We start from the raw sequence: 57,522 nt of genomic DNA, 5'->3' as shown, positions 1-57,522 counted from the left end.
TGGAGATTCCAAACGATATTCTCCCCAGATTTTGTGACCGGGAAGGCTTCAGCGAGCCTGGTGGCATAGTCAAACATCGGGTGGAACTGCAGGAAAGTAGCTACGATGTGATGAGTCTTCGCCCACCGGTCGTAGTATTTGCGGAAACCGTGCAGATCGGGCTGGCCTTCAATCCAGGGGCCACCATGGCCGTAGGCATTTGTTGCGTCAAAGTAACCCGTATTGCGAATTTCTCGGATGATCAGTGGCAGCCTGACGACGCCGGCCGCGTCGTGCCATTCCAGTAACGTGAGGTCGGCAAAGTCCGGTTCTATGAGCGCTGCGACCTCGTAATAAATATTTGAAAAAAAGATGTCTGGGGTGTCTATTTGGGCCCACGCTTTTCGGGGCACAGTTGTTCCATGAACCATCATGTCCACCTCATAAGAAAGATGAAAGCCGTATGTATGATGTACGCACCGGCACAGTGAATGCTAAAAGGACGATCCTTAGGAAGAGGGCCTCAAGAACCGGCCTGTACTCGTGACACCTCGCCGTAGTGGCCAAAGCTCTCGCAGTGCGACTGCAACACACCTATGGTGCATGACATAGATTCATAATTCCTTATCCTGCCAAACAGCCCATGTGATAGCAATCAGTTTTGCCAAGATTATTGACTTATGCTTCGACCTAGAGCCTCACCTGGGAGAGGATCACCAGGAGATTTTTCCATTTTGCTGACAACCCGTAGCAACGACGTCGGGCGGAGTCAGCAAAACGGCCAAGCCAGCCGGTGGCTAGCATCCCAGGGTTGTTTCATACACGGCTTTGAAGAACGCGAGGTTTTCGTACAGCAGGTACGTGCCCCAGCTTTCTTGAGTCTTTTCGATGAACAGGTCCGGCTCCGGGAAGACCACGTTGACATCAACAGCATCCCCAATGCACTGTTGGAGGATGAAGCGCGTACGAAAGATGTGATGACGGCTGGTGACCACGGTGATCGAATCCCAAGATTCACGCTCGGCGACTTCTCGGATCGCGTGTGCTTCCCCGCGGGTTGAAATCTCTTCCGGGGTAAAACATGAAATATTCTCGTCCACCCCGGGGGTTTGATCTTCACAATATCGTGTCGCGGGTTCCCAGGCTCCTATCCATTCCGGGGTGGCGTCGCGGGGATTTATCGGCACATAAGAAATTACGAGATGAGCTGCATGATCACTGGCATAGAGTTCTTCGGCTAAGGGCAAGCGGTACGGGGGCGGGGATAAACTCACCACGGCATCGGCACGAGCTTCGAGGTCGCCTTGGTGCGGGTTATAAATGTTCACGCTAGCGAAAACAAACCATCCTATGACAAGTGCGATTATGATCCCGCAGATGGTTTTGAGCTTCCGCAGCAGCCGTTGTTTTCCTAATGATCTCGCCTGAACTCTCCGCCTGATCCCGTCGTCTGGCTCTGGCAATATACTTGCCCTCATCGTGTGCTGATTGCCTTATCCCCCGTGGTTTTTTCGACAGACGCTGCTGGAGTACCAAGCACTACCCGTATAGTTTCTCCATAACCTGCGGGGTTTTGTGATTGCCAGTTCCATGCGTCACGGCAGGCATCAATGAAGGTTCGGGTGGTTTGCCAGTTCAACTTTTCTTGCGCTAGTCGCGGGTCGGCCACCACAGTTGCTAGGTCTCCGCTGCGACGAGGACTGATCTGATACGGGACGGGGCGGCTGGACACTGCTTCGAATGCTCGCACCGCTTCCAAAACGCTGGTGCCCACACCTGAGCCAAGGTTATAGGTTTGCACACCGCAGGACGCATAATTTAGTGCAGCTACATGGCCCTCGGCAAGATCCATGACGTGAATGTAATCGCGCACCCCGGTACCATCTGGGGTGTCATAATCATCGCCAAAAACTGACAGTTTGTCGCGTCGTCCGACGGCAACTTGGGCGATGAACGGTAAGAGGTTATTAGGAATACCTGCAGGATCTTCGCCAATCCGGCCCGATGGGTGGGCTCCGACCGGGTTGAAGTATCGCAACAGCACCACCGACATCTCGGGACGTGCAACCGCGGCGTCTGTGATGATCTGTTCATTCATATATTTTGACCATCCATAGGGATTGGTCAGGCCCACTCCCGTGTGATGCGTTTCGGCAACCAATGGGGTCTGGGGTTCACCGTAGACGGTAGCAGATGAGCTGAAGACGAGCGTATTGATCTGGCGTTCTGCCAAGATGTCTAGCAGCGTCAGCGTCGACGCCAGGTTCGTCCGGTAGTAGCGGACCGGTTGCTCAACTGATTCCCCGACGGCCTTGAGTCCTGCAAAATGTACCACGGCATCAAAATGGGTGTTTGCCAGTGTTACTCGTGTGGCAGTGGTGTTGGTCAGGTCTGCCTGCACGAAAGTGATCGATCTGCCCGTGAGCTCTTCTACTCGATCAAGCGCAATACGATTGCCATTCGATAGATCGTCGACCACCACTACGTCGTGGCCCTGTTCAAGCAACACTAATGCGGTGTGACTACCGATGTAGCCGGCTCCGCCGGTAAGAAGTACGCGCATGATAGACCTCCTATGAACTGTTCATGATGTAAGCGCCTTGGCCTTGGAAGGCCAGATCACATGCGCCGATGAACGATGGGATATCCTCAAAATGAATAGCCAGGTCAGACCCCACTGGGCGGTGACCGGTCTGCAATCAACATCGACGGTGTCTGACATCGGCTGGCCAGTTAGCGGTTCGAGGGTTGGCGGGTCAGGTGCGGCTCGAGTTGTTGGGCGATGTTGTCTTCTTGTAAACCAAACATGTAGACCTGTTCGAAGTGTTCTTCGACCCGACGACGGGCGTTGGCTCCGCGCTGTTGGAGCTGTTCTGGGTGGGCCACAATTTCGGTTATGACCTCGGCCAATGCCTGGGCGTCTTGGACAGGGAAGATCCACCCGGTTTCGCCGTCAACCACCGAATCAATCGCCCCGGTGGCATCGGTGACGACGGCGGGGACTTCCAACGCTGCGGCTTCTAGGACCACATTGGGAAATCCCTCGCGCAGGGTGGGTAAACACAACACATCGGCTGCGGTGATATATGGTCGAACATCCTCCACATTGTCTAAGCGGTGGATGTGCTCAACGTTGCAGACCTCTTCGGCCAGCTGCCGGTTTTCTACGGGACCAACTAGCACCAGTCGAATATTCAGCCCGCCCGCGCGCGCTATATCGACCGCCTGCAGCAGTGTGGCGATGCCTTTATCCGGGGTGAGCCTTCCGATGAATACGATGGTCAGATCACTGTCGGCGGCTAGAAATGCAGCCGTGTCCGCATCGACCTGCCCGGTGGCCTCACGGTCGAACCAGTCAAGATTTACCCCGTGGGAGCTGCCCGCCCCCAGGACATCAATGTGGCCTTGTGGAGCCAGTCCTAGCGACTCTGCGGTACGAGCTAGGCTAAAACTATTGGCCACCGTTTGTGTAGCGGACCGGATGGATGTGCGTTCGGCGACATCAAGAATCTTGCGCTTGAATCCCGTGACGGTTTCCAACGGCATGCCCCACAATTGATAGATACGCACCGGAACCCCGACCAGTCGGGCGGCCAGGGTGCCCAACAGTCCGGCCTTCGGGGTCGCTGACACCACGACATCTGGACGGATCCGCCGCAACAACCGCACAGTGGCCCATAGCGTCCGCAGATCCTTAACCACCGATGGGTCCCGCTCATACGGGATGTGATAGCCAGTAGCGCCTTCACGAGCTGCCCAGGCTTCTAGTGCACCACTGGAATGCCCTACTACACTCACCTCCCAGCCACGGCCGACCAGGAAACGCACATAATTTCGATAAAAGGTCAATGCAGAATCTTCAACGGTTACGATGAGAACGACTTTTTTCATTGTTTTACCTTCTGGGTGAGTGGGTGCTGCTGGAGGGGTTGTCGGGCTCGAGAGAATAGGTGTACTGCCAGCAGCATGCCAACGATGAGCCACAGCACACGCGAGTTTTGCAAGGAAATTCCGGCTGAGCCGATGAGCATGACCAACAGTGCGTCGCGGGTCGAGTGCCACATCGACATATTGGTGCCTGGTGCGGGGCGCCTGAGCAGTAAGATGCCTACCCAGACCAGGAAAATCGCCGTCATGACGAGTCCCCATTCGGCGGCTATCTGTAAGTACGTGTTATGCGCAAGTATTGGTTCGTCGCTGAATTCAGCTGCTATCCCCAGGTAGGTGCCAACGCCAACACCGGCAAGGGGGAATAGTCCAATAATTGGCAACGCATCCGACCATGCAGAGTCGCGTCCGGAACCGTCGGCTTCAATTCCGGTTTCGAAATCAAGTAGCAACGGCGTCAGCCGGCTCAGCGCAGGCACCTGGTCAAGGCTGGCTGCCACACTCATGCGCATGGAATAATCCAGCATCACAATAAGCACCAGCACGGGCAGGCAGATCGCCACCCCGATCAACAATGCCCGATAGGGCGATACGTAGCGGCCCTGATGTGGCGAGGAGAAAACCGTGTGAAACCCGCGCCACATCAACAAGATCAGCAATGTGAGCAAACCAGTTTTGGAGCCTGATGCCAAAACTGAAGCTGCCAAGATCATCAGCGCCGGGTAGCGGAAACGGCGCGCAATATCCGGGTCATGCCACAGGAAGGCCATGGCGATCAACTGGATGAGCGCGAAATAGTTGGGGTCGTTCATTAAGCCGCTGAACCGTATTTCCCAGTGGAACATGAATTCCAGTCTCGGAAGCGAGGGCAACGTGGTTCCAACTACGCCGATGATGCCGATGAGTACGGCCATAAAGATATAAGAGCGCATGACGATGCGGGCTTGGCCCGCACGGACAATATTGACACCGAGCAAGAAATAGCCAAACGACGTCACCAGTTTGGTGTAATCCGTTAGTACACCAAGCAAACTGTGTTCAATCGGCAACAGATGTGGGACAACAAAACCGCCCATGGTGATAACCAAGATGGATAACACCAAAAAGTAGACTATTGGGCCAAGCGGAATAGCCATCCGTGCGGTGAGGATCATCATCATCAAGATGAGGAACGCAAATACATCCGCGATCGACAGGTTGATATCGAAAATAACGCTCGTCTGATTGAGCGTGATACCCAATAAAAAGAGCAATAAGGGTGCACGCTTGAAGGCTGCTGGGTGGCGATGCTCTACCCCGAGGGTGCTAGCCATGGGCCCATTCCATTCGGTGCGTCGTCCAGAGTGTCCTTGACTGGCATCCATCGTTGGCCTTGCACATAATCCTGCACCGTTGACTTGGGTCGAACCTGGATCAACTCTGCGTGTGTGCGTACATAGACGGCAGGTGGAGGTTCAATAAAGAACTGGGGCTGAAAGGACATGGTGTAGGCCCCGACCTGATAAAAAATGATTCGGTCCCCCATCGCTAAGGCCCGCTCGTTGAGCAGTTCCATGAGGCGGTCGTCCTCCATACAGGTGAAGCCACCGATGGTTTGACTGGGGCGAGTCTCGGTGGCTTCGGTTTGAAGCTCATAGTGGAATGGTCGTTTGCGACGAAACAGTGGATCGATATTCGTACGGCTGGCATCCGTCACCACAAATGTCTGGTCGTTGACCTGTTTGATATCAATGACAGAAGCGTGGAATTCCACCGGCACTGCGATGAGTGCGCCGCCGGGTTCTACAATCAGTTGTGTTTCTGCTGGATCTACGACGTCGTCTAGCACCTCACGGATTGCGGTCACGTACTCGGTAAAGGTCGGCTGGTTGTCTTCGGCGCCAAAGAATCCTCCACCAATGTCGACCCAGTCCAGGTGGAGATTTCGGGAAGTGATGAGTTCTTTGGCCACGGTTGCAGCAGCCCGGAAGACGGCTATGCTTTGGGTCTGCGAGTTGCGGTGCATATGCAATCCAGCAATGTTTACGCCCGCGTCAGTCAGGGTGGTGATGGCTGCATCGAGTTCCCCGCTTTCAGGGTTGAATCCGAAACGGCTGTGGGCGCTGGTGCTGGTGCTTTCGCCGGGGCAATACGAATTGACGTCCCAATTGACCCGTAACCCAACGGCTAGCGTGGTTTCGGGCAGCCGTCCTGCCAGTTCTGCGGTCCATATGACTTCGCGTTTCGAATCAAGGTTGACCACGGACCCTTGGACCAGTGCGGCCCAGAGTCGGTCACGGCTTTTGATCGGACCGTTGTATACGATTCGATCCGGCTCATAACCCATCGCTAAGGCCAGTTCGTACTCGGTGTCTGAGACGACTTCGGCCCACACCCCACGTTCTCGCATATACGACAGCAGCCAGGGCAGTGCGTTGGTTTTGAAGGAGTACGACAGAATGGAATTGGGCCAGCCATGAGCCAGAGCGTCTTGGAATCGGGTGACGAAGGAGTCGAGTTTCGGAACGTCCAAAACCAATGCGGGGGTCGGTGGCTGCTGGGGTGTCAGATGACTGCGTTGCATGAGGCTTACTTTCTGTCCTGCATTCCAACGATTGCTGACGGGCCATCCTGTGACGCCGCAGTGAGCTTTGCAGTACGTTGGAAAAAGCTGACAATCTGGTCAACTGCCTGGCTGATATGCGCTGCTGATCGTGCATAGGTTTGGCGAGATTTACCAAATGGGTCTTGAAGATCATAAAGATGTTCTGGGCTCAGTCTTGGTACGACGCCGCGCATTCGCATGACCGCGTCAATTGCTGCGGTAGGGCTCCTTTTGTGCTGAAACAGCAGCTGTTGAAGGCGATCATCATTGATGGACGACACAATATGGGCAAATTCGAGCAACGTGAACGCACGCCGAACTGCACTGGGCTGCAGCTTTGCTGCTTGGCTGCGGTGTTCACGTTCCATACCCAAAATCAGGTCAGCCTGCCCCACCAAACCGTGTGTGAGGACACGAGCACTGTGCTCATCTCTCCACCAGACACCCATGTCAGCAGCGATACGCTGCATCGTTTCTTGCATCGGATCACCCAGCATGGCTGAAGTCCCTGCGCTGGTGACCTTGAATTGTGTCCGATCAAGTTTGGAGGCAAGCAGTTTCGCGGCGAATGGGGAACGGCAGATATTGCCGGTACAGATGGTCAGGATGCGAAGTGTCGTCATGCCGCCCTCGATACTCGGGAGGTGCGGGTTTCAACGTTGTCAGCCTCGTACCGATATGCGGCATACCCGGCATTGCCGGAGCCTCGCGTTGGAACCTTATTGACGATCAACCCCAGAACTTTTCCTCCAACATTTTCCAGGGAGCTAATGGCTTGGTCGAGGTCTTGACCTCTGGTTTGCCCAATGGAACTGACCAGCAGGCTGCCCGATGCATAATTCGTCAAGATGGCAGCGTCTGTGACTGGCAAGACCGGCGGGGCATCGATCAGGACGTAATCTGCGGTTTCGCGCAGCATGTCAAGCAGTTCGCGCATCTTCTTGGAACCAAGCAGCTCAGCAGGGTTCGGCGGAATTTGTCCGGCAGGTAGGACCACCAGATTGCCAGGCCCCCATGGTTGTAAGACATCTTCCAGTGGAGCCCTGTCGATAAGCACATCGCTGAGTCCGGCCGCACCTTCAATGCCCATCACTTGTGCTAACCGTGGTCTGCGCAAGTCTGCTTCAACCAGGGCCACACGTGCACCCGTTTCGGCGAGCGCCACCGCGAGGTTTGCGACCACATGGCTTTTCCCTTCGCCAGGGGCTGCGCTGGAAACTACAAAGACGCGTGCGTGGTCATTTGAGGCAAAGAATTGCAGGTTGGTTCTCGTGGTGCGGAAGGCCTCTGTGCGTGGACTACGCGGATCGTCATGAACGATCAGCGGCCGCCGTGTGATCTGGTCGTCGTATGCGATGCGACCAACCACCGGTACGTTGGTGATCTCTTCAACGTCTGCCACCGAATGGATGCGGGTATCCAACGAACCTCTTAGGATCGCCAGCGCAATGCCTAATGCCAGGCCAGCCAAGAGTCCCAGTGCGCTATTGAGCGCTACATTGGGGCTGGTAGGTTCAGCAGGGACCACACCGGGATCGATAAGGCGGACCTGCACGGGACTATTACCACCGGCAGCTGCCACTTCAATGTCGTTTTCTACCACCTCAACGATGACCTCGCCGGCAGTGTTGACGAGTTCGGCTGCGGTAGCAGGGTCAGAGTGTTCAGCTGAGATTTTCAACAGTGATGACTCTGCTGGAGACTCCACAGTAAACAGTTCGTTCATGTTCTCACGAGGAACCGCCCCATCGAGTTCTTCTGCGACTTGATCTAACACAATGGCCGTCGTCGCAATGTCGACGTAGCTGGTCACCACAGTTTGAGCGTAACTTGTACCTTCGAAGAGCCCTCCAGAAGCATCTAGACCGGCACCTCGAACTGAGACGTAGAGGATTGCTGTTGATTGATATCTTGGCGTGATTAGAGCTGATGCGCCAAGGGCCAGCAGCAGACCCACCAGGGCGCCGGCTACAACAATCCACCAGTTCTTCGACAGCATACGCCAGTAGGTGCGCAGCTCCATGGGGTAACCGTTGTTGGTGTCTCGGCTGGTGAAGCCTTGGCGAGACTGGCCTTCATGAGGAAATTGAAACATTAGATTCCTACCCGTTTCTGGATTAGGCTCGTCAGCGGCTGGCGCCGATTCGCGGGTTGTGCGGCCGGGTTGTCTGCAGTGTCAAAGCCGATGATGCCTTCGTGTTTGGAACCGATGTAGCCGATTCGGTACTGGTCCCAGTCCGGTCGTGGCGCAAACCCGAGGGTTGAGGCCAAGTAGAAGTGTGGCACATCAGCTCCTGCCACGTGCATGAACGGATATCCGCCACCAAAACGTGGATTGACATCAATGACGTATGGCACATCGTCGTCGCCCACCAGTACGTCGACGTCAACGCTGCCTCGGATGCCTAGGGCAGCATTGAGCGCGGCGGCCAGCCCGATGAACGGGGTGTTCTTGACGGTCTTGGCGCTGGAGGTTTCGCCGTGACGCATAGCAAGTTTCCGGCGGGCTAGTACGCCGGCAACCGGTCCCCCACGCACTGCGGTAATGACATCCAGACCGTATTCAATCCCACCGACATCCGGTTGGACGATGATGTCATCGAGACGATGCGCTTCGGTGCCAGTGGCATGGTGGTAACGCTGCTCAACCCAGCGGCAGGCTTGCGCGGATGTGAAGCGCCGCAGCCCTGACGAGCCGCTACCCCACCGGTCTTTGACGACGATGTTGTTGGTGTTGTACAGCAGATCTTGCACGGCCGCGACGTCGGATAGTAAGACGGTGCGTGGGGTGCATATACCGGCCTGTTGTAAAACCTGGCTCATCGCCAGCTTGTCAGCCACGGCCCGGTGTGATTGTTCATCGAGTACGGGTGTCACGACTCCGCGTGCCCGCAGTTCATCTGCCAGGCCCTCGGACAATGCGGTGAGTTCGTGGTCGTTGAGCGAGAGGAACAATTCGGGTTGCAGCTCATCGATGATGTCGAGCATTGCGGGGGCATACTCCGGGCTCGTGAACGCCGGAATCGCACGATAGCTGTCTGCTGCAGCGGCTGTGGCAGCGTTCGGATCGTGCTCAATGACGATTACCTCTCCTACCAGGCCCGCTTCGTAAAGCGCTTCTTGGAACCACTGGACGAGGTAGACCCGGCGTCCGGCTGAACTGATAACAATGCGCATATCATGTTCCTGTCTGTGCTGCGAAGGCCACAAGCACTTCGCCTTCATCGATATGAGGCCTGTGGGAGGGTAGATCTATGGGGACGAAACCCAGCTGCTGAGCTCTATCCAAAAGTTCTCGGCTGGTTTCGGAGAGCCGCAAGAAAATACGGTGGGCATCGTAGACTTTGCCGTTATGTAGCAACCGGTGCAGCAGAGTCTCGACCGTCATCGGTGTGTTGTGGTTCGGGCCCAACACGAGGCTGGCATAGAGTTCCGGACCGCCTAAACCAGATAGTCCGGCAATCCCGATGGGTATCTCGTGGTCGTCGAGGTAGACCCAGTGGCGGGTCGTGTTGGGGTCGGCGCCCTCGTGGTTACCAATCTTCCTGGCGGCTGTGCTGCGTTGCCACGAATCCCACAGATCGTCCCAGCGGTCGTTGACGGGTCCTTCGGTCAGTCCATCGTGAGGTGGGGCACCGACGAACCGCATCATGGTTGAAAGGCGTTGGTCATCACGAGCCGTTGTGAAGATCGTGCGGGTGAGACTCAAGATGATGACTTTCAGGTCCATCCACAGCGTGTGATGGTCAACGTAGTGGACGTCGAAGTCAAAGTGTGTTTCCCAGGTCAGCGCTTGGTCGTCGTTGACCTGGGCGAGCCCGGTGAGGCCGGGACGGACTTCGTGGCGACGAGCCTGGTGTGGCGAGTACAGGGCGAGGTATTCCACGTTGAGTGGTCGGGGTCCCACCAAGCTCATCTCACCGTTGAGTACATTGACCAAGGCGGGAAGTTGCGCCAAGTTGCTGGCTTGCAGCCCGCGACCAAAACTGGTCGCAGCCTGGTCGTCGGTCAACACACCACTGGCTGGGTCGTCTTCGCGCACGGTGCGAAACTTCCGGACAGTAATCAACTCGCCGTCTCTGCCGGGGCGTCGTTGCATGACGATCACTGGTGTTCCAAGTTTGATGCGGATCAAAATCCACAGCAAACCAAAAACGGGCGCCAGCATGATCAACCCGAGGCTCGCTGCGAGAATATCGACGGTTCGTTTGGTCATGACAAACGCCCTCCGGTGTAATCATCCAGCACGCTCAACACGCGCTCGAGTTGCGGGGTCGTCATATTTGAACCGCTGGGCAGCATAACCCCGTTGGCAAAGAGTTCTTCTGCTGAGCCGGTTAACAGGTTGCGGGCATCGGAGAAGACCGGTTGTAAGTGCATGGGTTTCCAGACCCGGCGGGCCTCGATCTGATACTGTGCCATAATCTCAATGAGCACCTCGACTGCAACCGGGGTTTTCGACTGGTCGAAGACCAAAGGGGTCAACCAACAGTTGTCTTCGGCATCGTTGGCACCGCCAAGGATCTCAATTCCTTGTTTCGTAGCAGCCCACTGCCGGTAGACGTCTCGGATCTCACGACGACGGGCAATCATTGCATCGAGACGTTCCAATTGGGCTCGTCCCAGGGCTGCCAGCAGGTTACTGAGACGGTAGTTGTAGCCGATATCGGTGTGTTCATAGTGTGCAACCGGCTGGCGAGCTTGCGTCGATAGATACCGTACGTGCTCGGCGATCTCGGCTCGGTTGGTTAGCAACATGCCACCACCAGAGGTGGTCATGATTTTGTTGCCATTGAAAGAGAACACCGCGGCATCAGCCCACCAGCCGACTGGGCGACCCGCATGGGAGGCACCTGCTGCTTCGGCTGCATCTGCTAGGACTGGTACACCATAGCCTGCCGCAATTTCTTCAATCGCGGTGTAATCGGCGGCCTTACCAAACAGATCCACCGGAAGTACCGCCGAAACCCGCTTATTGCCGCGCTCTAACATGTGCAGCGCGATGTCGAGCAATTCAGGATCCATGTTGCCCGTAGTTGGGTCAACATCAATGAAGAACGGTTCGGCGCCCGTGTAGGCAATAGCGTTGGCGGTAGCTGCAAACGTCAGCGTTGAAGTGATCACCACATCGCCCGGTCCAACGCCCACAGCCAGCAATCCCAGATGAAGTGCTGCGGTGCCGGATGCGAGACCCACGGCATGATCCACGCCGACTCGCTGTGCGACTTCTGTTTCGAAAGCATCCAGATCCGGTCCGGCTGGTGCGACCCACCCTGACCGCAATGCTGCCATGACAGCTGCTTCTTCCGCTGGTCCAACATCAGGACTTGAGAGATGAATTTTTTCGGTGATGATGGGATCGGATGTGGTCAAAGGGATCTTAGTTTCAGTCATTTCTAGTTCTGAACTCTCATAGAAGTGGGTCTGTAGGTCAGCTCTGAGATCGATAGCGGTTCCACAACCGTGCGATTAATCAACGGATGTGCCGAAGGGCGCGCATCTTCATGTTCGGCGGTGAGCTCTTCGTGGAGCTTCTCTCCTTCGCGCAGCCCGGTGAAGACGATTTCAACGTCTTTACCCGACATGGCGATCATCCGTTTGGCGATGTTTAGGATCTTGACTGGTTCCCCCATGTTCAAGATCATCACTTCACCGGTGCTTCCGATGCCGCCGGCTTGTAGCACCAGTTGACATGCCTCGGGGATCGTCATGAAGTATCGAGTGACATCCGGATGGGTCACCGTCAACGGACCGCCTTGTTCGATCAGTCGAGTGAAAGTCGGCAGCATCGATCCTCGGCTGCCGATCACATTGCCGAACCGAACCGACAAATAGCGTTGTTGGGTTTGTTGGCCCATCCAGGAAGTGAGCTGTTCTGCCGCACGTTTGGTGTGGCCCAATACGCTGGTTGGATTTGCCGCTTTGTCCGTGGAGATGTTAACGAAGCGTTCAACGCCCACAGCCGCAGCTGCTTCTAGGACGTTCTGTGTGCCGACGACGTTGGTTTTCCAGCCTTCATCTGGGTGGCGTTCCAGCATGGGTAGGTGTTTCAGTGCCGCAGCATGAAAGACGACTTGTGGTCGATGTTCTTCGAAGATCCTGCGCAGCGCGTCCGCATCGCGGATGTCGGCTAATACGGTCTCTTTGGTGTTAAGTAGCCCGTTACCGTTGACTATAAGCTGTGCTGTTTGCAGTCCAGTCTCGCAACGATCCAACATAATGAGTTCGGCTGGGTTGAAGCGGCTGATTTGCTCACATAGCACGGAACCAATGGATCCGCCGGCGCCGGTGACCAGTACTCGGGCACCGGTTAGGTAAACGGCGATGTCTTCGACATTCGTATCGACGGGTTCCCGGCCGAGCAGATCATCTATCGAAATATCACGCAGATCAGTTGGGCGAACACCGCGTTCAAGCAGGTCATGCAATGGTGGGATGACTTTGACCTGAACGTCGTGTTCAGCTGCGATCTCTTGGACCTGGCGTAGCATCCGTGGGGCCGGTTCGGCGACTGCGACAACGACCACTCTGGATCCAGTTTGCAAGATGAGCTCGGATAGTTGCTCGACTTGGCCAAGCACTCGAACGTGATAGAGCTGTACATGAGCTTTCTCTGGCGCATCATCAATCAATCCCACCGGCCAGTATTTTGCACCGGGGGTGGTGACCATCTGGCGGATCAGATTGGTGCCGACCTCACCGGCGCCAATAACCAAGGTGCGAGCTGCTCTGCGGTCTGGCACGGCGCGTGCCAGACGACGCAGACGCTGCACGAACCGTGCTCCGAACATCATCAGGACTGCAGTCGGGATAATCAACACGCTCATCATCACCGGATGGTTAATGGTGTATCCGGCAATCAAGTTGGCAATTACCATGGTCAGTCCGGTGGCGAATCCGGTCTTCAACAAGGCGCGTATCTCGTCAAAGCTGCCAGTACTATACCGGAAGCGATAAAGAAAGGCAGCCCAACCAAATGTGAATTGTGCAAACGCTGCCACCAACACGAGCACTATGACCAGTACCGCGGTCGAAGGTGTGAGTGAGAAATCATAGTAGACCAGGTAGGCTGCGACGATGGCCACCGCCCAGCAGGCTATGTCGAAGTAGTATTGTGCGGTCCGAAACCGGGGTTTGCCATGGTGTCCGTATCTTGCAGGTTGTTCTGCTGCGTGTAAAGCGGTCATCGGAAGTCACCGCGATACACTGCTCGGCTCTGCGCGTTAATATGCGTTATAGACGTCGCCATGGCGGACCGACCTCTCCTTATGATGTGTGAGCATCCTGTAGTGTGTGAGCGCTGAGATGTGGTTGCGTGACATTTCCATTGAGCAAACGGTGACCAAGATCTCAGCTAATTCACAGGCTAGGGAGGCAGCGCGAGGCAATCACTAGCCATTTGACTAGTTTGAAGCTTGGGGTTCGCACCCCAACGGCTAGCTAGCGCTTGTGGGAAAGCGCTTGATGGGGCGCAGGTTGTCGCTAGGTTTGCGTTGGGTTTAATGTTCAAGGAGTGTTATCAGTCCAGGTGGCTGGCGGAATATTCAGCTAGGTTTGACTGATAGTGACCCGCGCTCAAAGGATTACGGCAATTTTCAACTAGTATTCGCACGCCTTTCACAAAATATGCGTGTTTGGTGAGAATAGTGTGGCTCTTCTATGGACCTAGTTGCGATTTGGTTATCGCTAAGTTCGCCCCCTAGCTTTGCTGCAGCATAAGGCTAAGCGGGTATTCGTGGCGATATTCAAACCTGCGCGTACCTTATGAAATGGACTGCCAACGACAAGAGCCTGTGTGGTCGCTGCGGGAGGGCGCATTTCGGGTTGTTGCGACCCTACAGCGCAGCCGATGCCGAAATGACACCAGCACCTGCCGTACTGCTTCATCAACTCACCAGGGTTGACTCGGATTCCTGCAGGCACCTGGATGGCGATAATTTGTTGAATTCATGGCGTGAATTAATTGCCCGCATTTGAGTTCCGATGGCCTGCACATACTGTCGGTCGGCTAGGCTAGGAGGCTAGGTTTTGGTTTGGCATCACGAATGCCCGAGATCATGATGACCCCGTTATCAGCGCCCTTATCGCTAGCAACATTGGGGAATTTGCGGCGAAAAAATCTTCACGAATTGGATGAAAAGACAGCCAGAAATTGTCTCGTTCAACAGCGTCTTGAGGGCTGGCTTGGCGATGTTCTGGACGCTCTAAATATGAGCATCCTAACGAAGATCATCACGCACGCCTTGAGCCCAGAGGATTATGCACCTCGGGTTGGTCTTGGTCAACATACGATGTGCACAGCGGTGAGCAGCGCACTATTGCCGTTCACGCAGCTCGTTATCAGCTGCCGTCAGATTCGAAACTATGGCTTCGAGTTCCTGTATTTTTTTCTTCAGTGCATGGAGTTCATCTTCGACCCGTGTCCCCAACAGTGTTCCGTCTCGAAGGTGAACAGGCTCACCATGATCATTGCAAATCTCGCCGATACGAATAACCCCATCGCCGCATTGAACTTCGTAGTGCTCGCCTATTTTCCGGAGGACTTTTCCAATGACACCGGCAGCTTTCGGTTTTTTAACCACACCGCCAGAACGTAGAATTCTGAGGCGCTGGCCCTTACTGTAAACGTATGCACCGGGATGGGGCGGAGCTGCCGCGCGAATGAGCGCATCCACTTCTCGTGCCGACTCATGCCAGTTAATCAAGCCGTCCCCTGGGTCACGTTTACCCAGGAATGTAGCTAAGCTATCGTCCTGAGGCACTGGGGACCAGTCTAGTTTTTCTAATTTGGGTAGGAGTTGGTCCATCGCTTGTGCGAGGGTTCGTAAGCATTCTGCTGTAACATCCGCCGCGTCCATGTCTTCGGTAACTTGAAACGGCACTTGCTCGAGAATCCCGCCGCTATCAGCATGTTCTGCAATTTCAAATAATGTCGAAGCTGCTGGAACTTGGCCAAGAGCAATCCAAGCAACGGGTGCTCTGCCCCGACCTTTGGGGAGCGCGGTAGGGTGATAGCCTACGCACCCCCTATGAGCTGTGGAGAGGATCTCGGATGAGACTAGTTGGGAGAGTCCTACAACGAACAGGAAGTCGACGTCCCATGCCTGAAGTTGATTAACGACAGATTTGTCGTTCACCCGTTCAAATCCGAAATAATCAACCGCCAGTTCTTTCGCGAGACTACGGAGATGCGACTCTTCCTGACGAGGTTCGTGCCCGGCTATGCCAACAAGTTGTATGCCACTTTTCGCGATATGACGTGCTGCGACAGCGCTACTGCCCACGGCTCCCACCACCGCAGCCCGGATAGTCTGTGTGCCCATTATTCCTGCCCCGTGGGTTTTTCACCAAAAAGTATGACTGACAAGGTTTTCAGCAGAATTCTTATATCAAATGAAAACGACAGGTTGTCGACATAGATCCTGTCATAGCGCCATCTGACAGGCCAGCTCAACGTGATGTTGCCGTTGGTCTGAGCATGACCGGTAAGTCCCGGTTTCACTAAGAATCTATGCCTGCCATCTTCGGTCACTTCCTCAAGGGTGTCTGCAAGAAGTGGGCGCGGCCCGACGATGCTCATTTCTCCGCGGAGCACATTGAAAATTTGGGGCAGCTCATCGATCTTCAACCTGCGCAAAACCCGTCCGACGCGTGTTGTATCCGGATTTCCGGGAAGGACTTCTCCAGTAGAACGGTTGCCGTGCCGCATAGTTCTCAACTTATAGATATTGAAGGTCGTCAGACCTTTACCGACTCGTTGTTGGCGAAACAACACCGGCCCTGGAGTTTCGATCTTCACAGCCAATGCAGCAGTAGCTACAACTGGGGCAACAGCTATCCCGGCGGTTACGGCCACACAGACATCGAATATCCGTTTGCCGTATTTCTCGTAGAAGGAGCTATTTCGGTTGAGGATCTCTTGCTGAACCCAAAGTTCTGTTGAACGCAGTTGATCCGACTGAACGGTACTGTGATCGCTTTGCCAAGTAGCTGTTTGAGAACTGTTCATGATGATCTTTTCTGGTGGGATTTACCAGGTTTCCTTAATGAGAACGAATCCCTCGGCTGCTTCGAGGCCTTGCTGACTCCCCCGCCACCGGGCAAGATGTTCTACAGCCTTGACTGACCTGGCATGGGGGAAAGGATACATTTGCGAAGCGTAACACCCAAGCGCTTCAAGTTTCCTCTCAAGCTGGCTTTCATTCAAACTTACCCATATGTTCGGGGTAAACCCCGGTTCAAGGTATGGCACATTCCAGTGGGTCTCGGACTGCACTTCGTACGCTAATACGCGTTTTATCCGTTGCCCCATCTCCGTGTTCGGTCGCCAAGCGACACTGGCAGCGTGAAATAGCGAACGATGATCCCCGTGTAAATCGAAAGGGAACGGGACATATAAAATCTCCGGTTCATGCTCCGCAATTAAACGGTGCACTTCCTTATTGACTTGCCATACGGGCTGTTGTGGATACGTGACAGCAGGTAAGTCTCCGAAGGTTAGTCTTGATACGCCTAACCCTTTTAGTGCCCGTGAGGCCTCAGAACGCACCGTATCGAATTCTTCTTGTGTGAATAGCGGATGTCCGTCCGATGCATTCCCCGGGCCAGTTGCTATAACAACAGCAACGTCGTCACCTTCGTCAAGGTGTTTGGCGATCGTGCCTCCGGCACCAAGCGTTTCGTCGTCAGCGTGAGGTGCAAGCACAAGAACATTTGCCATAAAACAAGCCTCTTCCGGTATATGTTTATAGCTTGAACAAAGGTGTGATACAACTCATAATTTTCCTTCTGAGTCAAACAGGATCTTACAAGAACACCAGGGAGATAAGAACCTTCTACTTACCCTCAACAGCTTTTTATCCCATCCAGAAACGTAGTCACTGGCACAGAAAAGGCCGCTCATTTAACTGCGAGTTCAATATTAGGTCGCGAGCGCCCCGCATTTGGATTCTGCTGACCGGTTGGACCGAGTGGCTCTGACCCAGCCGTCGATCATATCCCAGATGGAGATGACGGCTATTCCAAAGCCGAATATCACTGCCAGGGTGTACAAGTTGTCCTCATGGACGCCATTGTCTGACCAGAGGTTGGTGAACTGCTCACTGAACAACTCACCTCGGACTAACAGGGTGATAAACCAGCTGAAAAAAGCCATACTCAGCAGGGTATTGACTGCGGCCATCAGGAAATTCCAGCCACCTCGGGTGTACAGGACGAGTGCAAAAATAGCCTCCAGGACCAACAGACCAATCAAACTAATCATCGCCCAGGGCCACAACTCGGGATTCAAAACGGCAACAGACTCGCCTTCGATGCGAATGAACGCCCGAGTCTGATCCCAGATAAGAGCAGCGAGCATCAAACCGATGAACACCAATGATGCGATGAAGTCACCTTTCCCGCGACGAGCGTCTTGTGGCTCAGGAAGGTTATCTACACTCCATGAAATTCCAAGGTCTCCCCCAGAACGTTCGATAATGACAAACGTCAGCGTGACCCAAAAGCACACATGAAGAATGGTCGAGATTGTTGCCACGATGGCTTCAGCCAGAATATCGCCAATATTGCCGCCGGCCAGCACCTGAGCGAATGCGACGATAACGAAGACGATCGGTGGGATGATCACCAGGAGGCGTTTCAGCAACCGCCACCACGTGAGATAGTAGCGCGGGCCAATCAGATGTAGTGGCCGATCCGCATAGTTTGCTGCCAGGAGACTAGGATCGCCCAGTTCGGTTAATACGGCACGCTCAGCCGTTTCACGAACCTCGCCTTGCTCAATGCGGGCCATGATGGCATCGGCAATAGATGCTTCGAGTTCCGCGCGCACGTCGTCGTGCATTTCAGCGGGTAGTTCGTTGATGGTAGCGGTGATATACCGTTCAGAAAGTGAAGTTTTCATAGGGGATTGCTCCTCACGAGCTAGGCGATTGATCGGGCAGTGCAGCAAGCGAGCCGGTCAATCTCTGCCACTCTTGATACAGGGCCCCTGCCAGTCTGAGCCCAGCCTCCGAGGTTTGATAGAACTTTCGTGGTCGCGATTCTTCTGTGTTCCAGTAACTCGTGAGGTGCCCTTGTTTTTCCAGACGCCGCAACAGTGGATACAACGTATTAGCTTCGGTTTCGAAACCCGCTGCTTCGAGCTCTTGCAGCAGGCCGTAGCCATAGCCCGGAGATTGCAGCAACTGCAGACAGGCCAGCACGATAGTGCCGCGCCGCAATTCTTGAAGATGGGTTTCGAACGCCTCAACCATGCAGCACACTATACTGTGCAAGGCACACTATTATCAAGGACGCAATACGGTTTCTGTCAGTACATCGTGCTCGCTAACGCAATGCTTCATGTCTCGATCGGTGGCGCAATATACCGTCCTTACTGATGATGCCGGGATACGAAATTCCGCAGGTCCCGTTGGCCACTGGCGTCCAGCGCGAATAGCATGACCCTCGTGTGGAAAGCTCTTGGTGCCCTGTGTGTAGGTCTATTCATTACGCTGATGGACCAGTCGCTGGTGGCCATCGCGCTGCCCCAAATTACCGAAGACTTAGATGCATCAGTCAACCAGGCAGTGTGGGTCTCGGCGGTGTATCTGCTGACGTTCGCGGTGCCACTGCTGGTGACTGGTCGCCTCGGCGACCGGTTCGGTCAACGCAAAATGTATTTGGTCGGCATGGCGGTCTTCGTGCTGGCCGCGACGGCGTGCGCGTTCGCTCCCACCATTGAGTTCCTCATTTTTGCCCGTGCGATCCAAGGTTTCGGGGCATCACTGCTGAACCCACAGCCACTGAGCGTCATCAACCGGATCTTCCCGTTCCACAAACGTGGCGCTGCTATGGGTGTGTGGTCAGCTGTTGCCAGTTCATCTGGACTCTTCGGTCCGGTCGTCGGTGGTTTCCTGGCCGGAGGTCTAGGGTGGCGTTGGGTCTTTTTCCTCTACATCCCGTTTGGCATTCTGGCGATCGTGCTGGTAGCAGTCTGGGTTCCCAAATTACCCACCGAGGTGTCCCGCATCGATCTACTCAGCGCCATCCTGTCGTTGATCGCGGTGCTTGCCATTGTCCTTACCCTGCAACAAGGTCCCGAATTGGGCTGGCCAATCTGGCTCTTTGCTGTCCTGGCGCTCGGACTCATCGCGCTTATGGTGTTCATCTGGCTCCAACGCCGAGCCCAACACCGCGACCAGGACGCCCTGGTGCCGCTGGAATTGTTCCAGATCCGCAACTTCCGCTGGGGTTCACTTTCAGTATCTACCCTGGGGTTCGCGGTCTACTCGATGAATCTGCCCATCATGTTGTATCTGCAACTTTCCGCCGGACTCAGTGCACAACTTGCCGGCCTGCTCATCCTGCCCCAAGCCATCGTATCCGTGGTGATGGCACCCATTCTCGGCCGGCTTACCGACCGCCTGCCGCCGGGACGCATCTCCAAGATCGGTTTTGGTTCTATGATGACGTCGATGGCACTGTTCGTCATCCTGATGTCAGCCGATGCGCATATCGGTTGGCTGCTCATCCCGCTGATGTTCCAAGGAGCGTCCAATGCCATGTGTTGGTCAGCGAACTCGGCCATCTCAATGCGTGGCCTTCCCGGAAACCTCGTTGGCGCAGGATCCGGCGTGTACAACACGTCGCGCCAGGTTGGTGCTGTCATTGGAGCCGCAGCACTGGGCGCGGTCATGCAGGTCAGCCTCAAGCACACCGGGTTCGCCCAAGCCATGGGTCTGTCGCTGATGTTGCATGTCGTGGTGCTGGGCTTGGGTTTTCTGGCGGTCTCACGCTTCCGGGCCGAAAAGCAGCATCAAGCATCGGGGCATGCTTAGGAGCCATCCCAACACAAGGCGCTGTCGCGCTCTTCCGAATGACGGCGAGCGCGACAGCAGGGACAAGTTTAGGTACTAGCCGCGTGCTGGTTGCAGTAACACTTTGGAGTAGCCTTCTTCGCGTTTATCAAAACGCTCGTAGGCATCTGGTGCATCAGCCAACGGGAGTTCCTTGGAAACAACAAAGCCCGGTTTGGCGCGGCCGGCGATAATTAAATCGCGCAGCCGGTGGGCGTATTTTTTCACATTGGCCTGCCCGGTGCCCATGGTCTGGCCCTTTTCAAAGAACCGGCCAATCCTAAACAACAGCTCACCTTTGGCCGAGTGCTCATCGGGTGCTCCGGGATCGGACGGCACATAGAGCCCGACGACGCCCAGTCCCCCGGTGGGCCGCACGGTATCAACCAGTTGATTGAGCACCACGGCTGGTTGTTCATGGCCATCAGGTTCGGTGGCCTGGTAGCCCACAGCGTCAATACCCCGGTCCACGCCATAGTCTTGGATGGCATCACTGATCTGTTGGGCAGGGTCGCCGTCGTTGAAATTGATCGGTTCAGCCCCCAATTCTTTGACCAATTCCAGCCGGTTTGGCACGTTATCGACCACAAACACCCGGCTGGCACCCTTGATCTGGGCGGAGTAGGCGGCCATCAACCCTACGGGCCCGGCACCATAGACCGCAACGGTTTCACCGGGTCTTACACCGGCCAATTCGGTGGAGTGATAACCGGTTGGGAAAATGTCGGCCAGCAGGGCGAAGTCTTTTTCGTGTTCTTCACCCTGGGGTAGTTGCACGCAGTTGTAATCGGCGAATGGTACACGCAGGTATTCGGCTTGGCCGCCACCATAGGGGCCCATCCCAACATAACCGTAGGCGCCACCGGCCTTGCCAGGTTCGTTCACCGTCAGACAGAAGGCGGAGTTACCGGCTCGGCAGTTATCGCAAAAACCACAGGCAACATTGAATGGCATGACCACCCGGTCACCAACGTTGACGGTGGTGACGCCGGAGCCGATTTCTTCAACAATGCCCATGTTTTCGTGGCCAAAGGTAATGCCGGGTTTGGCGTCCGTGCGGCCTTCATACATGTGCAGATCGGATCCACAGATCGCAGTCGAGGTGATTTTGACGATCACATCGGTGGGATCTTGGATGACAGGGTCGTCGACGTCTTCCACGGCGACTTCAAATGGTCCTTTGTAGACAACAGCTTTCATGAATTATTCCACTCCTGACGGGGTGTTGCTATTTCGGTGTGGCTTCGAAGGCTGCCACACCGGCCTCGGCAATGGTTTGATCGTTGTCGACGGTCGAACCGCTGACCCCAACCGCACCAATAACCGTGCCGTCGTCGAGTTTCAGCGGGATGCCACCGGGAAACGTAATGAGTCCGCCGTTGGAAAATTCCAGGTGATACAGCGATTCGCCCGGCTGCACCATGGGCGATAGGTCACCGGTGGGCATATCGAAATACCGTGCCGTGCGGGCCTTTTTGATTGAGATGTCAATGCTGCCCAGCCACGCGTCGTCCATGCGACCAAAGGCTTTCAAATTGGCGCCAGCATCGACGACTGCCACATTCATTTTCAGATCGAGCTCTGCTGCTCGGCGCAAACATGCGTCCACCACGGTTTGGGCCTGCTGCAGGCTAACGGTCGAGGGATTACTGGTCATGGTGCGACTCCTTATTCCAAGCGGGTTCGGGTGCGAATGACCAGACGTTTGCAAGGTTGCGCGCTATGAGATTACGCGGTAGCTCGCCAACGCCTCATATCCCATTGTGGTAGCTTTCACCCCTTTCCGAAAGGGGTTGTGTATTACAGCGAGGTTAAGTGCTGATCCAAATCCAGGGGCTTGCGTGGTTTATGCTTGCGCTTATGCTCGGGCACACCACCTACGTAGATCCAGCCGAGCAGCTGTTCATCTTTGGCTAATTTCATGGCTTTGCGAACCGGTTTGGAGCGTGTGGCATGCCCGGTACGCCACATGGTGCCCCAGCCGGCTTCGGCTAAGAGCAGGCTCAGGAAGTGTGCGACGCCGGCGGCCACGGTTTCTTGTTCCCAGTACGGTACCTTTTTACTGTGTTTCGGGCTGACGACGACGGCCAGCACCAGTGGCGCTCGGGTGGCTTTCGAAATGCCTTTTTCGTTGGGCGTCTTATTGGCCTTGGCCAGGGCTTTGCCTAGGGTTTGGCGGTCTTTGCCGCGCAACTCAATGATCCGCCATGGCCGCAATCGCGAATGATCAGGCACACTCGTCAGCACGCTGACCAATTCGCCAAGTTCCTCATGACTGGGTGCTTGGTCGGTGACTTTGGAATGTGAGGCGCGGCGGGTCATGGCGTCAAAGACGGGACGGGAAGATGCTGGCTCGGTCGTCGTCATGGGCATCCCTTATCTCGCGACGTGTCATGCACTACGCAGCGACGGCAGTACGGAAGTGCTGCCTATATTACTGGACGCAGGTAGCTAAAGCCCGTGGTTCTGGGGATTTTTTTCAGGTCAATCCGCTAGGGTGTTCGAGGCACTCAACGCCGTCCCCAAACTGTCACATTGCATTCGAGGTTCATCATGTTCGCAACGCCGCGTAAGTTCTTCCGCTTCTTTGCTGTCGCGGAGGTGATCTCGTGGACACTGCTCATTGCCGGGCTAATGTTGCGTGCGACCCAGGGCTGGGATGTGGCGGTGACTATCGGCGGCGGGATCCACGGTTTTGTCTTTTTGTCCTATGCGCTCACCGCGATCCTGGTGTCAAAGAACCAGCGGTGGTCGCCCGCTCCGATCTCGATTTCAATTGTGGCCGCGGCAATCCCGTATGCCACGGTGCCGGTCGATATGTGGTTGCATCGCACCGGCCGCTTGGCTGGTGGTTGGCGACGCACCGCTACCGAAAATCCTCGCGATCACACCTGGCACGACCGGTTACTGCGTTGGGTCATCAACCACCCGATACGCAGTGTCGTGATTGGTTTGGCCACCGTCGTCGTGGTCTATGTTGCCTTATTGTTGATGGGACCACCGGCCGAACGCTAAGCGACAAATCGCTAGTCGAACCAGCCGGTGTCCATGTCGATTAGCCAGTGATTTCGCAATGTCAAAGCGCGCTCCAGTGCTGCCAGAATGCTGAGCACCAATGCCGGTGTTGTCGCCCAGTCTGGTAATCGAATTGGCGAGGTAAACGGGTCGATATATTGTTGGGCAAATTCTGTGTGCGTGATGATCTCAGCAAGGTCCAGCAGCCCGATTGGCAACAGTGTTAGCAAAATGACGACGGCGAGAATACCGATCAGCCGACTGGTCCGAGGCGCTCGCTGCGCGAATCTGGCGCGCAGGCCCTCGGCGCTGGCGGGATCAGGTTTCAGCACTCGAGCTTGACCGGTGCGATCCACAAAGTGCATACGTTTCAGCCCGTAGGTGCTCGTCGCAACTTCAATTGTGCCACCCTCAACAGGAAATTCGGCTGGCAGGTCGGCTTGAGCAGTATGCACACCATCGAGGTAGAGGTCAGCCGTGTCGTCCCAGTCAAAGTAGTTAACGTTGACGGCATAGAGCTTCGCACCGCCATCAGAGGTTTCTAAGGGCGCATAAAATAACGACCGTGTCAGCCCTTGCCAAACACGGAACGGTTTGAGCCGGTGGCCGTCGCCGGGGCGTAGCTTTTTCTTTTTGCGACCAAAGCCCCAGTCTGAGCTACCATCTGTCGAACTCATCGAGGATAAATCATTCGTGGAGTTGGGCCTTCCATGCGCGCCACCGCGATCTTCACTTCATTGAGCTCTACTTCAAGCCCGTGAATCCGCTCATCTACCTTGTCGAACCGTTCAGCGACTTTGTCAAACCGCGCGTCCACTTTGTCGAAGCGCGTGTCCATACGTCGACTCAGCCACGCGAGGCCGGCAAAATAGCTACCACTGAGTGTTACGAGCAATCCGGCGGCTGTGATGATCGTTGTAATCACATCAGCTGACATGTACATATCCCTTATTGTGCCCCAAGTGTTCCTTCATGTGCCAGCAAATGTACAACATCACCGTCTTTCCTATCAGACGGTAGCCGGTACCTGTGGAAAACTGCGCGGGAGATAGGGGCGCCCATCGATCAAAGCCCAAGTACTTGGACAAGCACAGGTCCCGGAAATAGCTATGGCCGGGACCCGTGCAGCGTGACGTTAGAACGGGTACTGTGCAATCGAAGAGCGCACCGTCAGCCATTGCGTTTCAGTAAAGGCTTCGATATTGGCTTGAGCCCCACCGAAGCGCGATCCGGTACCGGAGGCACCGACACCACCAAAGGGGGCATTGGCTTCGTCGCCGACGGTTTGTTCGTTGATGTGAATCTTGCCGGATTCGATCTGATCAGCCAAATCCATGGCGGTGCCGACGTCGCCGAGGATCCCGACCGATAGGCCGTATTCGGAGTTATTCACTATCGCGGCGGCGTCTTCAATGGTTGCAAACGACATGACCGGAGCAACCGGGCCGAAGATCTCGTCTGCCCAGGCGGTGTTATCAACAGCAACGTTAGATAACACGGTTGGTGAGTAGAACAGGTCCTTACACTGGCCACCGGCCTCAACTTTGGCGCCCTGTGTCTGGGCCTTTTCAACGATCGAGTGGATATTATCGCGTTGGCCTGCATCAATGACTGGGCCCAGTGCCACGGCCTCGGTCGCGGGATCACCAACCGGCAAATTCTTGGCCTTCTCAGCCAGTTTGGCAACATATTCTTCGACTAGTGACTCGTGGACCAGGTGGCGTCCAGCGGTCATACAAATCTGGCCCTGGTGCATAAATGCACCGAATGCACCAGCGGAAACCGCAGCATCCAGATCAGCACCCGGCAGCACAACTAGAGCGTTGTTGCCACCAAGTTCCAAGTGTGCGCGTTTCAGGTTGCGACTGGCAGCCTCACCGACCTTGCGACCTGCTGCCGTTGAGCCGGTAAACGACACCACACGAACTTCAGGGGCTTCGGTCATGGCTGCACCGGTATCACCACCGCCCGGTAGTAGGTGCAGTACGCTCTCGGGCAGGCCAGCTTCTTCCAGAACGCGCGCGATCATCAGACCACCGGTAACCGGGGTGCGCGGATCCGGCTTCAACAGCACAGAGTTGCCTAAGGCCAGCGCTGGAACAACCGAACGGATCGACAGGATTAGCGGGAAGTTGAATGGCGATATCACGGCTACAACACCCGCGGGACGACGACGGGCGAACGACCAGCGTGGTTCATCTGAAGTCAGCACATCACCCTGCGGTGCGGTGCACAGTGCTGCTGCTTCATAGCATTCCTGTGCTGCCACGTGGAGTTCGAGGTCGGCTTTTGGTGGGATAGCCCCGGTCTCTTTCATAATCCAAGACTGCAGCTCTTCGGCGTGCTGCTCAAACAGCAGACCCGCTTTGCGCAGAATGGCAGCGCGCTGGGTCGGGGCTATCTTGGCCCATGCTTTCTGGGCGGCCGCCGCGCTCTTGGCAGCTGTTTGGACGTCGTCAGGGCTTGCCGAACCGATTGTGCCTAGAGTTTCACCGGTCGCTGGTTCAATGATGGCAATGTCTTCGCCGGTCCCGGATTTCCAGCCGTCGGACAGAATGTTGTTATGCCAGCGTGGATCGTCAAGCAAGGTGGTTTGTTCTTGGGTCTGCGTCATCGAAGTTCTTCTCCCTTGTGGAAAGCAATGAGTGGTAGGGACGAAAATCCCCCGGCATTCCGGGGCACCTCTTACCAGTGTGCTGCATCACAGGGCGAAGGTAAAGATCATGTCTCTGGCAGCGAATGTCATCACGCCGAGCATGTGACAGATAAATCCGGTGATTTCGCAAGGACACCTATGTGTGCTGTAGAAGCTCTACAGTTCATTTTTGACAGTAGCGTTCTGCGTGTCAGCCAGTCGGGTCCTCAAGACTTCAAATGTTAAAACCCAAGCCGACGAAACCCGGGGGTCTCGTCGGCTTTCGCCTGAATTGTAGACCGAACTACTTCTCTGGCTGGTCTATCGGTGTGTCGCCGTTATCATAGACCGGCCCAGATTCTTCACCGGTGACCAGTTTCATGGCGCTCGTCGCGGCTTCTTCCTTATACCAGTCAGTGTACTTCGGGTCCGAGACGTCTACGGCACTACCGGCACCGCGACCGTCCGGCGAATGTTTGACGGCGAGCTCGAATTCTTCGCCGTGGTCTTCAATACCGCGGATAACGGCGTCGCTGACTGCTTTCTTTGCGTAATCGTAACGAATCCGAGCAGGGTCCGTGGACAGGTCTTTCAAAAACGCCCAGACCATCAAAATCAGCACGATACTGAACGGCAGTGCAATGAGATAGGTCAGGCTCTGCAGGCCAGATAACGCGTCTTCACCACCTGACAGCAGCATGACGATAGCAATCCCGATCATGCACAGGCCCCAGAATACGACCAAGGTTTTCTTGGGCGCCGGGTTGCCGCGCGACGTCATCATGCCCATGACCACGGATGCCGAGTCCGCTGCGGTGATGAAGAAGATTGCGAGCACTGCCATGAGAATAAACGGCGTAATCGCATTGAAGGGCAAGGAACCGAAGAGATTGAACAGCACTGCTTCTGGGGAGGCGTCGCCGTTGAATCCTTCGACCCCGTTGATGGAGTTGATGATCGAGGCACCACCAAATACGGTGAACGCTAGGATCAGAATCAGGGTTGGGACGCCCATGGTAACCAGCGCAAATTCACGCAGGGTACGTCCACGTGAGATACGGGCGATGAAGGTACCAACAAACGGTGTCCAGGCAATCCACCACGCCCAGTAGAATGCGGTCCACCAGGTTTGGAATTCGACGGTTTCGGGACCCCAGGATAATGATTTGGCCATCATGGGCAGGTAGTTGTCGATGTAGTGCAGGATGCCGGATGGTATCAAGTTCAACAGGTACAGGGTCGGGCCGGCGAAGAACACGAATAACACCAGACCCAGTGTGAAGGTGATATTGATGTTCGATAGGTAGCGGATACCTCGAGAAACACCTGATACAGCACTGATAATAAAACCGGCACCCAGGACGCCGATAATGATGATCAGCGTGTTGTTCCCGATTGGGCCGATGCCACTGACGATGGTGACGCCCTGTCCGATTTGGATAGCAGACAGTCCCAGCGTGGTCGCCGTACCGAAGAGCGTGGCGATGATGGCAAAGATGTCGACGAGTTTGCCGGCGAAACCTTCCGTCTTGGATTTGCCGAAGAGCGTTTGGAAAATAGACGAGATCAGTGTTGGCCGACCGCGGCGGAACGTTGCATAGGCCAGCGCACCACCAACGAGTGCGTACATACTCCAAATGTGCAGACCCCAATGGTAACTGGCCTGGGAGACACCCTGGTGGATGGCTTCTCGGTTGACCTGCGGAGTCTCTCCTGCTGCTTGTTGCAGGGCGTTCATCGTCTCTTGTTGGGCTGCCAGCGTGTGCGGTGGCGGAGAAAGAAAGTGCGACAGCGGTTCTGAGGGACCATAGAAGAACAGTCCGACGCCGAGTCCGGCACCGAACATCATGGCAACCCATGAGAACCGTGAGAATTCGGGCTTCTCGTCGTCTTTGCCGAGTTTGATCTTGCCGTAGCGCCCGAACGCCACGTACAGCATGACGAATAATCCAACACCCATGGCGAGGTTCAGCAGCCATCCCATGTTTTCCATGGCCCAGTTAAACGCGACGCCAGCAACGGTGCCAACCGATTCGGGATTCAAAATGCCCCACAGCACGAAGGCCACAATCAGCGATGCGGTGACGGCGAAGATAACCTTATCGATGCTGAAGTTGCGATCTTGATCGTCAATCCCAACACCCGATAGTAGGCCGGGGTGAATATCGCCGGGATACAACCCCAGCGCTAGGATTTTTCGTTTGGAACGGAGCTTGCCTACAAGCGGGGTTTTGGTAGTTTTACGCTCGGTAGCAGGATCCGAGGGGTCGAGATTCAAAACTGTGTCTCCTTTGAGATCACGGTGCAGGGTAATGTCGCCGCGTTGGAAAGCTTGCGCAGGTGTCGTTGTCCGAGGCCACGAGTATTAGACTTTCGTGCAGGTAATAATGCCACAGCTGACAACACAACGCTGTAGATGATCTCTGGAGCATGATGACTCTGGAGCGTGCCTCAAAGCACCCACTGTACTACCGACGTCGATAAACTCCCAATTGGGACGGTGTCGATTTTGGCACATATGCCAGAGGCACCACACACCTGTCGGGGTGTGCAGCGCCTCATGGTGAGCTAAGAGCTCAGTTGTGTAATGGTATTGGTTTAGTCGGTGCCAGTATCGAATGCGGCGTTGAGTCCGGCGGCTTCCTGATCTGCATTGAGGTCGACGTCGGAGACCGCGATCTGTTCTGCGCCACCAACTTCAAGTTCACCCATGAGTTCGGCGGTTGGGCCACCCAGGGTACCGCGGGATGCGTATTGCTCCAGACGAGCGCGTGAGTCGGCGATGTCCAGGTTGCGCATGGTGAGCTGACCAATGCGGTCGTCGGGACCGAAGGCGGCGTTTTCGACGCGCTCCATCGATAGCTTCTCGGGGGTGTAGGACAGGTTTGGTCCGGTGGTGTCCAGGATGGTGTAGTCGTCACCGCGGCGCAGGCGCAGGGTGACTTCACCGGTAATGGCGGAACCGACCCAGCGTTGAATGGATTCGCGCAGCATCAGTGACTGTGGATCAAACCAGCGGCCTTCGTACATCAGACGGCCCAGACGGTACCCGTTGACGTAGTAGCTTTCGATGGTATCTTCGTTGTGGATCGCGTTGAGCAGGCGCTCGTAAGCAATGTGCAGCAGGGCCATGCCTGGTGCTTCGTAGATGCCGCGGGATTTTGCTTCGATGATGCGGTTTTCGATCTGGTCGGACACACCCATGCCGTGTCGGCCACCGATGGTGTTGGCTTCCAGTACCAGTGCGACAGGGTCAGTGTATTCGGTGCCATTAATGGCCACCGGACGACCCTCGTGGAAACGGATCGAGACTTCTTCGGTTTTGACTTCGACGTCGTCACGCCAGGCGGCAACGCCCATGATCGGTTCAACAATGTCGAGACCGACGTTGAGGAATTCTAAGGATTTGGCTTCGTGGGTCGCGCCCCAAATATTGGCGTCTGTCGAATAGGCCTTTTCGGTCGAGTCGCGGTACGGGTAACCGCGTTCAACGAGCCACTCGGACATTTCTTCACGGCCGCCGAGTTCTTCCACGAACTTGGCATCCAACCATGGTTTGTAGATCAGCAGGTTGGGGTTGGCCATCAGACCGTAACGGTAGAACCGTTCGATGTCATTACCCTTGTAGGTGGAGCCGTCGCCCCAAATGTTGACGTTATCTTCTTTCATTGCGCGCACCAGCAGTGTGCCGGTGACCGCACGCCCCAGCGGGGTCGTGTTGAAGTAGGTTTTGCCACCTGAACGGACGTTGAACGCACCGGTCTGCAGGGCTACGAAGCCTTCTTCAACCAGTGGCTTCTTGGCATCGACGAAACGGGCGATTTCTGCGCCGTAGTCTTTGGCTCGATCAACGACGCCTTCGATATCTGGCTCATCGTACTGGCCAATATCAGCGGTATAGGTGCAGGGGATAGAACCGTGTTCGCGCATCCACGCGACGGCCACAGACGTATCGAGACCACCTGAGAAGGCGATACCAACGCGTTCGCCGACGGGGAGAGAAGACAAAACCTTAGACATGGTCTCAAGAATAGTGGTTTAAGGACTGCTTCACCGAATCGTTGCACTGAACGACCTGGCACTGTCAGCTGACCTTCAGCAGATGTGGCGTAATCTGGGTGCATGCCGAATTCTGATGCGAACGAACCCAATCGTCTCGTGAGCTTCCCGATTGACCAGTGGGGTGTGCCGGATAACCCGAACATCGGCATGGTCATCGGCTCCGACAATACCGGTGAGCGCTTCAACCTGGTGGCTGTTGCTCCCGATGGCACCGTGGGATCTGCTGCGTTTCGCGACCGACCTGACGCGGAAACAGCTGTGGAACTGATCAACAAAACACTGGACTCCCCCGCTACCGGTCGCATGGGTGGCCCGTTTGTGATGTTTCGCAAGGGGAAATTCAAACAGGGCATCCGCTGGGTGGGTTTTGATCTAAAAACGGTTCACGGCAAACCGGCCCCGGATACCGACAATCCCCGTGCCATGGTGTGGCTGCTGCCCGCTTCTGATGAAAAATCAGTTGCCCTGGTTGATACCCGGGACCCAGAGAATTATCGACCCATCGGATTCTTTTTCACTGTCGACGACGCCAACGCGTTTGTCGACACGATGGATGCGATCGTCTCTTCCATCTCCGAATCCGCCGACTAGCGACGCACCCTGCTTATTCGTCGGATTGGGGGAGGAATTCCTCAGGTAGCTCAGCAACCAGGATGATCACCAGGTCATGAAGTTTCCAGTCCATGTCACTGAGTTGTTCACGGGTGTCTTCGACTTCTTCCAGTGACGGCTGTTGCCCTTCGTGGGGAACGATAAACACTTCGGTATGGAAAACCTGGCCCTGATCACGGAGTCGCACATCAGCTTCTTTGACCCAATCCAGCTTCAGGATGGTCTGCCGCGTTTCAGCGATCAACGGGTGCGGTTGCTTGGAATCCGTCGTGGTGGCTCGTGCATCAATAAGGCCGGCCAAGCAGCTGCGGAGATTATTGACGCCGTCGCGAATAATATCGACAGAAATAAAAATAGCTGCCGCCGCATCAAACCACCATAATCCTGCGCCAACACCAAGAATGCCGATACCAGTAGCAAACCCGGTCATCCAGTCGGCCTTATTCATATCCGCATCGGTATGGAGCACTTTATTGTGCAGTAGTGGCGCAAGTTTAGCTTTCATCCGGCCTAAAAAGACGCTCGGAATCGCAACCAGAATCGAGGCACCCGACATCAACCATCCGACCCACAGCTGGAGACCGAAAATTTCTATCATGCCAATGGGTGGCCGCTCGCCTTGGACCAAACCCATCGCAGAGTCAACAAATAGGTAACCGCCCAACGTAAGCAACGATGTAGCAGCCACCAGGTGACCGACTCCGATGGCCCGGTGATATCCATACGGATGGCGCGGGGTTGGTGCCCGACTAATAAATCGGATAGCCACTAGAAACGCTAATGGTGGCAATAGTGACAGTGCATCTTCGATCCAGGCAGCTTTCATCGCTTGAGAGCTGCCAGCCAGCAGCAGAATTACCGCGATCGCTATGAGCTTATACGCCACGGTGATGCGCTCAAGCCGGACGGCTTTGCGCAATGCGTCCTGTTGTTCTTGGGGCAGGTCATGGTGCCCGAAATACTGCACTCGTTTGGTCGGCTTAGCATTCATGGACGCATCTCCTCGGGCACTTGTTGATCAATATCTTGATCCAAGAGGAATCGTTCCAAACTCGTCATAAAGGCGTTTTCACCCATTTGTACTGCCATGACATGTTTGGTTGTTTTGCCATCTACGCCAAGGGACTCCGCATAGGAGGTCGTCAAGCCAGCATCAGAGGACCACGGTGATTGATCGGTGAGCCCGCCAATGACGACATCAAGTTCACGTTCCGACAGCAACTTGATCAGGTGTTCCTCACCGCCAGCATGCCATTCAACTTCAGCATCAATCGATGCGGCATAGTCTGCAATGAGCTGAGCCTCAATGCCCCCGGGCTCATCAGGGCTGTGCTCCTCCCCTGTATCGGTCCACGGCGGTTGGTGCGAAACACCGACGCGCAGTGTTGTACCGCTAATTCGGTTCAGAGTGCCATCCGGATCTGCTGGATAGTGGCCACCACATCCGACCAGGCCAAGAACCAGTCCACAAACAATCAGCATCCGACCTAATACATGTGCTAGTGGAACGGGAGTTTTCACGTGGTCCACCGTCCTTTCACAAGGTGGTCAGCGAACTTGATGCTTTAAGTGACCTTCTTCGACCCTAAAGAGTTAGGGGTTGAAATACAAGATATTTCTCGCTGACTTCGCATCCACGGGTAACTGCCTGAGGTCTGTTGACTCTGCAAGCTCTGACTGCAAGCGTGGAAAGTGTCAGAGTTCCCCCGAATTGAAGGAGAGAACGATGGTAACAGCTCGCGAAATCATGACCGCTGATGCCCAATGCATCGGGGTCAATGACACCATTACCCAGGCGGCTGCGAAGCTCCGGGATCTCGGCGTTGGTTCGATGCCGATCTGCGGTGAAGATAACCGGTTGAAAGGTATGTTGACCGACCGCGACATCGTCATTGGCTGCATTGCGGCCGGAAAAGATCCTAACGTGATGACCGCAGGCGAATTCGGCAACGAAAAACCTGTGACTATTGGAGCAGATGACTCGATTGACGAAGCGATCGCCACAATGAAGGAACATAAGGTGCGTCGTCTGCCAGTCATTGATGGCCATGACCTGGTCGGCATGGTTGCTCAGGCAGATATTGCACGTTCCATCTCCGATGACAAGGTCGGCGATCTTGTAGAACTGATTTCTTCTTAGCTCGTTATCCACGTGCAGAGATTTGAGAGGTGCCAGATATGGCGACATGTGATGTGTGCGGTAATGACTATGACAAAGCCTTTACCATCACCCGTGGAGATCGCAGCGGTACATTCGATAGTTTCGAGTGCGCTATCTCAGCGATGGCTCCGCAGTGTGCAAATTGTGGCGTGAAAATTATTGGCCACGGTGTCGAAGACGCCGATCAGATGTACTGCTGCGCCCATTGTGCACGACACGAAGGTCAAACAGCAGCAGCTGACCGAGTTTCATAGTCTGAGAGTTTTGGCCTGGAGATTACCTGAGATTATGGTCCAGCAGGTCAGCCAGTTGCTTGGGGTGTTCCAGGGGCAACAGGTGCGCTGCATTTTCAATGATCTCCAGGCTAGAGTTCTGGATATGTTGCGCCATGTGTTGTGCGTGTTCGACGGTGCACATCTGGTCCTGGTCACCGGCTGCGATGAAAATTGGTATGGCAATTTCGTCTAACCGGTCGGTGGCGTCATAGGTGGCAAGTGCTCGACAAAGTTCGGCATAGGACTGGTCGTCGGTGGCGACCATGGAGTCTTTTTGTACTTGAAGTTTTTTAGGTTCGGTAAAACCGTTGGCCACCCAGAGGCTGGCAGACATTTCGACCATGGCTTCGGTCCCAGATTCCATCACCAGGTGGTAGCGCTCTTCCCAGTTTTCCGGTTCGTCGATTTTCGGCGCGGAGGCGAGCACTGCGATCCCGTCAAACAGTGCTGCGTGTTCTAACGCGAGTTGCAGAGCTACCTGACCAGAAATGGATAACCCTGCAAAATAGACCTTGGATCCGGTTTTGATGGTGCCGGTGTAGCGGAGGTTTTCCACCAGTTCTGCGACGGCGTCAGCAATTTCTTCGATCGTGATGGATTCGTGGTGGGCCGGTGATTGACCCTGGCCTGGCAGATCAAAACCGATGACTTGGAATCGGTGGGACAGATGCCGGGCCATGTCCATAAACAGCCCTTGCACTGAGGTGCCCATGCCTGGGCCCACGATTAATGTGTCTCGCACACGTGGGTCAAAGGAGCCGGATTCGGTCAGTCGGATCACTGCAATGTGCGGTTTGGCCACGGTCAATCACTCATTCCACAGTTAGCTGATCAATAGGGCAGGTTCCTCCAGGATAGCTGCCACATCAGCCAAATAGGTGCCCGCCTCGACGCCGTCAACAATTCGGTGATCAAATGATGCGCCCAGCGTGGTGACCCAGCGAGCTTCGATCTTGCCGTCAACAACCCACGGTTTTTGTTTGATCGCCCCGAAGGCCACGATCCCGGTCTCCCCTGGATTCAAGATGGGGGTACCGGTGTCCAGGCCGAGCACACCAATGTTGGTGATCGTGATAGTGCCACCGGTCAGCTCTGCCGGTTGGGTTTTGCCTTCGCGTGCCCGCTGGGTGAGTTCTTGAATCGCTTCGGCCATTTCCAACTGGCTGAGTTGGTGGGCGTTTTTGATATTCGGAACCAACAGACCGCGCGGGGTGGCTGCGGCAATACCGAGGTTGACGTGATGGTGCAGCGTGTAAGTGTCGCCATTCCAGGTCGCATTTGCCTGCGGAGTGTTCAGTGCCGCCTGGGTGACCGCCATAGATAATACGAGCAGCGGTGAGATGCGCACATCTGCGTAGCGCGGATGTTTCTTCAGCGTCTGAATGTATTCCATGGTCCGGGTCGCATCGATTTCGCGGAAGACCGTGATATGCGGGGCGCTGGTATAGGATTCGGTGACTGCTTTGGCCGTTGCCTTGCGCACGCCGGCCACCTTGATCGTCTCCGAACCTTCCGGAGCCTTCTGCGCTGCGGCAGGTTGTGGAGCGGTGCCGTCTAGAACGGCTTGAACATCGGCGCGGGTGACCTCACCGTGTTGGCCCGTCGGGGTGATCGTGCTCAGGTCGACGCCGTGGTCTTTGGCCAGTTTTCGTACGGGTGGTTTGGCCAAGACTTTGGTGAAGAGATCGGATTTTTGCACCGGGGCTGCTTCCGGCGCGGGGGCAGCATCTGCAACCGGTTCTGGTTCGGCGGGGGTTGTGTGCTCGGCGGGTGCTGCTTCTGGCTGTGGACGGCGGCGACGTCGTCGTCCGGGGGTATCTTCTTTGGGCCCGGAGCCGACCAGCGGGGCCTGGACGGGTTCATCGTCGTCGGTGCTCTGGGTGATTTGGATGGCGAAGAAGTTGTCGCCCACGTTGACCGTGTCGCCGACTTCGACGAAGAGGTCTTTGACAACTCCGGCCCAGGGGCTGGGGATTTCGACCAGTGATTTGGCGGTTTCTATTTCAGCAACGACCTGGTTGACGGTCACGGTGTCGCCGACTTTGACCATCCAGTTGACCAGATCGGCTTCGGTGAGTCCTTCGCCGACGTCGGGCAGGGTAAAGATCTTCATGTGTGCTCCTTGCGCGGCGTTAGTAGGTGAAGGTGTCGTCTACGGCGTCCAGGACCCGGTCCACTGAGGGCAGGTAGTCCTGTTCTAACCGCGATGGCGGGTAGGGCATGTGGTAGCCGCCTACGCGTTTGACGGGTGCTTCGAGGCTCAAAAAGGCCTGTTCCATGAGTCCGGCGGAGATTTCGGCACCGAATCCGGCAAATGTGGAGGCTTCTTGGATGACGACGGCGCGGCCGGTGGATTGCACCGCGGTGGTGATGGTGTCAATATCTAACGGCGAGATGCCACGGATGTCGAGGACTTGGAGGTCATAGCCATCTTCGACGCCGGCTTCGGCTGCGGCCAGTGCGGTGGCGACCTGTGGGCCCCAGGCGAGCAGGGTGGCGTCTTTGCCCGGGCGGGCTTCGACGGTGGCAAAAGGGTCGGTGACCGGGTTGTCGAAGTCGACGTCGCTGCGCACAAAGTAGTGCTTTTTGGGCTCCAGCAGGATGATCGGGTCGGCCGATTGGATCGCCGCCCGGGTGACCCAGTAGGCGTCGTGCGCGTTGGAGTAGGTGACGACTTTCAGGCCCGCGGTGTGGGCGAAGTAGACTTCGGGGGATTCCGAGTGGTGTTCAACCGAGCCGATCCCGCCGCCGTAGGGCAGTCGGATGGTCACGGGGAACTGCTGGGTGCCGCGGAAGCGGGAGTGCATCTTGGCCAGCTGCGAGACGATTTGGTCGAAGGCCGGGTAGACGAATCCGTCGAACTGGATTTCGGCTACCGGACGCATCCCGGCCTGGGCCAGCCCGATTGAGGTGCCGACGATGCCAGATTCTCCCAGGGGTGCATCCACCACACGGTCGGATCCGAATCGGGCGGCGAGGCCCTCGGTGACGCGGTAGACTCCGCCCAGGGCGCCGATATCTTCACCCTGGAGCATTACGGATTCGTCTGCGGCTAATTCATCGGCCAGTGCGCGGTTGACCGCCTGACCGATCGTGAGTTTTTTCGTTCCGGTGGAAACGTCATCAAACACAGCGGTCACGCGTCTTCGCCCTCCATCCAGCGGTCGAATGCGGCGGCCTGTGCTTCGACCAGCGAGTGACCCTCGGCGTAGACGAGGTCGAATTTCTCGCGCAGGCTCACCGTATCGGGCGCGTCAACAACCTTGTCGCGAAGATTGCCGGCAAGCTCTTCGCCTTCGGCTTCTACTTCGGTAAAGAATGCATCGCTATAGTCAAAACGACGGCGCAGATACGCTTCGGTGCGCACCATTGGGTCGGCTTGGGCGTGTGCTTGTTCTTCTTCTTTGGTGCGGTATTTCGTGGGATCATCGGCGGTGGTGTGGGCACCCATGCGGTAGGTGTGGGCTTCTACCAGCACCGGGCCTTTACCGCGGCGGGCGTGGTCCACGGCGCGGTCCATGACGGCGGCCGTTGCGATTGGGTCGTTGCCGTCGACGGCGAATCCGTCGAAGCCGTACCCTTGGGCGCGTTTGAATAACGGCACCTTGGACTGGACTTCAAATGGCGTGGAGATAGCCCAGTAGTTATTCTGAATAAAGAAGACCACCGGCGCATCGAACGAGGCGGCAAAGACCATGGCCTCGTGGACGTCACCCTCAGTTGATGCTCCATCACCAAAGCAGGCTATCGAGACACGGCCTTCTTCTTTGCGACGAACATCGGTCCAACCGCGCTGTTTCTGGGCCATACCCCAGGCGTACCCGGTTGCGTGAAGCACCTGGGCGGCGAGCACCACGGTATAGGGCTGCATGTTATATGCGTTGGGGTCCCAGCCGCCGTGGACGGCGCCGCGGAAGAAATCAAAGACGTGTTCATCGGGGATGCCACGACCACGAGCCATCACGTGTTCGCGGTACGTTGGGAAGATCCAGTCGCGATCCTCCAGCGCGGTGACCACACCGGCTTGGGCAGCCTCTTGACCAATCGATGGTGTCCAGAGCACCAGCTGTCCCTGACGCTGAAGATTCACGCCTTCTTGATCAAGACGGCGAGTGTGCGCCATCAGCCGGTACATTTCGGCAACACGTTCGTGGCCGATGGCAGAGGCTTCTTCTACAAAAGCTTGAGCGGCTTCGGTCGGGTCAAAGAACCCGTCAGCAGATAGAATCCCGATGGCTTCTTCGGGCAACTGCTGCCCGGTCGGAGACGAGATGGTCGACATATGCATTTCTCCTGGTGAGAGATGGACGCTGACGCTTCAGGTCATGAAAGCGAACAGCGAAATTTTTCTGACATTAGCTTCATCGTACCCGGTGGTGGAGGGCAGTCGTGAGGCTAGTCACATGTATTCTACACCCATCACCCTAGTCGCATGTATAGCTTCCTGTACACTGACGGCGGTGGCTGGTCAAGTGTGTATCTGACGCGGATTTTCGCCACATTTCACGCTTCGCTACGCTTGCGCCGATGTACCCAAATCACCTCACGCCGAAGGGCCAAAACTAGTGGAATTATTCCACCAACTCTGTGTTGTGACGCATTCGAAGAAATGAGAGATAACTCATCTGTAACAGTTCGGCGTTTCGCACATTTCATCCCAAAGAACATGGCATTGCCGATGCATCATGAGCATTTGTCAAAACGCGTCAGGAGTGTTTGTAGACTTGAATAGTTAGTGCCGAGTTTCAAAAAAGCCGAAAGGATTGCTCGATGTCTGCTTCTCAAAATGTCTTCGTTGCCGGCGCGGGTCTCATTGGTCTGTGTACTGCCTATTCGTTAGCGCGCGCAGGTCACCGCGTGACAATGATAGACAAGGATGAGGTGGGTTCCGGTGCTGCACGTGGCAATGCCGGTGAGATCACCCCTATCCAAGTGACCCCCATGCCACAGCCTGAACAACTCAAAGAGATCTTCCGTGGGATCACCTCGAATCGCCACTATTTGGGCATTGCTCCGCTGGCCGCTCCGATGCTGACGGCGTTCGGCACCGGTTTCATTTACAACACACTGCCGTCCAATGTGCGTAGAAATACCCAAAATCTGGATCAGCTTGTGCGGGGAGCCTTCGCAGCGTTTGATTCCTACCACGCTGATGGCATCTCCTTGGCGGGTGGCGGTTATGGGTTCCTCAACACGCATACCTCCGTTGATGCTCTCCGGGCATTCCGCGACGAGCAGGCGGCTCGTGCAGAAATGCTGGGACAAGAAACCCCGGGACAGATCATGCTCGACGGCGATCTGCACGACTTTGAACCAGTCTTGGATAAACACGTGCGTGCCGGGTTCTTAGCACCGACCGAGCGCTACATCGATCCCAGTCTGTTCGTGGACGAAGTGCATGCCAAGCTCACCGAACTCGGCGTCGAAATTCTGGAGCACACCGAACTGGTGGGCATCACCAACAACCACGCCACGTTGCGCACCGACCAGGGCCAAACGACCCGTGGGTTTGATAAAGCAGTGGTGGCCACCGGTGCTTGGACAACGTCTGCCATTGCAGGCTTGGCTGAAGCTAAAAAAGCCCACGTCACTTCCGGGACCGGCTATTCCTACCACGTCCAACCAGACCGCCTGCCCGGTCACCTGCTGGCATCAATTGACCGCAAAACCATCGGGGTACCCATGTCAGGTACGCTGCGCGTAGTAGGCCTCATGGACTTCTCCACGAAGATCGAACAATTCTCCAAGCAGCGCATCGATCACCTGGCGTCACAGGCATCGGCCTTTATTCAAGGCATTGCTGATAAACCACGCTTTGATGAATGGACCGGCCCCCGCCCCATGACTCCAACCGGGCTACCGATCATTTCACCAATGAAGACCAACCCGAACGTTATTGTGGCAACCGGTCACAACATGCATGGTTTGTCGCTGGGACCGGTTACCGCCGAAGTTGTAGTGTCAATGGTCGAAGGCAAACCCGGTGTGGTAGCCGGCTCGCAAATCGACATGCGACCATTTGCACTCTAAGCACAGACCAAACTAGCCGATAAGGCGTGATGCGAAGTCGGTGGCCACTTTGATCACTCGATCATTGGCCTCGACTTCGCCAATTGAAACCCGCACACCCTCGGGGTGGAATGCACGCACCGACAGCGCCTGCTCGTCACAGGCATCCGAGAATGCTTGGGACAGCTCGCCCAGCGGCAGCCACACGAAGTTCGCTTCGGTAGCCGGCGGATTGTACCCTAGGTCACGAAAGGCTTGCCAGACCCGGGTGCGCTCAGAGACCACCTTTTCGGTCCGAGCCAAGACCTCGTCAAGATGAGTCAGCGACGCATATGCGGCTTCAACACCAACACTGGAGGTCGCAAAGGCTGGCACCACCACTTTCAGTGGTAACGAAATCTGCGGTGCAGCAATCGAGTACCCCACACGCATATTTGCTAACCCGTGGGCCTTCGAGAAGGTGCGCAACACAGCAACGTTGGGGAACTCTCGGTATAGCTCAAGGTAGCTATCGACGTCGTCATTACGGACGAATTCAAGATAAGCGGCATCAATGGCGATCAGGATATGGTCTGGGACCTGCTCAATAAATGCTCGCAGAGCGCTCGTTGTGGCGATGGTGCCGGTCGGGTTATTTGGCGTGCACAGCATGACCATTCGAGTACGCTCGGTAATTGCGGCCGCCATACCTTCAAGGTCCATGGTGCCGTCTGCTTTGAGCGGGACCTGAACATCTTTGGCACCGGCGGAGCGGATGACGATGGGATAGGCCTCAAAGGAACGCCACGGGATAATGACTTCGTCTTGGGACCCGTCGTCATTGGTTCCTGCGAAGGTTTGGACCAGGCCGGTCAGGATACCCAGTGAGCCGGCCCCGACGGTGACGTCGTCAACGGGGACATCATAGGTTTGGCTGATCAGTTCGCGCAGTTTCAGGTAGGTGGTTTCCGGGTAGCGTTGCACGGATTGGGCTGTCACAGCGGAGACCATGGCTTCAAGTGCTTGTGGCACCGGCGCATAGGGGTTCTCATTGGACGCGAGTTTATAGGGAGTCAGCCCCGGTGTTTCAACCGGCGGTTTACCGGATTGGTATGCGGGTAGTTGTTTGAGCATGGGGCGCGGGTAGACAGCTGAAGATTCCATGCTCGCTAGTCTACCGATGCACCTGATGTTGTGGCGCGTTAGTGTCAGGCTAGGCGGCCCCAAGTCGGTCGATGATGTCTTGAGCACCCCGGCGCAACAGGTTGGCGATATGCGCCTCATCGACTTCCTGACGTGGAAAAACCACCGCTAGTGATGCGGGTAGCTGTCCGGCAACCAGCAGCGGTACGGCCACAGACCCGACCCCCGGGATCACCTCGTCAAATGAGGAAGCATAGCCGTTGGCTTGCGCTTGAATAAGGTCAGCTTGAGCTTTCTGGGACAGTTCTAGCCCTTCCAGATCAGCACGTTGCTGCTCGCTGAGCCCAGAAAGGAGCGCCACGCCCGGGGCGCCACGGTCCAGATAATGTCGGGTGCCTGGGTGTTGTGTCACCGCATGCGAGGTAGTGGCTTCAACCGTGACTAGGGTAAAGCAATCAGTACCTTGGGCGACGGCGATAAAACACGACATTTCCAGGGCATCGGCAATCTTCGTCATAATCGGCACCCCAACGGTTTGCAACGAATTTTCCACGCCTCGTGCCAGATGTGTCAGCCCTGCGGCCGGCAAGATCTTACCGGCGTCATCGCGTCGCAAAAGATAGTGCGCCTCTAAGGTGCGCAGTAGACGATAGGCCGCAGACCGATGGACCCCCAAGTGTTGAGCGACGTCACTAATGGTAGGCGGCACATCAGCTCCACAAACAAATTCTAAGAGCTGAATACCTCTAGACAGCGTCAATGACAGGCTGCCCCCGGCGGACTCGGACATAACTTCTCCTCGACAATGAAATTTGGCAAATGAGCCAACCGTGGGTAGGCTCACAGCTAGAAGTTCAGTAAATGAACACCATGTTCAAATATAGAACATACATTGTTTTCGGCAACATTGCGAGCCGTACAGGAGTAAGTCATGCAATTTCACCATCACGGATATGTCTCCACTCAGCCACGAGTTCAACCTGCCGCCGGCACCGGCTTGAATCGTAGTGAGGAACTTCCCGACACCATGGACGTGTTGATCGTTGGATCCGGTCCAGCAGGGATGACGACTGCTGCCACCTTGTCCTGTTACCCTGATGTGCACACTCGCCTGGTGGAGCGTCGTGACGGCCGCCTGGAATTGGGGCAAGCTGATGGCATTCAGGCTCGATCGGTCGAAACGTTCAACTACTTTGGCTTCTCCGATGAGATCACCAACGAAGCCTATTGGCTAACCGAAATGAACTTCTGGACCCCCGATGAGCAAAACCCAGAAAACATTTGCCGCACTTCGCGAGAACTCGATGACCCAACCGGTATCTCCGAGTTCAAACACTTGGTCGTCAACCAGGCTCGAGTGCTGGACTACTTCGCTGAATTCGCCGAGCGTTCACCGTCCCGTCTGAAACCAGACTACGGCTATGAGTTTGTCTCCCAACACGTCGATGAAACTCACGACTACCCCATCGAAGTTGCACTGAAAATCACTGCTGGACCACATGAAGGAAACATTCGTCGGGTTCGCACCAAATACCTTATTGGTTCTGACGGCGCCCACTCGAAGGTCCGTAAATCCATTGGTCGTGTTCCAATCGGGGACAAATCAAACCATGCCTGGGGTGTTATGGACGTGTTGGTCGAGTCTAATTTCCCAGATATTCGCACCAAATGCTCAATCCACTCTCACGACGGCGGCTCGATCCTGCTGATCCCACGCGAAGGTGGCTTCCTGGTTCGTTTCTACGTCGACCTGGGCGATGTGGATCCAGATGATGGTGGCAAGGTTCGCGAAACACCACTGGAAGAAATCATCCACCGTGCCAACAAGATCCTGCACCCGTACACCGTGGACGTCAAAGAAGTCGCCTGGTGGTCGGTCTACGAAGTGGGTCACCGGGTAACCGATAAATTCGACGACGTCGACGCTAGTCAGGAAGACGAGAAGAACCCGCGTATCTTCATCACCGGCGATGCCTGCCACACCCACTCAGCCAAAGCTGGTCAAGGCATGAACGTTTCGATCCAGGACGGTTTCAACCTCGGTTGGAAGATTGGTCAGGTCTTATCGGGCTACTCAGCTCCTGCACTGCTGCATACCTACTCGGGTGAACGACAGGAGATTGCTCAGAATCTGATCGACTTTGATAAAGAATGGTCCAGCCTCATGGCAACGAAACCAGAAGATCTGCCATCGCCTGACTATGTGGCAAAGTTCTACACCAAGACTTTCGAATTCCCCTCCGGCTTCATGACCGAATACAAACCATCCCCGCTGACCACCGACAATGCCCACCAGGATCTGGCCCAGGGCTACACAATTGGCAAGCGTTTCAAATCAGCGAAGGTCAGCCGTGTTTCGGACACCAACCCAGTGGAATTGGGTCACTTGCACAAAGCAGACGGGCGCTGGCGCATCTACGTATTCGGCGACGACAAAGCCGCGACTGATATTGCCAATGGGGCCAATACCTTTGGTGAGTGGTTGGGTAGCGGCACAAACTCCCCAATCCTGAAATACACTCGCAATGGCTGCGATATCAATAGCGTCTTCGATGTCAAAGTCATCTACCAACAGCCCAAGGAAGAAATTGAACTGATGGAAACCCCATCAATCTTCCGCCCGGTTGTTGGACCGTTCCACATCACCGATCTAAACCAGGTTTTTGGCATCCTGCCCGACGACAGCATCTTCGACACCCGTGAAATCTCGAAAGACGGTGCAGTCGTCGTCGTTCGGCCTGATGGATACGTCTCGACCGTTCAGCCGCTGGCTGCTACCGGTGCCATCGCAGAATTATTTGACGGAATCTTCACTCCACAAAACTGACCTGCAATAACCAGCCGTCGCCGGTGCGTTCGTAGTTGACCCCATGAGTGCGTTTCATCTTGGGATTCGCAGAAAACCATAAGGATTTACTCACTCGGTTCGAGGTATGCGCGCTTGAGCCCAGACATCATTTGAAAAACCGTTGAGCCGCAACTGAGACAGTATTTCATATTTGTGCACTGCCTCCTGCCGACATGGCTGGGGGATACTATGCATGGATGATTGATCAACGAAGCCCGCTCGGGACCCCTTGTAGAAACCCAGCAATGTATAAAGGAACTCTATCTGGGTATGCGGGGCTATATAAGGTCGCGTTTAGGCATCATCAATATCTTCGTGGCACGATTGTCTTATGTATTATCTTCTCCGAACCCTTGTCACCGCAGCATCATTCTGGGTAGCCCTGTGGATCCTGCCCGGCATGGACATCGCTTCCGATTCCGGAACCGTAGGTACCAGCGAAACCATCATTGGCTTGTTGATCGTCTCGGTCGTGTTCGGTCTCGTCAATGCAATCGTGCGACCAATCGTCAGTTTCTTATCGTTACCCATCACGTGTTTGACCCTGGGATTATTCACAATCATCATCAACGCGGCGATGTTGTCGCTCACGGTATGGATTACCTCTTTCTTACCCATTCACGTGATCATCGACAGCTTCTTCTGGACGACCATCTTGGCGGCGCTGATCATCTCAGTTGTTTCAGCAATCGTGAACCGTCTCATTGGAGCAGTCACCGAGTAACCACTGCTACTTGGTTGCTGCTGCTGTCATCCATTCATCCAGTGGTCGAATGGACACGATCTTTTTCGGTTCTTGACTGAACGCGCTCGGGTGAGCAAAGGGATGTTGCGGAGGCGCGGCCGGTTGGCGGTTCAGGTGAAATTGTTGAACTGATACCGACCCGTTCATTTTGTTTTCCAAGCTCTCTAACGGAACCTGTGTTGCTCTGGCAACTTCAGGATCGTGGAGTGCCTCGGCAAGCTGATGATCGATGACTTCGAAATTATGTTCGGGACCAAAAACTCCGGCAGGCACTTCATGGTCGGGATAGCCTTTGACTTCTATTGTGGTGCGATTGATTCGTCCCTCATTGCTGGCACCGGTGAGTGCGGTGACTTTGTCATGTTGGTGTTCAATATGCACAAAGTTCGTTGAAAGATCATCGGTTCGACGGTGGCCCGTCGGCGCTGCGACGGTGAGGACATCTGGGATGGCATATTTGGCCTTCATTTTGTCGCTCATCGCAATATTCATCGCATGTGTACCACCTTGGCTATAGCCCATGGGAATGATCGTCGCTCCAGCCGGCACACCAGCTTGTTCCAAAATCTGCATGGTTGCGTCCTCAACATGGACTGAGTCGGCTGCAACAGATTCCACTACACCGGTTGCTCCAAAAGCATTTTCTTGGTGCAGCAGGCCTAGCGGCCCAGAATCATCACCAAGGGGTGTGGTGCCCGAATACATCACAGCATATGCGTCTGTCCCATCCGGCTGAACGATCTTCGCGACGGTTACTGTGTCAGGTTCGTAAGCATAATCTTTCATTAACTGCATGGCTTTCGTTGACCCACCATCGTATATCGACTCACGGGCCTGCCAACCGTCACCCCCCGGGGCCTGTGTGATGTTTTCGATGTCATACGGCGCCAGCTGCATCAACCCGAGTTGTTCTAAGGTGTGGGCCAACATTCCGTAGGTTCTTTGGGTCGGGGCCAAGTCCCAGATGTTCTCGTCGAGTCCGAAGGTCCACCCAATGGCATGTCCAATGGCAAGTTTTGATCCTGGAACGAAACGATCAGCTGCCGAAAATGCGGTTTCGACCGGAGCCCACAAATAGCTGGTGGTGCCATGGATGGCCAGCTCATATGCATCGTTTGGCACATCCAGGCTCGTGGTCGCGCCCAGCACACTGAGCACAACCGCACTGGGTGTGACCGCAAGGGTCATCAGATTGGTGATTTGAGCTTCGGCTTCCAGATACGCAGCTACAGCGAATTCGACACCATGGGTCAACACCTCAACTTCAGCCTGCATCCCCATCAGCCCAGTGGACAGTTCAAAGGTTTTCGCCCCAATGAGTGGCCCCTGGGGCGTCATGATCGTCACCCCGGTTAGAATGCCTCCGGCCAACATGGCATCGCCAGCTAATTGCATTGTTTGTTCTGTGGCCTGTCGCAGGTGGGCTGCACCCAGGGTCAGTTCATCGAGATTCGCTCGCCAATGCGTTGGCCCACCGATAACGTTGGCACTCATCAGCACACCTGCTCAATCGCACTGGATGCAGCAGCGCCAGCGGTAGCTCGAACGGTTGCCAGTAAGGTCTGCAAGCTGGCTACTACGGTGCGCAGTTCGTCGATACTCAGCCTGGCCAGGCGTACCGTGTCCAAAGCCGTGGCTTCAAGCTCTTTCGCATTCAATTGCCGGGATCCCAGCGCTTCGCGAAAAGCTCGCCCCGCCGGTGAATGCCATTCCAATTCTTGTGCCGCCACAAGTTTGACGTAGACCTGCTCGACTCCCTGGGCTACCCCTCGAAGTTTAACCACCAGCTGTTCTAGTGCCTCGATTTGTGCGGCCAACACGTTGAGCCCCATTTGAGCTGTTGACGGACTGTTGATCCACTGTTGGACTGCCGTTGATGCCATATCGCAGGCACCGTTTGTTACGTATCCAATGCCCGAGGTAATTTCGGGCAGTGAAGGAATGAGAACCGTCACCATCAGTCGCCTCCTCAGTAGAAGAATTCATGCATTGGCACCAGCGTAGAAACCTGCGACCAGACGGAGTAGCTCATACCGTATCGATGTGGAAAACCGCTGTCGTTGGATGGTGCTGTGGACAAATATGCGTACACGACAGTTGTCACGGGCGACATAAGAAAGGTCAACCCACGCCACGGGTGGCAGAATATGTTTCATGACTGATAATATGCGCGCACGTTTGGCCGATACTGATATCCCGTTGGGTCCTCTAGATGGTCGCTACCGCGGGTACGTAGCTGACCTGGTCGACCACCTGTCGGAAGCGGCACTCAACCGCAACCGCATCCACGTTGAGGTTGAATGGTTCATTCACCTGTGCGACGGCATGGTGGTCCCCGGCCTGAAGCGTCTCACGGATGCTCAACGTGACGGCCTGCGCGCAATCGTCACCGAATTCAACGAAGCCTCGGTCGCCGAGCTGGCAGAAACCGAGGCGGTAACCGTACACGACGTCAAAGCCGTCGAATACTTCATCGCCGCCCGCCTCGAAGCACTGGGCCTGGGGCATCTGAATTCACTGGTGCACTTTGCGTGCACTTCCGAAGACATCAACAACCTGTCCTATGCCCTGGGTGTTCGCGACGCTATCCAGGACGTCTGGTTGCCAGCCGCCCAAAAGATGGTCGATGCCATCGCTGAAGTAGCCAACACTGCAATAGACACCCCCATGCTGTCCCGCACGCACGGCCAACCAGCTACTCCAACCACTCTGGGCAAAGAGCTCGCGGTCTTTGTACATCGGCTAAACCGTCAGCTGCACCGTATCTCGACCCAGCAGTATCTGGGCAAGATCAATGGCGCCACCGGAACCTACGCGGCTCACGTCGCCGCCGTCCCACACGCCAACTGGCCGGTCATCGCTCAAGACTTCGTTGAAGGTCTCGGTCTGACCTTCAACCCACTGACCACCCAAATCGAAAACCACGACTGGATGTCAGAGCTCTTTGACGACGTCGCCCGGTTCAACCAAATTCTGCACGGCTTCTGCGTTGATATTTGGAGCTATATCTCCATCGGCTACTTCATCCAGATCCCCGTTGCTGGTGCGACGGGCTCATCCACGATGCCGCACAAGGTCAATCCGATCCGTTTCGAAAATGCTGAAGCTAACCTCGAGCTGTCCAATGCCCTGCTGACCACGCTGGGCACCACGCTCATTGAATCCCGTTGGCAGCGCGACCTGACCGACTCGACCTCCCAGCGCAACATTGGTGTCGCCCTGGGCCACTCAGTGCTGGCCATGGCCAACGTCACCCGCGGCATGGGTCTGCTCGATGTCGCCGACGACGCGCTGACCGCCGATTTGGAGACCAACTGGGAGGTGCTGGGCGAAGCTATCCAGACTGTGATGCGTGCAGAAGCCATCGCCGGTACCGCTGGCATGGAGAATCCCTATGAGCGGCTCAAAGAACTGACCCGTGGCCAGCGGGTGGATGCCGCCCGCATGCGCGAGTTCGTCGGAGAGCTGGGGCTATCGGACGCCGCTGAACAGCGTCTCAAAGACCTCACCCCCGGCACGTACACCGGGTTAGCCGCTGATCTTGCCCGCGAACACCTTGGTGGACAAAACCACGGCTAACAACCACATACCGTTGCGTTAACAGCGCTGCGGACGCCCCGGGTGGGAACGTCCGCAGCGCTGTGGTATTTCAGCAGTCTAGCCGGTGGCTCCTGGGCGCATGGCTGGGTGTGCGAATTCGGTTGAGATGTTGATATTGACCACCGCAACCCCCTCACCATGCTGGATCCACTCGGCAAAGGTGTCCAGGTCCTCCAGCGTATTGACCGTGATGCCGGTGGCGCCCATAGCTTGTCCGATGGCCGCAAAATCGATGGGCGGCAAATACATCGCCGTAGCATCAGCCCCGATTGCGGCGTATTGGTGAATTTCAGCACCGTAGGCCGCATCATTGAAAACGATCACCGCACCGTGGTCGGTTTCGTGCAGGAAGGTGGGCAGGTCAGCCAGGGCCATTTGTCCGCCGCCATCCCCGGAGATAACGGTCGTGAATTTCCCCGGAGTGCCCACCGTCGCTCCAACGGCCGAACCAAAACCCAGCCCAATCGACTGAATCGCGGTACCCACGGCAATCATGCTGGCCGGATCTGGAATATCTAGACGCTCGCCAATCCAGGTAATGAAGTGGCCGCCGTCCAACACGATCTGGCGATTGGCCGGCAGTAAACCATTGAGGCGTTCCGCGACGTGACGTGGATGCAGTCGGCCGTCGGTTCCAAACACCGGTTCGGTTGCCAACGTATCTTGTGCCACCAGCTCTGCCAGCTGGTCACGATAGTTCGACGGCGTGGGGTCCAGCCGTTTGACAGCGTCTACCAGGCGCGGTAGGGCGTCGGTCAAATCCGCGCCCACGGTGTTGGCCTGTGGCAGGGTCAGGTTCCACTTGGAGGTCAAATCAATGCGGTATATATTATCGGTACCAAATAGCGCACCTTTGCGGGTTTGGAAGTTATTACTCGTCGCACCCAGAATCAACACCATATCGGCAGCCTGCACGGCGGGCAGCTTATATTCTGGGGTGAATCCCCCGGCAATGCCCAGCGAGTGTTCGGAACCGGTAACGTTGGCGGCGGTCAGCGAGTGCATGAAGACGGCGCCAACAGTATCACCGAGTTTGCGGGCCAGTGGTCCGGTATTGGTGCGTACCACACCCCCACCGGTCAGAATCAACGGACGTTGGGCGACCACCAGAGCACGGGCGATCTCATTGATTTGTGCATCGCTGGCTTTGGGCCGGGCAATCGGTTCATAAGAACTGGTGGCCTGCACGTCGTCCACGGGTGCATCGGCCAGGTCATAGGGCAGCATAACCACCACGGGTTCTTGGCCATCGGCGGCCATATCGAAGGCCTGCGCGATGCCGGCGGCAGCATTATCCTGGTGTAGGGTGACCACCGGAATGTTGAGTCCAACGGTCACCGTGGTCTGATCGACATCAAATGGCCGGCGCCCGGTAGAGGGTGCATCGCCCACCAAAACCACCATCGGGACCCGGGCCAACTGGGCCTCGGCCAGCCCGGTGGTCATATTGGTGAAACCCGCACCGTAGGTGGCCGTGGCAACCGCCATGGTTCCGGTGGCCCGGTAGTAGGCATCGGCTGCGGTTACCGCCGCGACTTCGTGGCGCACCGAGGTAAATGGGAAACCTGCTACGGTGAGCGCCGAGATAAAATCGACGTTACCGTTGCCGATGAGCCCAAAGACGCGATCCGCACGTTCAGTTACGACCTTGACGAGCGCATCTGTGACGGTTGTTTGTTGTACCGGTGATTGCACCATGGAAGTCCTCCTGACAAGCTATACTGTGATTACCTTCACTGAATAGAGCAGGAAGATCAAGTCACTGAAAATTAATTGAGCATTATGCTCAAGAACCCCTAATAGGAAGTACGGAATGGCAACCTCGAAGCCGACACGCGAGCTTGACGGGCTCGATGCAGAAATTCTGCTGGCGCTGGTCGAAGAACCCGACGCTACAACGGTTTCCCTTGCGCAGCGGCTTTCGGTCTCGCGCAATACAATCCAGGCGCGACTACAAAAACTCAACGACGGCGTCCTGGAATCATTCCAGCGCCGTATTACCCCGCGGGCGCTGGGATATGAGGTCACAGCATTTATGAACGCCTCAATCCGCCAGGGCTACGATAAACAGACCATGCATGCGCTATCGGAAATCCCTGAAATCATGGAGATTTTTGCCACCACTGGCGACGCTGATTTACGACTGACCATTGCGGCAACCTCCCCCGAGGATCTCTACCGGGTCAACCATCTGATCCTCGATATCCCTGGGATCGTGCGCACCTCAACGGCCGTGGTACTGCGCGAATTTTTGGGCTATCGCACCAAACCACTGCTGGAGCGCATCGCCGAGTAGTTTTACTCGTCGTCGAGCATGAAGGCACCGCGGTTGGTCAGCGCATAGATCAGATCGTCTTGGGTAACCTGAGCTTCGTTGCGCATGATCGCCGCCTTTGCAGCAGACCGTGCCGCAAGTGTCAGCTCGGCCTGCGATAGCCCCTCAAAGTACTGCTCGTAAACATCGGCTTCATTCATGACCGGTGTCGGAGCACGGTCCCCCAGCTGGGAGCGAAGCACTCGCATTGCTTCCTGTGAGGTGGGCAGCGAGAAGTTCAACACGGTATCAAAGTGGCGGAACATTGAGCGGTCCAACACCCCGCGACGGTTGGTTGCCGCAATCGCCACCGACCCTTTGCCTAACACATCGACGAATAACAAGAATGCTTTGAATACGCGCCGGGTCATCCCGGTGATGGTGTCATCACCAATCGTGTCGAAGACATCAAAGAGATACACGGCACGACGACGAGCCAAACGGTCAAAGACCTCACGCAACGACGGCACATCTTCTTCCGCTGAATACACGTTGAGCAGGTTATCCAGATATACGGTCACTAACGGGATACCCAGCTCTGCCGAGAGCACTTCGGCGGTTGCAGTTTTACCGGTTCCTGCTGGACCTTCCATGAGCAACCGGTGGGCCGGGGTGAACCCAAAGTCGCGCAGCAGCGCTGCATTGCGATGTTCTTCAAGAATTTGGCGCACCCGCTCAATGAGGTCCCCAGAAATGGTGAGTTCGTCAAAATTTGCATCAGGTCGCGAAACTTGAATGAATTCGGCCAGATCAGAGTCAATATCGACACCCAGATCTTCGTCCTCAACGGTTTGCAATTCAACCGTCTCGCCGCGCGCCAGCTCAATGGCTTTGCGAATTTCAGTTGCCGCGTTCCGGCGTCCTTCAGACAGTTCACGGTGAGCCACATCAAGGGCCACCGCATAAAAACCGTCTTCGTCGCCCGCCGCGTGGTTCGCCACCATCGCCGCTATGTCGTGGCTTAATCCTGACATGGTTGTATCAAATCCTTGGGGAACATGAGTCGGTGCGATACTTTACCATCAACTATAGTGAGCTTGCCGACTAGCGTGAAAGGTGCCATGAGTATTGCCATCATCGCCACCCTTATCGGTTTGGCCATTTTGGATGCCTCAACCCTATCGACCCTACTCATACCCTTATGGCTGCTGGCCCGACCGGGCGCCTTTGAGCCCCGTAGGCTCATCACCTACCTCACCGTCACCGCCGTAACATACCTGTTGCTTGGCACCGCGGTACTGGTATTGGCTCACCAGTTAATCGACACCTATTTACAAACGCTCCAAAGTCCTACTGCTGATCGCCTCGTCATTGGGTTGGGCGTGCTCGTCATCAGCATGGGAATCATTGGGGTTTTCCGGGGACGACGTGAAGCCAAGCCTGGCCCCTCGGTTGTCACCCGGTTGCGCGATAGGGCGCTGGCTACCAACACTTCAACTGCAACCCTGGCTTTATCCGCCATAGTCGTGGAAGCTGCCACCATGTGGCCGTATCTCGTTGGCATCAGCCTGATCGCAGCCAACGGCCCCGGCCTGCCCTTAGACATCTTCTGGCTGGCGTTCTATAACCTCATCATGATTCTGCCGGCCTCTATCTTGACCTGGGCGCGTACCAAATATCCGGAACAAACCGACATGCTGTTATCAAAGACAAAAGAGACCATGACGGGCGCGGGTTCCACCTTCACCGCATGGCTCGCCGTCATCATCGGAGCCTGGATTATCCTCGCCAGGCTGTTCTAAGCACTGACTTACACGAGCAGCAGGCCCTGCGTTTCCCCTTGGTAGTTGATGCGATGGTTGGATCGCAGTCCGGTTGGGCCCGTGGGACCGCATCGTTGATTTGACCCTCTTTGGCCCCAGCTCCTTCGAAAAAGACACAGCGTCGACTTATAGTTCATCCAAGATGTTGTTTCCAAGCCGTTGTTCAGCAGCAATCATTCTGTGCCGAGCCTTATGGGCAGCCTGGTCCCACGGCAGCCGGTTCTCCAGAGTTTCGCGATGAAAATCGGTAAAGAGTTTCACAGTACAAAGAAAGTCCGCGACGTTGTTGGGATCCGGGTATCCCTCGATAAGATCCATCCAGGATTCAGCTTCTTCAGGATTTCGCGGATCGATTCCTGCCTCCTGTGCGTCGTCAAGCAGAAACTTGAGTATTTGGCAGACAGTTTCGATGCTCAGCTCCTCTTCATCGAACCAACACCATTTACGGAAACGTATGAATTCATCGCGAGAAAATGCAGGTTTTACTCTCGCGAGGGTCATCTTTTTTGCGTCCGTATCAGATGGCAAAATTTCGTCGAGGATCTGTTCAAAGCTATGGGGTCCGGTGATGGAGAGCTCAGCTACTGTTTTGGCCAATACATGTACGGCCGCTGACGCCACTGCCCGCGCACCATTACTATGTACTAGTTTGTCGTATCCCTCGAAGGCGCGACGCTTCTTGGCACACGTATATACATCATCGGCAGATATTTTCTCCAGAAGAGTCAGGTCAGAAAACCATGCCTGAGAGTCAGGTGTTCGCTTGAGCGGGTAGTGGGTATATAGCTCATCAAGGGCTGCCAAGGCCACGCCATTGAATTGTGCGACGCTTGGGCGATACGACGTTGAACCGAGCCCAAGAACATTTAAAACTTGTTGAGCGTACACGTCTTGATGTTCGTGTAGTTTGCGGGTGATCGTTCGGATGGTATCCACGGTCCGGTTCCGATCATCACCGGATGGTCTCCGAATCACGGACTTGTGCCATTCTAGTGCGCGAGCTACTGCGGCTTGGAAATAACCTATGTCAATATCAACTGACAAACAATTTATATTGAATCCTTCGGACGCGAGCCTGGGCACAATATCATCCAGAATTTCTGGCGCAATTGCCGATTGCACCCGAACAATGGCGGCAATTCTCGCTAACCGTGCATTATTACTTTCGGAATTATCCCATAGGACACTTTTTCTTGTCATGCGACGAAACTATCAATGCCCACACCGCCTTGGAACCATCCTTGACCAAACTGTGGATAACTTTTGCGTCATATCCCTGCTGCACAAGCGGCGCCGAGGATACTTTCGTTGGTGATCCGTGAACACAGCCGGCCACTCCGAGAGTTTCGAAGTGGCCGGCATACCTACTCGGGGTTTATCGAGCTGGGAAGTTTCCTCAGTTTTAGTTCAACTCATGGATCTCGCGTTTCGAAGCGTCCTGCGAGAAGAGTAGCGAAACCAGACTCACAGCGGTAAAGCTAATCCACAGGATCGCCACCAGGTATAGCGAGCCTCCGCCTGCCGCGACCAGCGCGGTGGCCATCATCGGTGTGAAGCCTGCACCAAGTAATGCCGCGAACTGGTAACCAATGGAAGCACCGGAGTACCTGACATGGGTTGGGAAAAGTTCTCCAGCATAGGCACCATATGGTCCAGCAGTGAATCCCTGTACCAAGGACAGTCCAAGGATAATGGCCAGCATGAAAGCCATAGCTGACCCCATTTCCAACAACCACATCACGGGGAATGCCAGCACAATACCCACGAGGTTGCCCCAGATGAGCACTTTACGACGTCCAAGACGATCAGACAGACGCGCGGCGATCACGACAAAGGTAATGGTAAACACTCCACCGATTGCTTTCAGGTTGAGCACCTCGGATTGATGCAGCACAGCTTGCTGCACTGCAAAAGCGATAGCCCAAGCACCCATCAACCCCTGTGCCATTTGACCAGATAGGCCACTGCCAATGGCGCGCAGCAGTTTTGTTGGGTGATTGATGACCAGTTCGGCAACAGGAACTTTCTTTGGCGCTGGTTTCTTCGCCAGCTCTTTGAATACCTCAGACTCTGACACTTTCATGCGGATGAACAGACCCAGCAGCATGAGTACAGCGGAGAAAATAAACGGAACACGCCATCCCCAGCTGAGGAACTGGTCTTCGGGCAATAAAGAAAACCCGGATAACGCAAGTGTCCCGATGATTGTTCCAGCCGGAGCACCCATGTAAGCAAACGCTGCAGCAAAGCCTCGTTTTTTGCGTGGTGCGGATTCAAACGCCAACAGCATCGCTCCGCCCCATTCACCACCAACAGCGATACCCTGAATGATTCTCAGACTGACTAACAGTGCCGGTGCAAAGGCGCCGATTTGATGCGCCGTGGGTAATAGCCCCATCAGAGTAGAGGCGATCCCCATGATCAAAACGGTTACCACAAGGATCGTCTTGCGTCCGAGCCGGTCACCCAAGTGTCCGAAGATCAGTCCGCCTAAGGGGCGTGCAGCATAGCCGGCGGCTAGCGTCGCAAAGGATAAAATCAGCGCGACATGTTCGTCCAATCCGACGAAGAAGACGCGGTTGAAGACAATACCGGCCGCTGTGGCATACAAAATGAAGTCATAGTATTCAATGGCCGTACCAAGAAAACTGGAAAACTGAATCCGGCGCAGTTCTTTCGGGGAGGCATGATATGCACTCGCGTTGCTGCCGCCTATGTCAGGCGACGTAGTGATCTGCTTTGTCATGCTGTGCACTCCGTTCAAAAGAGATCTGATCGAGGTCTTGGGCGATCACGAGACGGCCCGCAAATGTATTAGCTGCTTTTTGCCACACTTCAACAGGGGCATGGCTTGGCACAAGATGATGAAGGCCTAGGGTTTTTGCACCTGCCTGAGTAGCAATTCGACCGGCGTCTTCCGCGGTGGTGTGAGCTCGACGGTGATGATCCATCGTCGCCTGCAACATCACGGTATCGGTATACATGCTCGCCATGGTTTCCAGACTGATGACCTCATGCAGCAGCAGATCTGTGTCGTGAGACAATCTGATGAGATTGGCACACGGAGCGGTGTCACCTGAAATGGTCACGGAACCGTTGTCGGTATCAAACCGGAAGGCAAACGCCGGCGCCGTCGGATGATGCGAGACCAGAGTCGCTGTGACGCGGACGTTTTCGTCGGCGAATACCACAAACGGTTCCATCGCCGGTGCGACGTTATGGTCTGGGTCGAACGCCACGTCTGCAGGTAACTGAATATCTTGGGGTGCAAAGTATTCGTATGGCCCCTTGGTCAATGAATCCATCACACGGTCGTTGATGTCAGCCGAGTAGGCATTCACCAAGCCAGCAAAGGTTGCTTCGATGCCTGCCCCTGGTTGGTCTGGATTGACCGGCTGCGGCGTGGTTGTTGCGCGGGGCGACAGCGGTGTGACTCGACTTCGGTTTGCAGGACCATACAGCGGGATCGGGCCTCGTCCGGCCTGCTTGATCTCGAAGGGTGCAAACAACATCAACGCCCCGAGATCCACAATGTGATCCGAATGCATGTGGGTAATGAAGATCCCTTTAAGGTCGGCCATCGATAGCCCGGCCCGTTGAATTTGCCGGCCCACTCCCGAGCCGGCATCAACTAAGTACCAGCCATCGTCGACTACCACAGCGGTTGCTATTCCCTGTCGAGGTTCACCCTGGTGGTCTGACCACCATCGGGGGCCGCCAGCTGTCCCCAGCGTGACAACGTGAGGCGTCGCGCTTGCTTCATGAGCGCTTCTACAATGAGTCACAAGAATCCTTTCGTGATTCACATCACCAACAAGCCTTTACGTTACCCGCGTCACACTTCCTTGCATATCGAAAAGAACTCACGGAATCCTTAAGCTTTACTTATGAATGAGTTGACCCTCCGCCAGCTGGAATACTTTGTGGCTGTAGCTGAAACCCGATCCATCACCAAAGCCGCTGCCAGAAGTCACGTGAGCCAAGCAGCCGTCAGCCTTGCTCTCACGGAACTAGAGAAGACCCTCGGAGTCACGCTAACGATCCGTCGTCCTGCAAAAGGAGTGGCACTCACCGCTGAAGGTCGCATCATTCTCCCTGAAGCCAGAGCCATCCTTGATCAAACTCAGCAGCTGGCCGACCATGTTTCTCAGGTGAAGAACACCTTGTCAGGGCCGTTGTATATTGGATGTTTCCGTACCTTATCGATGCATGTGATTCCGCACTTGGTCGAATGGTTTGGCATACATCATCCTGAAGTTGAATTGATTTTCGACGAGGATAACGCCCAGGAACTCCAAGAAAAAATGCTGGCGGGGCAACTGTCGGCTTGTCTGCTCTATGAAGCGCAGCTAGAGCCAGGGTGTCGAACTATTCTGGTTCAAGATCACCGCCGACATGCCGTCCTGTCTCCACAACATCCGCTGGCAGCATCCGAGGAAGTGTCACTAGCACAATTAGCCGATTTTCCTGCGGTGTTGCTCGACGAGAGGCCGGCCTTAGAAAGAACTCTCAATGAGTTTTACAGTCGATCGTTAGATCCCAAGGTAGGAATCCGAACGCGCAGCGTTCAAACCGTGCAGAATCTTGTTGGCCGGAACATCGGTTACGGCCTGTTAATGCATTCGACATCGACGTCACCTGAAGGCCGCCCACTCGTGGCACGGAAAATATCCGATTCGGTTCCACGCAACGCGCTGATGTTGGCTCTGCCACCGGGGCATACAACTGCCACAGTGCAAGCCCTGATAGCAAGCCTTGAGGAACTACCGCAGCACTGACGTACCGCTGACATAAGAAAGGTCAAAGCTACCTCGTTAGGGTGTTGGAATACCACCGTTGACGTGCAGCGTTTCACCGATCACGTAGCTGGATTCGGGTGAGGTAAGGAAAACGAATGCTGGGGCAATTTCCGTTGGTTGTCCGGCCCGTCCGAGCGGAGTATTTTGACCAAAATCTGGCAGCTTTTCTTTTGGCTGCCCCTGGGACGGTTGGATCGGCGTCCAAATTGGTCCTGGTGCTACGGCGTTTACACGAATCCCCTTGGGCGCTAGCTGTTGGCCCAGCCCTTTACTGAAATTATTGATGGCAGCTTTTGTCGATGCGTAGTCGATCAGCATCTCATTTGGGTTATAGCCTTGAATCGAGGTGGTATTGACGATCGTTGACCCTGCAGGCAGGTGTTTCAGTGCCGCTTTGGTAATCCAAAACATCGCGTGAATATTCGTCTTATAGGTTTCTTCCCACTGATCATCGGGCAGGTCTGTCAGGCTTTCGGAAATCACCTGTTTGCCGGCATTGTTGACGAGGGCATCAAGGCCGCCAAGTTCACGGACGGCATCTTCAACCAGTTGGTTGCAGAATGCTTTATCGCGGATATCCCCCGGCAGCGGGATGGCCTTGCGACCAGAGTCGCGGATCGTTTGAATCACGTGCGCAGCGTCTTGCTGTTCTACGTCCAGATAGTTGAGTGCAACATCGGCTCCTTCGCGCGCAAACGCTATGGCCACTGCCGCACCGATACCCGAATCAGCACCGGTGATCAGCGCGCGGCGGCCTTCGAGCCTGCCGGTACCGCGATATGATGTTTCGCCGTGGTCAGCTTTCGGAACGAGTTCGGCATCAAATCCTGGCTCGGGTTGATCTTGTTTCGGAGGTGAGATTTCCGGGAAACGATCCACCGGATTCTGAAAAGATAATTGGTCGGATTGTGCCATAACGAATCCTCCTTTGGCCTTCCAATGGGTCAGGAATGCTCGGAAGTTTTCCGACTACTTTCCTTTTCCAGTGCGTCGATAAGTTCGTCTTTGGTCATCTTTGAGCGTCCGGAGATATCAAGCTTTTTAGCCTGTTCGTAAAGATGTTCTTTGGTGGCATTGGTGTCAACGCCGCCTGCCGTATCACGGTCAGTATTCTTGCCACCAGCTGCTTGCGCGTCGGAATCACCTTTCTTAGGCTTGCGCTCCCAATGATCGCCTACTTTCTCATATTTTTGTTTTACGGCATCCCAGGCTGTTCGGTGTGCTCGTTCCTCATCCTGGTATTGTTCCATTGCTGAGTCATAGGTTTTTGCGA

The 57,522-nt window shown here is 55.4% G+C and carries 54 protein-coding genes (1 of these 54 only partly in view); 12 read left to right on the top strand and 42 right to left on the bottom strand.

Features of this window, described 5'->3' with window-relative positions; translation table 11 throughout:
* From K8V32_RS14535 to K8V32_RS14455, 17 genes are all read right to left on the bottom strand, one after another.
* Positions 1–392, bottom strand: the start of a protein-coding gene (locus K8V32_RS14535) for a GNAT family N-acetyltransferase (protein WP_303909143.1). It extends 622 nt beyond the left edge of the window; 392 of the gene's 1,014 nt are visible here — the first part of the coding sequence; it begins with the start codon at positions 390–392; its stop codon lies beyond the left edge, outside the window.
* 384 nt (positions 393–776) lie between these two features.
* Positions 777–1,307 carry a YdcF family protein gene (locus K8V32_RS14530; RefSeq protein WP_303909141.1) on the bottom strand — a complete coding sequence of 177 codons (531 nt, stop codon included), beginning with the start codon at positions 1,305–1,307 and terminating at the stop codon, positions 777–779.
* A 146-nt stretch (positions 1,308–1,453) separates the two neighbouring features.
* Positions 1,454–2,542: a UDP-glucose 4-epimerase GalE gene (gene galE, locus K8V32_RS14525; RefSeq protein ID WP_303909139.1), complete on the bottom strand. Its 1,089-nt coding sequence runs from the start codon at positions 2,540–2,542 to the stop codon at positions 1,454–1,456.
* Between the two features lie 170 nt (positions 2,543–2,712).
* Positions 2,713–3,870 carry a glycosyltransferase family 4 protein gene (locus tag K8V32_RS14520; RefSeq protein ID WP_303909136.1) on the bottom strand — a complete coding sequence of 386 codons (1,158 nt, stop codon included), beginning with the start codon at positions 3,868–3,870 and terminating at the stop codon, positions 2,713–2,715.
* On the bottom strand, positions 3,867–5,180 hold the full coding sequence (locus K8V32_RS14515; protein ID WP_303909133.1) for an O-antigen ligase family protein: 1,314 nt from the start codon (positions 5,178–5,180) through the stop codon (positions 3,867–3,869). The genes K8V32_RS14520 and K8V32_RS14515 overlap by 4 nt, the downstream gene beginning before the upstream one ends.
* Positions 5,159–6,430 carry a type III PLP-dependent enzyme domain-containing protein gene (locus tag K8V32_RS14510; RefSeq protein WP_303909130.1) on the bottom strand — a complete coding sequence of 424 codons (1,272 nt, stop codon included), beginning with the start codon at positions 6,428–6,430 and terminating at the stop codon, positions 5,159–5,161. Before K8V32_RS14510 ends, K8V32_RS14515 begins: the two co-directional genes overlap by 22 nt.
* A 5-nt stretch (positions 6,431–6,435) precedes the next feature.
* A complete protein-coding gene (locus tag K8V32_RS14505; RefSeq protein ID WP_303909128.1) occupies positions 6,436–7,074 on the bottom strand; it encodes an arsenate reductase/protein-tyrosine-phosphatase family protein in 639 nt (212 codons plus the stop codon).
* Positions 7,071–8,546 carry a tyrosine-protein kinase domain-containing protein gene (locus tag K8V32_RS14500; protein WP_303909125.1) on the bottom strand — a complete coding sequence of 492 codons (1,476 nt, stop codon included), beginning with the start codon at positions 8,544–8,546 and terminating at the stop codon, positions 7,071–7,073. The genes K8V32_RS14505 and K8V32_RS14500 overlap by 4 nt, the downstream gene beginning before the upstream one ends.
* Positions 8,546–9,628 carry an ATP-grasp domain-containing protein gene (locus K8V32_RS14495; protein ID WP_303909122.1) on the bottom strand — a complete coding sequence of 361 codons (1,083 nt, stop codon included), beginning with the start codon at positions 9,626–9,628 and terminating at the stop codon, positions 8,546–8,548. Before K8V32_RS14495 ends, K8V32_RS14500 begins: the two co-directional genes overlap by 1 nt.
* Before the next feature lies 1 nt (position 9,629).
* Complete coding sequence (locus tag K8V32_RS14490) at positions 9,630–10,667, bottom strand: sugar transferase (RefSeq protein ID WP_303909119.1); 1,038 nt, start codon at positions 10,665–10,667, stop codon at positions 9,630–9,632.
* Positions 10,664–11,845 (bottom strand): DegT/DnrJ/EryC1/StrS family aminotransferase, encoded by a 1,182-nt coding sequence (locus K8V32_RS14485; RefSeq protein WP_303909116.1) that lies wholly within the window; start codon positions 11,843–11,845, stop codon positions 10,664–10,666. Before K8V32_RS14485 ends, K8V32_RS14490 begins: the two co-directional genes overlap by 4 nt.
* 2 nt (positions 11,846–11,847) lie before the next feature.
* Positions 11,848–13,638 (bottom strand): polysaccharide biosynthesis protein, encoded by a 1,791-nt coding sequence (locus tag K8V32_RS14480; protein ID WP_303909113.1) that lies wholly within the window; start codon positions 13,636–13,638, stop codon positions 11,848–11,850.
* A gap of 1,128 nt (positions 13,639–14,766) precedes the next feature.
* Positions 14,767–15,774 (bottom strand): methionyl-tRNA formyltransferase, encoded by a 1,008-nt coding sequence (locus K8V32_RS14475; RefSeq protein ID WP_303909110.1) that lies wholly within the window; start codon positions 15,772–15,774, stop codon positions 14,767–14,769.
* Entirely contained in the window at positions 15,774–16,460 is a 687-nt protein-coding gene (locus K8V32_RS14470; protein ID WP_303909108.1) for a sugar transferase, read from the bottom strand. The genes K8V32_RS14475 and K8V32_RS14470 overlap by 1 nt, the downstream gene beginning before the upstream one ends.
* A 21-nt stretch (positions 16,461–16,481) precedes the next feature.
* Positions 16,482–17,171 (bottom strand): PIG-L deacetylase family protein, encoded by a 690-nt coding sequence (locus K8V32_RS14465; RefSeq protein WP_303909106.1) that lies wholly within the window; start codon positions 17,169–17,171, stop codon positions 16,482–16,484.
* 201 nt (positions 17,172–17,372) lie between these two features.
* Positions 17,373–18,353, bottom strand: a complete 981-nt coding sequence (locus K8V32_RS14460; protein ID WP_303909103.1) for a permease prefix domain 1-containing protein — start codon at positions 18,351–18,353, stop codon at positions 17,373–17,375.
* Between the two features lie 13 nt (positions 18,354–18,366).
* Positions 18,367–18,705 carry a PadR family transcriptional regulator gene (locus K8V32_RS14455; RefSeq protein ID WP_303909100.1) on the bottom strand — a complete coding sequence of 113 codons (339 nt, stop codon included), beginning with the start codon at positions 18,703–18,705 and terminating at the stop codon, positions 18,367–18,369.
* Between the two features lie 195 nt (positions 18,706–18,900).
* On the opposite strand from K8V32_RS14455, the gene K8V32_RS14450 reads away from it, so the two are divergent.
* Positions 18,901–20,271, top strand: a complete 1,371-nt coding sequence (locus K8V32_RS14450) for a DHA2 family efflux MFS transporter permease subunit (protein ID WP_303909097.1) — start codon at positions 18,901–18,903, stop codon at positions 20,269–20,271.
* 75 nt (positions 20,272–20,346) lie between these two features.
* On the opposite strand, the gene K8V32_RS14445 is transcribed toward K8V32_RS14450, so the two are convergent.
* The 3 genes from K8V32_RS14445 to K8V32_RS14435 form a co-directional block, all read right to left on the bottom strand.
* Entirely contained in the window at positions 20,347–21,489 is a 1,143-nt protein-coding gene (locus K8V32_RS14445) for a glutathione-independent formaldehyde dehydrogenase (RefSeq protein WP_303909095.1), read from the bottom strand.
* A gap of 28 nt (positions 21,490–21,517) precedes the next feature.
* Complete coding sequence (locus tag K8V32_RS14440; RefSeq protein WP_303909092.1) at positions 21,518–21,946, bottom strand: GlcG/HbpS family heme-binding protein; 429 nt, start codon at positions 21,944–21,946, stop codon at positions 21,518–21,520.
* 143 nt (positions 21,947–22,089) lie between these two features.
* Positions 22,090–22,656 carry a nitroreductase family protein gene (locus K8V32_RS14435; RefSeq protein ID WP_303909090.1) on the bottom strand — a complete coding sequence of 189 codons (567 nt, stop codon included), beginning with the start codon at positions 22,654–22,656 and terminating at the stop codon, positions 22,090–22,092.
* Positions 22,657–22,842: 186 nt separating this feature from the next.
* Between K8V32_RS14435 and K8V32_RS14430 the strand changes: the two genes are divergently transcribed.
* A complete protein-coding gene (locus tag K8V32_RS14430) occupies positions 22,843–23,304 on the top strand; it encodes a DUF3817 domain-containing protein (protein ID WP_303909087.1) in 462 nt (153 codons plus the stop codon).
* Positions 23,305–23,315: 11 nt separating this feature from the next.
* Here the strand turns inward: K8V32_RS14430 and K8V32_RS14425 are convergent, their stop codons facing one another.
* From K8V32_RS14425 to argG, 5 genes are all read right to left on the bottom strand, one after another.
* On the bottom strand, positions 23,316–23,981 hold the full coding sequence (locus tag K8V32_RS14425) for a hypothetical protein (RefSeq protein ID WP_303909084.1): 666 nt from the start codon (positions 23,979–23,981) through the stop codon (positions 23,316–23,318).
* Positions 23,978–24,247 carry a hypothetical protein gene (locus tag K8V32_RS14420; RefSeq protein ID WP_303909081.1) on the bottom strand — a complete coding sequence of 90 codons (270 nt, stop codon included), beginning with the start codon at positions 24,245–24,247 and terminating at the stop codon, positions 23,978–23,980. Before K8V32_RS14420 ends, K8V32_RS14425 begins: the two co-directional genes overlap by 4 nt.
* A gap of 192 nt (positions 24,248–24,439) precedes the next feature.
* A complete protein-coding gene (locus K8V32_RS14415) occupies positions 24,440–25,918 on the bottom strand; it encodes a benzaldehyde dehydrogenase (RefSeq protein WP_303909078.1) in 1,479 nt (492 codons plus the stop codon).
* Positions 25,919–26,243: 325 nt separating this feature from the next.
* Positions 26,244–28,217 (bottom strand): BCCT family transporter, encoded by a 1,974-nt coding sequence (locus tag K8V32_RS14410; protein WP_303909075.1) that lies wholly within the window; start codon positions 28,215–28,217, stop codon positions 26,244–26,246.
* A gap of 320 nt (positions 28,218–28,537) precedes the next feature.
* The gene (gene argG, locus K8V32_RS14405; protein WP_303909072.1) at positions 28,538–29,959 is read right to left on the bottom strand and encodes an argininosuccinate synthase; all 1,422 of its coding nucleotides are present in this window, start codon (positions 29,957–29,959) and stop codon (positions 28,538–28,540) included.
* A 102-nt stretch (positions 29,960–30,061) separates the two neighbouring features.
* On the opposite strand from argG, the gene K8V32_RS14400 reads away from it, so the two are divergent.
* A complete protein-coding gene (locus K8V32_RS14400; protein WP_303909069.1) occupies positions 30,062–30,592 on the top strand; it encodes a hypothetical protein in 531 nt (176 codons plus the stop codon).
* 13 nt (positions 30,593–30,605) lie between these two features.
* Here K8V32_RS14400 and K8V32_RS14395 read toward each other — a convergent pair whose 3' ends face one another.
* Together K8V32_RS14395 and K8V32_RS14390 are read right to left on the bottom strand one after the other, a co-directional pair.
* A complete protein-coding gene (locus tag K8V32_RS14395) occupies positions 30,606–31,604 on the bottom strand; it encodes a cation diffusion facilitator family transporter (protein ID WP_303909066.1) in 999 nt (332 codons plus the stop codon).
* Positions 31,601–32,134, bottom strand: coding sequence for a transporter substrate-binding domain-containing protein (locus K8V32_RS14390; protein ID WP_303909062.1), 534 nt, complete (start codon positions 32,132–32,134; stop codon positions 31,601–31,603). The genes K8V32_RS14395 and K8V32_RS14390 overlap by 4 nt, the downstream gene beginning before the upstream one ends.
* Positions 32,135–32,339: 205 nt before the next feature.
* On the opposite strand from K8V32_RS14390, the gene K8V32_RS14385 reads away from it, so the two are divergent.
* Together K8V32_RS14385 and K8V32_RS14750 are read left to right on the top strand one after the other, a co-directional pair.
* Positions 32,340–32,753 carry a CBS domain-containing protein gene (locus tag K8V32_RS14385; protein ID WP_303909059.1) on the top strand — a complete coding sequence of 138 codons (414 nt, stop codon included), beginning with the start codon at positions 32,340–32,342 and terminating at the stop codon, positions 32,751–32,753.
* A 38-nt stretch (positions 32,754–32,791) separates the two neighbouring features.
* On the top strand, positions 32,792–33,028 hold the full coding sequence (locus K8V32_RS14750; protein ID WP_524536752.1) for a metallothionein: 237 nt from the start codon (positions 32,792–32,794) through the stop codon (positions 33,026–33,028).
* Between the two features lie 22 nt (positions 33,029–33,050).
* On the opposite strand, the gene K8V32_RS14380 is transcribed toward K8V32_RS14750, so the two are convergent.
* From K8V32_RS14380 to K8V32_RS14365, 4 genes are read right to left on the bottom strand one after another with little or no spacing between them, the layout of a single operon-like run.
* A complete protein-coding gene (locus K8V32_RS14380) occupies positions 33,051–33,851 on the bottom strand; it encodes an alpha/beta fold hydrolase (RefSeq protein WP_303909056.1) in 801 nt (266 codons plus the stop codon).
* Between the two features lie 21 nt (positions 33,852–33,872).
* Positions 33,873–35,162 (bottom strand): dihydrolipoamide acetyltransferase family protein, encoded by a 1,290-nt coding sequence (locus tag K8V32_RS14375; RefSeq protein ID WP_303909053.1) that lies wholly within the window; start codon positions 35,160–35,162, stop codon positions 33,873–33,875.
* 19 nt (positions 35,163–35,181) lie between these two features.
* Positions 35,182–36,189, bottom strand: coding sequence for an alpha-ketoacid dehydrogenase subunit beta (locus K8V32_RS14370; protein ID WP_303909049.1), 1,008 nt, complete (start codon positions 36,187–36,189; stop codon positions 35,182–35,184).
* Positions 36,186–37,331 carry a thiamine pyrophosphate-dependent enzyme gene (locus tag K8V32_RS14365; RefSeq protein WP_303909046.1) on the bottom strand — a complete coding sequence of 382 codons (1,146 nt, stop codon included), beginning with the start codon at positions 37,329–37,331 and terminating at the stop codon, positions 36,186–36,188. The genes K8V32_RS14370 and K8V32_RS14365 overlap by 4 nt, the downstream gene beginning before the upstream one ends.
* Before the next feature lie 488 nt (positions 37,332–37,819).
* Between K8V32_RS14365 and K8V32_RS14360 the strand changes: the two genes are divergently transcribed.
* A complete protein-coding gene (locus K8V32_RS14360; RefSeq protein ID WP_303909043.1) occupies positions 37,820–39,079 on the top strand; it encodes an NAD(P)/FAD-dependent oxidoreductase in 1,260 nt (419 codons plus the stop codon).
* Between the two features lie 12 nt (positions 39,080–39,091).
* Here the strand turns inward: K8V32_RS14360 and K8V32_RS14355 are convergent, their stop codons facing one another.
* Positions 39,092–40,201, bottom strand: coding sequence for a histidinol-phosphate transaminase (locus tag K8V32_RS14355; RefSeq protein WP_303909038.1), 1,110 nt, complete (start codon positions 40,199–40,201; stop codon positions 39,092–39,094).
* Positions 40,202–40,250: 49 nt separating this feature from the next.
* Positions 40,251–40,970, bottom strand: coding sequence for an IclR family transcriptional regulator (locus K8V32_RS14350; RefSeq protein WP_303909035.1), 720 nt, complete (start codon positions 40,968–40,970; stop codon positions 40,251–40,253).
* 141 nt (positions 40,971–41,111) lie between these two features.
* Here K8V32_RS14350 and K8V32_RS14345 point away from each other — a divergent pair, with 141 nt between their 5' ends.
* Positions 41,112–43,007: an FAD-dependent monooxygenase gene (locus tag K8V32_RS14345; RefSeq protein ID WP_303909032.1), complete on the top strand. Its 1,896-nt coding sequence runs from the start codon at positions 41,112–41,114 to the stop codon at positions 43,005–43,007.
* Between the two features lie 352 nt (positions 43,008–43,359).
* Entirely contained in the window at positions 43,360–43,752 is a 393-nt protein-coding gene (locus tag K8V32_RS14340; protein WP_303909029.1) for a phage holin family protein, read from the top strand.
* Positions 43,753–43,758: 6 nt separating this feature from the next.
* On the opposite strand, the gene K8V32_RS14335 is transcribed toward K8V32_RS14340, so the two are convergent.
* Both K8V32_RS14335 and K8V32_RS14330 read right to left on the bottom strand, forming a co-directional pair.
* A complete protein-coding gene (locus tag K8V32_RS14335) occupies positions 43,759–45,267 on the bottom strand; it encodes a hypothetical protein (RefSeq protein WP_303909027.1) in 1,509 nt (502 codons plus the stop codon).
* The gene (locus K8V32_RS14330; protein WP_303909024.1) at positions 45,267–45,731 is read right to left on the bottom strand and encodes a hypothetical protein; all 465 of its coding nucleotides are present in this window, start codon (positions 45,729–45,731) and stop codon (positions 45,267–45,269) included. Before K8V32_RS14330 ends, K8V32_RS14335 begins: the two co-directional genes overlap by 1 nt.
* Positions 45,732–45,927: 196 nt before the next feature.
* Here K8V32_RS14330 and purB point away from each other — a divergent pair, with 196 nt between their 5' ends.
* Positions 45,928–47,352: an adenylosuccinate lyase gene (gene purB, locus K8V32_RS14325; protein WP_303909021.1), complete on the top strand. Its 1,425-nt coding sequence runs from the start codon at positions 45,928–45,930 to the stop codon at positions 47,350–47,352.
* A gap of 78 nt (positions 47,353–47,430) precedes the next feature.
* Here purB and K8V32_RS14320 read toward each other — a convergent pair whose 3' ends face one another.
* Positions 47,431–49,071, bottom strand: coding sequence for a thiamine pyrophosphate-binding protein (locus K8V32_RS14320; protein WP_303909018.1), 1,641 nt, complete (start codon positions 49,069–49,071; stop codon positions 47,431–47,433).
* Between the two features lie 115 nt (positions 49,072–49,186).
* Here K8V32_RS14320 and K8V32_RS14315 point away from each other — a divergent pair, with 115 nt between their 5' ends.
* Positions 49,187–49,669, top strand: coding sequence for an Lrp/AsnC family transcriptional regulator (locus tag K8V32_RS14315; RefSeq protein WP_303909015.1), 483 nt, complete (start codon positions 49,187–49,189; stop codon positions 49,667–49,669).
* Positions 49,670–49,671: 2 nt separating this feature from the next.
* On the opposite strand, the gene K8V32_RS14310 is transcribed toward K8V32_RS14315, so the two are convergent.
* Complete coding sequence (locus K8V32_RS14310) at positions 49,672–50,661, bottom strand: ATP-binding protein (RefSeq protein WP_303909012.1); 990 nt, start codon at positions 50,659–50,661, stop codon at positions 49,672–49,674.
* An 87-nt stretch (positions 50,662–50,748) separates the two neighbouring features.
* Here K8V32_RS14310 and K8V32_RS14305 point away from each other — a divergent pair, with 87 nt between their 5' ends.
* Positions 50,749–51,429 carry a GAP family protein gene (locus K8V32_RS14305; RefSeq protein WP_303909009.1) on the top strand — a complete coding sequence of 227 codons (681 nt, stop codon included), beginning with the start codon at positions 50,749–50,751 and terminating at the stop codon, positions 51,427–51,429.
* A 147-nt stretch (positions 51,430–51,576) separates the two neighbouring features.
* Here the strand turns inward: K8V32_RS14305 and K8V32_RS14300 are convergent, their stop codons facing one another.
* The 3 genes from K8V32_RS14300 to K8V32_RS14290 all read right to left on the bottom strand — a co-directional run bounded on the left by K8V32_RS14300 (position 51,577) and on the right by K8V32_RS14290 (position 55,235).
* The gene (locus K8V32_RS14300) at positions 51,577–52,386 is read right to left on the bottom strand and encodes a hypothetical protein (RefSeq protein WP_303909006.1); all 810 of its coding nucleotides are present in this window, start codon (positions 52,384–52,386) and stop codon (positions 51,577–51,579) included.
* Positions 52,387–52,852: 466 nt separating this feature from the next.
* On the bottom strand, positions 52,853–54,196 hold the full coding sequence (locus tag K8V32_RS14295) for an MFS transporter (RefSeq protein ID WP_303909003.1): 1,344 nt from the start codon (positions 54,194–54,196) through the stop codon (positions 52,853–52,855).
* Positions 54,168–55,235: an MBL fold metallo-hydrolase gene (locus K8V32_RS14290; RefSeq protein WP_303909000.1), complete on the bottom strand. Its 1,068-nt coding sequence runs from the start codon at positions 55,233–55,235 to the stop codon at positions 54,168–54,170. The genes K8V32_RS14295 and K8V32_RS14290 overlap by 29 nt, the downstream gene beginning before the upstream one ends.
* Positions 55,236–55,337: 102 nt before the next feature.
* On the opposite strand from K8V32_RS14290, the gene K8V32_RS14285 reads away from it, so the two are divergent.
* Positions 55,338–56,228, top strand: a complete 891-nt coding sequence (locus K8V32_RS14285) for a LysR family transcriptional regulator (protein ID WP_303908998.1) — start codon at positions 55,338–55,340, stop codon at positions 56,226–56,228.
* A gap of 36 nt (positions 56,229–56,264) precedes the next feature.
* Here the strand turns inward: K8V32_RS14285 and K8V32_RS14280 are convergent, their stop codons facing one another.
* Entirely contained in the window at positions 56,265–57,164 is a 900-nt protein-coding gene (locus K8V32_RS14280) for an SDR family oxidoreductase (protein ID WP_303908996.1), read from the bottom strand.
* 29 nt (positions 57,165–57,193) lie between these two features.
* The coding region (locus K8V32_RS14275; RefSeq protein WP_303908993.1) for a ChaB family protein at positions 57,194–57,522 on the bottom strand (329 nt) is incomplete at its 5' end.

Origin of the sequence: Enteractinococcus helveticum (assembly GCF_020742345.1) — a bacterium.
GTDB classification, from domain to species: Bacteria; Actinomycetota; Actinomycetes; order Actinomycetales; family Micrococcaceae; genus Yaniella; species Yaniella helvetica_A.
Note: the sequence above shows the minus strand (reverse complement) of the source record. Positions and strands in the feature narration are given on the sequence as shown.

Excerpts from the sequence above, each read along its gene's own strand:
- K8V32_RS14515 (WP_303909133.1), bottom strand. The coding sequence starts at position 5,180 with ATGGCTAGCACCCTCGGGGTAGAGCATCGCCACCCAGCAGCCTTCAAG.
- K8V32_RS14280 (WP_303908996.1), bottom strand. The coding sequence starts at position 57,164 with ATGGCACAATCCGACCAATTATCTTTTCAGAATCCGGTGGATCGTTTC.
- K8V32_RS14510 (WP_303909130.1), bottom strand. The coding sequence starts at position 6,430 with ATGCAACGCAGTCATCTGACACCCCAGCAGCCACCGACCCCCGCATTG.
- K8V32_RS14430 (WP_303909087.1), top strand. The coding sequence starts at position 22,843 with ATGTTCGCAACGCCGCGTAAGTTCTTCCGCTTCTTTGCTGTCGCGGAG.
- K8V32_RS14310 (WP_303909012.1), bottom strand. The coding sequence starts at position 50,661 with ATGTCAGGATTAAGCCACGACATAGCGGCGATGGTGGCGAACCACGCG.
- purB (WP_303909021.1), top strand. The coding sequence starts at position 45,928 with ATGACTGATAATATGCGCGCACGTTTGGCCGATACTGATATCCCGTTG.
- K8V32_RS14750 (WP_524536752.1), top strand. The coding sequence starts at position 32,792 with ATGGCGACATGTGATGTGTGCGGTAATGACTATGACAAAGCCTTTACC.
- K8V32_RS14345 (WP_303909032.1), top strand. The coding sequence starts at position 41,112 with ATGCAATTTCACCATCACGGATATGTCTCCACTCAGCCACGAGTTCAA.
- argG (WP_303909072.1), bottom strand. The coding sequence starts at position 29,959 with ATGTCTAAGGTTTTGTCTTCTCTCCCCGTCGGCGAACGCGTTGGTATC.
- K8V32_RS14295 (WP_303909003.1), bottom strand. The coding sequence starts at position 54,196 with ATGACAAAGCAGATCACTACGTCGCCTGACATAGGCGGCAGCAACGCG.
- K8V32_RS14520 (WP_303909136.1), bottom strand. The coding sequence starts at position 3,870 with ATGAAAAAAGTCGTTCTCATCGTAACCGTTGAAGATTCTGCATTGACC.
- K8V32_RS14445 (WP_303909095.1), bottom strand. The coding sequence starts at position 21,489 with ATGAAAGCTGTTGTCTACAAAGGACCATTTGAAGTCGCCGTGGAAGAC.
- K8V32_RS14420 (WP_303909081.1), bottom strand. The coding sequence starts at position 24,247 with ATGTACATGTCAGCTGATGTGATTACAACGATCATCACAGCCGCCGGA.
- K8V32_RS14475 (WP_303909110.1), bottom strand. The coding sequence starts at position 15,774 with ATGGGCACACAGACTATCCGGGCTGCGGTGGTGGGAGCCGTGGGCAGT.
- K8V32_RS14340 (WP_303909029.1), top strand. The coding sequence starts at position 43,360 with ATGTATTATCTTCTCCGAACCCTTGTCACCGCAGCATCATTCTGGGTA.
- K8V32_RS14375 (WP_303909053.1), bottom strand. The coding sequence starts at position 35,162 with ATGAAGATCTTTACCCTGCCCGACGTCGGCGAAGGACTCACCGAAGCC.
- K8V32_RS14285 (WP_303908998.1), top strand. The coding sequence starts at position 55,338 with ATGAATGAGTTGACCCTCCGCCAGCTGGAATACTTTGTGGCTGTAGCT.
- K8V32_RS14400 (WP_303909069.1), top strand. The coding sequence starts at position 30,062 with ATGCCGAATTCTGATGCGAACGAACCCAATCGTCTCGTGAGCTTCCCG.
- K8V32_RS14365 (WP_303909046.1), bottom strand. The coding sequence starts at position 37,331 with ATGTCGACCATCTCGTCTCCGACCGGGCAGCAGTTGCCCGAAGAAGCC.
- K8V32_RS14395 (WP_303909066.1), bottom strand. The coding sequence starts at position 31,604 with ATGAATGCTAAGCCGACCAAACGAGTGCAGTATTTCGGGCACCATGAC.
- K8V32_RS14350 (WP_303909035.1), bottom strand. The coding sequence starts at position 40,970 with ATGTCCGAGTCCGCCGGGGGCAGCCTGTCATTGACGCTGTCTAGAGGT.
- K8V32_RS14360 (WP_303909043.1), top strand. The coding sequence starts at position 37,820 with ATGTCTGCTTCTCAAAATGTCTTCGTTGCCGGCGCGGGTCTCATTGGT.
- K8V32_RS14435 (WP_303909090.1), bottom strand. The coding sequence starts at position 22,656 with ATGACGACGACCGAGCCAGCATCTTCCCGTCCCGTCTTTGACGCCATG.
- K8V32_RS14425 (WP_303909084.1), bottom strand. The coding sequence starts at position 23,981 with ATGAGTTCGACAGATGGTAGCTCAGACTGGGGCTTTGGTCGCAAAAAG.
- K8V32_RS14320 (WP_303909018.1), bottom strand. The coding sequence starts at position 49,071 with ATGGTGCAATCACCGGTACAACAAACAACCGTCACAGATGCGCTCGTC.
- K8V32_RS14330 (WP_303909024.1), bottom strand. The coding sequence starts at position 45,731 with ATGGTGACGGTTCTCATTCCTTCACTGCCCGAAATTACCTCGGGCATT.
- K8V32_RS14460 (WP_303909103.1), bottom strand. The coding sequence starts at position 18,353 with ATGAAAACTTCACTTTCTGAACGGTATATCACCGCTACCATCAACGAA.
- K8V32_RS14315 (WP_303909015.1), top strand. The coding sequence starts at position 49,187 with ATGGCAACCTCGAAGCCGACACGCGAGCTTGACGGGCTCGATGCAGAA.
- K8V32_RS14485 (WP_303909116.1), bottom strand. The coding sequence starts at position 11,845 with ATGACTGAAACTAAGATCCCTTTGACCACATCCGATCCCATCATCACC.
- K8V32_RS14500 (WP_303909125.1), bottom strand. The coding sequence starts at position 8,546 with ATGTTTCAATTTCCTCATGAAGGCCAGTCTCGCCAAGGCTTCACCAGC.
- K8V32_RS14480 (WP_303909113.1), bottom strand. The coding sequence starts at position 13,638 with ATGACCGCTTTACACGCAGCAGAACAACCTGCAAGATACGGACACCAT.
- K8V32_RS14355 (WP_303909038.1), bottom strand. The coding sequence starts at position 40,201 with ATGGAATCTTCAGCTGTCTACCCGCGCCCCATGCTCAAACAACTACCC.
- K8V32_RS14495 (WP_303909122.1), bottom strand. The coding sequence starts at position 9,628 with ATGCGCATTGTTATCAGTTCAGCCGGACGCCGGGTCTACCTCGTCCAG.
- K8V32_RS14465 (WP_303909106.1), bottom strand. The coding sequence starts at position 17,171 with ATGGCAAATGTTCTTGTGCTTGCACCTCACGCTGACGACGAAACGCTT.
- K8V32_RS14335 (WP_303909027.1), bottom strand. The coding sequence starts at position 45,267 with ATGAGTGCCAACGTTATCGGTGGGCCAACGCATTGGCGAGCGAATCTC.
- K8V32_RS14415 (WP_303909078.1), bottom strand. The coding sequence starts at position 25,918 with ATGACGCAGACCCAAGAACAAACCACCTTGCTTGACGATCCACGCTGG.
- K8V32_RS14305 (WP_303909009.1), top strand. The coding sequence starts at position 50,749 with ATGAGTATTGCCATCATCGCCACCCTTATCGGTTTGGCCATTTTGGAT.
- K8V32_RS14490 (WP_303909119.1), bottom strand. The coding sequence starts at position 10,667 with ATGACCAAACGAACCGTCGATATTCTCGCAGCGAGCCTCGGGTTGATC.
- K8V32_RS14440 (WP_303909092.1), bottom strand. The coding sequence starts at position 21,946 with ATGACCAGTAATCCCTCGACCGTTAGCCTGCAGCAGGCCCAAACCGTG.
- K8V32_RS14455 (WP_303909100.1), bottom strand. The coding sequence starts at position 18,705 with ATGGTTGAGGCGTTCGAAACCCATCTTCAAGAATTGCGGCGCGGCACT.
- K8V32_RS14385 (WP_303909059.1), top strand. The coding sequence starts at position 32,340 with ATGGTAACAGCTCGCGAAATCATGACCGCTGATGCCCAATGCATCGGG.
- K8V32_RS14505 (WP_303909128.1), bottom strand. The coding sequence starts at position 7,074 with ATGACGACACTTCGCATCCTGACCATCTGTACCGGCAATATCTGCCGT.
- K8V32_RS14470 (WP_303909108.1), bottom strand. The coding sequence starts at position 16,460 with ATGAACAGTTCTCAAACAGCTACTTGGCAAAGCGATCACAGTACCGTT.
- galE (WP_303909139.1), bottom strand. The coding sequence starts at position 2,542 with ATGCGCGTACTTCTTACCGGCGGAGCCGGCTACATCGGTAGTCACACC.